Source organism: Streptomyces tropicalis (assembly GCF_029269835.1).
In the GTDB taxonomy this organism is placed as follows: Bacteria; Actinomycetota; Actinomycetes; order Streptomycetales; family Streptomycetaceae; genus Streptomyces; species Streptomyces tropicalis.
Window position 1 is genome coordinate 1 of the sequence record NZ_JARJBB010000014.1, and the last position, 57,044, is coordinate 57,044.

Consider the following 57,044-nt stretch of genomic DNA (forward strand, 5'->3'; position numbering starts at 1 on the left):
CTTTTGGCACGCTGTTGAGTTCTCAAGGAACGGACGCTTCCTTTGTACTCACCCTCTCGGGCTTTCCTCCGGGCGCTTCCCTTCGGTCTTGCGTTTCCGACTCTATCAGATCTTTCCGATCCGATTTCCTCGGTGCTTTCCAGGTTCCCGCTTCCGCGTTTCCCTTTCCGGCGGTTCCGACTTTATCAGAAGTTTCGCGCCGGTCTTACCGGCTTCGCTTCCGATTCATCGGGAGTGGCTTCTTCGAAATCGATAACGTCGATGTCTCGAGAAGCAGACAGACTGTCAAAGCCGCCCATCCGGGTGTGAACCCAGCTCCAGGCAACTGTTCGAATCTACCTCCCCGCCTGCTCCGTGTCAACGGCTCCGGTGGGGCGAAGAGGACACTAGCAGCTCAGCGGCCGTAAACGCACATCAGGCGGCCGTCGGCACCGTGGCGCTTCGTTCGGCAGCCGCCACGTCACCCGTGTCACCGGCTCGTGCGGCGCGACCGCCCAGGATCCAGACGTAGGTAAGGAAGGCGGCCTCGGCCGCGACGCCGATGCCGATGCGGGCCCAGGTGGGCAGGCCGGACGGGGTCACGAAGCCTTCGATGGTGCCCGACACGAAGAGGACCAGGGCCAGGCCGATCGCCATGCCCACCGCGGCCCTGCCCTCCTCCGCCAGTGCGGTGCGACGGGAGCGCGGCCCGGGGTCCACCACGGTCCAGCCGAGGCGCAGGCCGGTGCCGGCGGCGACGAAGACCGCGGTCAGCTCGAGCAGCCCGTGCGGAAGGATCAGCCCGAGGAAGGTGTCGAGGCGGCCGGCCGAGGACATGAGCCCGATGCCCACCCCCAGGTTGAGCATGTTCTGGAACAGGATCCACAGCACCGGGAGTCCGAGGAACACGCCGAGGACGAGGCACATGGCGGCGGCCTGGGCGTTGTTCGTCCACACCTGGGCGGCGAACGCCGCCGCGGGATGACTGGAGTAGTAGGTCTCGTACTCGCCGCCGGGCCGGGTCAGGTCCCGCAGCTCCCCGGGGGCCGCGATGGCCGCCTGCACCTCGGGGTGCGTGCCGATCCACCAGCCGAGGACCGCCCCGACGAGCGTGGACACCAGGGCGGTGGGAACCCACCACCGGCGGGTGCGGTAGACGGCGGCGGGGAAGCCGTGCGAGAGGAAGCGGCTGACGTCGCGCCACGAGGCACGGCGGGTTCCCGTCACGGCGCTGCGCGCGCGGGCCACGAGGCGGCTCAGCCGACCGGTCAGCTGCGGGTCCGGGGCACTGGACTGGATCAGGGACAGATGGGTGGCGGTGCGCTGGTAGAGCGCCACGAGTTCGTCGGCCTCCGCCCCGGAGAGGCGGCGCCTGCGGCGCAGCAGGGCGTCGAGGCGGTCCCACTCGGCCCGGTGGGCGGAGACGAAGACGTCCAGGTCCATCGTGTCTGCCTGCTCCTCGGCTGGTTGTTCCACAGCCCGACGGAAGTGTCAGCTTGTCGTACTGCGGCGCGATCGCCCTCAGCTTGGCAGACTGACGGTTCTCAGGGTGGGGTCAGGGGAAGGGCGGCAGGCGTGAGTGAGCTGGTGACGGGCGAGGCGGTGGCGCTGGAACTGCGTCCCGCGAGGTTGCCGAGCAGGGCGCTGGCCGTGCTGCTCGACCTGGCCGTGGCACTGGCGGTCTATCTCGTGGTGACGATCGCCCTGATGGTGGCCACGGCCTCGCTGGACGAGGCCGCGCAGGTCGCGGTGTCGATCGCGACCTTCCTGCTCGTGCTCGTGGGCGGGCCGATCGCGGTGGAGACGCTGAGCCACGGCCGCTCGCTCGGGAAGGCGGCGTGCGGTCTGCGGGTGGTTCGGGACGACGGCGGGCCGATCCGCTTCCGGCACGCCCTGGTACGGGGCGCGATCGGCGTGGTCGAGATCCTGCTGACCTTCGGGGTCGTCGCGTGCATCGCCTCGCTGGTGTCGGCGCGCGGGCGGCGCCTCGGCGACGTGTTCGCGGGCACGCTGGTGGTGCGGGAGCGGGTGCCCGCGGGCCACGGGGCTCTCCTGCCCCCGCCGCCGCCCTGGCTGGCCGGGCGCTTCTCGGCGCTGGACCTCTCCTCGGTGCCGGACGGGCTGTGGCTGGCGGTGCGCCAGTACCTGACGCGGATGCGCCAGCTCGATCCGCAGGTCTCCTGGAGCATGGCGCAGCGGCTGGCAGCGGATGTCGCGGCCCGGACCGGCGCTCCGGTGCCGGGCGAGGTGCCGCCGGCGATGTATCTGGCCGCGGTGCTGCAGGAGCGGCAGGTCAGGGAGACGCGGCGGATGTCCGCGAGCGGTGCCTCCGGAGGCACCGGACCTGCGGGTGCGGGGTATCCGGCCGCCGGGGCTCCGGGAGCCGTCCTCGCTCCGGCGACGGAGGCGGCCTCCGGTCCGTCCTCTCCCGTGTCCCCGAACGCAGGGGTGTCCTCGGTGCCGCAGGAAGCACAGGTGTCGCCGGTGCCGCAGGACGCGGAGGCGTCCGCCGCGCCGCGGGACGCGGAGGCGGGCGAGCGGCGGAGCACCGGGTTCGTGCCGCCCGTGTAGGGGGGCGGGTCGGCGACGCCGTCAGTGCGGGGAGTCCGGGTCCGTGGGGCGCCGGGGGAGGACGGACGGGGGTGAGTCCAGGTCCTCGAGTTCGATGCCGGGAGCGGACAGGACCACGTCGCCGGCGAGGTGCACGGCGTACTGCTCGCCGGTGTCCAGGGCGGTGACCCGGTACTCGTCCACGGTCAGGGGGGCGTTGTCAGTGGCGTGTGTTTCGCTGTTCACCAGAGCCCAGGACTGGTCCACGGTGCGCGGGGCGAGGACGGGGTCCGTGAAGGCGACGAGGCGTACGCGGGTGGCGGAGGCGGAGGGGGTGAGGCGCAGGAGACGGGCGGTGGCGACGAGGAACGCGGGGGACGTCCCGGTGAAGCCGTGGGCGCGGACGGTGCCCTCGGCCGCGTCCCTGCCGGTGGCGTCGGTACGGACCCAGGTGACGCCGTCGAGGGCGGCGCCGCGCACCTGCCAGCCCGCGGCGTGGAGTTCGAGGCGGATGGGGCGGCCCAGGTCGTCGAGGGCCAGGTCGACGGAGCCGCGGTGGTCGCCCGCGGGGCCGGTCACCTGGGAGACGTAGCGCCAGCCGGAGGGGCCGGGGGCGCAGTGGAAGTGCTCTTCACCGAGGGGGGTGTGGTCGTGGGTGTCGTGGAGCGAATAGCGGCCGCGGGGCATCGGGCTCCTGTGTCGTGACGGACGGGTCGGGCGGCCTCGGCGGGCCGGTCCGGCGCGCGGGCCGGCCGGTCGGGTGGGGGCCGGTCCGCCGGCGGCCGGTCCGGCCGAAGGGGCAGGCCCCCGACACGGGGGTGCGGGGGCCTGCCTCGGTCGACCGGTGTGAGACGCGGGTGCGGCTCAGTAGCGGTAGTGGTCCGACTTGAACGGGCCGTCGACGTCGACGCCGATGTAGGAGGCCTGCTCGGGGCGGAGCCTGGTGAGCTTCACGCCGAGGGCGTCCAGGTGGAGGCGGGCGACCTTCTCGTCGAGGTGCTTGGGCAGCACGTAGACGCCGGTCGGGTACTCGTCGGGCTTGGTGAACAGCTCGATCTGGGCCAGGGTCTGGTCCGCGAAGGAGTTGGACATGACGAACGACGGGTGACCGGTGGCGTTGCCCAGGTTGAGCAGGCGGCCCTCGGACAGCACGATGATCGTCTTGCCGTCGGGGAAGGTCCAGGTGTGGACCTGCGGCTTGACCTCGTCCTTGACGATGCCCGGGATCCTGGCGAGGCCGGCCATGTCGATCTCGTTGTCGAAGTGGCCGATGTTGCCGACGATCGCCTGGTGCTTCATCTTGGCCATGTCCGCGGCCAGGATGATGTCCTTGTTGCCGGTGGTGGTGACGAAGATGTCGGCCGTCTCGACGACCTCGTCCAGGGTGGTGACCTGGTAGCCGTCCATCGCCGCCTGCAGGGCGCAGATCGGGTCGATCTCGGTGATGATCACGCGGGCGCCCTGTCCGCGCAGGGACTCCGCGCAGCCCTTGCCCACGTCGCCGTAGCCGCAGACGACGACGGTCTTGCCGCCGATGAGGACGTCGGTGGCGCGGTTGATGCCGTCGACGAGGGAGTGACGGCAGCCGTACTTGTTGTCGAACTTCGACTTGGTGACGGAGTCGTTGACGTTGATCGCCGGGAAGAGGAGGTCGCCGTCGCGCTGCATCTCGTACAGGCGGTGGACGCCGGTGGTGGTCTCCTCGGTCACGCCGCGGATCTCGGAGGCCAGCTGGGTCCACTTCTGCGGGCTCTCGGCCACGGTGCGGGTGAGCAGCTGGAGGATGACGCGGTGCTCGTCGGACTCGGCGGTGTCGGGCGAGGGGACCTTGCCGTCCTTCTCGTACTCGACGCCCTTGTGGACGAGGAGGGTGGCGTCACCGCCGTCGTCAAGGATCATGTTCGGGCCGCCGGTGGCGGTGCCGGGCCAGGTCAGGGCCTGCTCGGTGCACCACCAGTACTCCTCCAGCGTCTCGCCCTTCCAGGCGAAGACGGGGACGCCCTGGGGGTTCTCCGGGGTGCCGTCCGGGCCGACGGCGATGGCCGCGGCCGCGTGGTCCTGGGTGGAGAAGATGTTGCAGGAGGCCCAGCGGACCTCGGCGCCCAGGGCGACCAGGGTCTCGATGAGCACCGCGGTCTGCACGGTCATGTGCAGGGAGCCGGTGATGCGGGCGCCGGCCAGCGGCTGCCGCTCGGCGTACTCCTTGCGGATCGCCATCAGGCCGGGCATCTCGTGCTCGGCGAGGGTGATCTCCTTGCGGCCGAACTCGGCCAGGGACAGGTCGGCGACCTTGAAGTCCTGTCGGTTCTCGACAGTCGTCATTGCGTGCTGCTCCTCGGGTAGGGGCGAGGTGGGTACGGCTGATCTGCGCGGCGGCGGACACAGGGGTGCCCTGAGGAGGACACAGGCATGCCCGCGTGCGCGCAGCGCAGTCCGTCGGAGGCCCTCTCTCCCTCGGACGGTCCGTGTCGGGACCGCCCGACCGCCATCAGCAGCGACGTCTGGCTCCGACCCAAGCTACACCGCGGGACCCCGCCGCCCCCAGTCCGCGTCCGGCCGGAGGGGGCGGGAAGGAGTCGGTCAAGGGGTCCGCGGGGCTCAGTGGCCGGCGGGCTGCGGGGCCGGTCCGCCCGGCGTGGCCTCGGCGTCCGCGCCCCGGGCGGCCTCGGTGTCGCTGTAGATGTCGGGCTCCAGGTAGATCACCCGGGCGATCGGGACGGCGGCCCGGATGCGGGTCTCGGCCGCGTCGATGGCGGTGGCGACCTCGGCGGCGGTGTCGTCGTGCCGTACCGCGATCTTGGCGGCGACGAGCAGTTCCTCCGGGCCGAGGTGGAGGGTGCGCATGTGGATGACGCGGGTGACGCGGTCGCCGTCGACCGTGGCGGCCTCGATCTGCCGGACGACGTCGGCGCTTGCGGCCTCGCCCAGCAGCAGCGACTTGGTCTCGGCGGCCAGCACGAGGGCGATCAGGACGAGCAGGGCGCCGATGCAGACGGTGCCGACCCCGTCCCACACGCCGTCGCCGGTGAGCAGGGAGAGGCCGACGCCGCCGAGGGCGAGGACCAGGCCGATCAGGGCACCGAAGTCCTCCAGCAGGACGACCGGCAGCTCGGGTGCCTTGGCGCGGCGGATGAACTGGGTCCAGGACAGCGTGCCGCGCAGTTCGTTGGACTCCTTGATGGCGGTGCGGAAGGAGAACCCCTCGGCGACGATCGCGAAGAGGAGGACGCCGACCGGCCAGTACCAGTGCTCCAGCCGGTGGGGGTGCTGGATCTTCTCGTAGCCCTCGTAGACGGCGAACATGCCGCCGACGGTGAAGAGCACGATGGAGACGAGGAAGGCGTAGATGTAGCGTTCCCGGCCGTAGCCGAAGGGGTGCTGCGGGGTCGCCTCGCGCTGGGCGCGCTTGCCTCCGACGATGAGCAGGAACTGGTTTCCGGAGTCGGCGAGCGAGTGGACGCCCTCGGCGAGCATCGACGACGAGCCGCTGAAGGCGAAGGCCACGAACTTCGATGCCGCGATCGCGAGGTTGGCGCCGAGTGCCGCCACGATCGCCCTGGTGCCGCCTGACGCGCTCATGTGTTCGCGTTGTCCCTTCGCCGTCGTACGTAACGCCGTCCGGGGCGCCGCCCGGCGGTGGCGCTCACGCCCCGTCTGCTTTGCCCGTCCTTTGCCGGTGGGCCATTGTTGCAGCCCGTTCCGTGGGACGTGCCCCGGGTCGGCGGGCCCGACGCCTCAGAGGGCGACCGTGGCCCGGAAGAGGGTGCCGGGTCCGGACACTTCGGCCTTTTCGCCCGCCGGGACGAACACGGAGGTGCCCGGGGTCAGGTCGTGCTCGCCGGCGCGGACCGAGCCGGCGGTGCAGAGCAGGATCTGCGCCGTGTCACGCGTCAGGTCGTGCGGGCCGGCGCCCTCGGGGAGCACGTACCGGGACAGGCGGAACTCGTCGATGGGCGTCGCGTAGACCTCCTCGCCGTCCGGGGCGGCCTCCGGGCGCAGGACGCCGGGGTCCCCGGCCCGGAAGCGGACGACGCGCAGCAGTTCGGGGACGTCGACGTGCTTGGGGGTCAGGCCGCAGCGCAGGACGTTGTCGGAGTTGGCCATGATCTCGACGCCGAGGCCGCTGAGGTACGCGTGCGGGATGCCCGCGCCGAGGAAGAGGGCCTCGCCGGGCTGGAGCCGGACGTGGTTGAGGAGCATCGCGGCCAGCACCCCCGGGTCGCCCGGGTAGTGGCGGGCGATGTCGGCGTAGGGCGCGAGGTCGCCGCCGAGGCGGGCGCAGGCGGCGGCGGTCTCGGCGACGGTGCGGGCCATGTCGTCGCGGTCGGCGCCGAGGATCGCGGTGAGCGTCTCGCGCAGGGCCGCCTCCTCGGGGCGGGCGCGCAGGAGGTCGGCGTACGGCGTGAGGGAGTCGACGCCGATGCGGTCGAGGAGGGCGGCGGTCCGCAGCGGGTCGCGGAAGCCGCACAGGCCGTCGAACTCGGTGAGCGCGCAGATCAGTTCGGGCTTGTGGTTGGCGTCCTTGTAGTTGCGGTGCGGGGCATCGGACGGGATGCCCCGCTCCTCCTCGTCGGCGTGGCCGGTGCGGGCCTGCTCCAGGTCGGGGTGGACCTGGAGGGAGAGCGGGGCGCCGGCGGCGAGGATCTTGAGCAGGAAGGGCAGGCGGGGGCCGAACCTGGCGACGGCCGCGGGGCCCAGTTCCCGCTCGGGGCCGGCCGCGAGGACGTCGACGAGGGCGCCGCGTGCGGTGCGCGAGGGCGCGCCCGGGTGGGCTCCCATCCACATCTCCGCCTGCGGCTCGCCGCTCGGCTCGACGCCGAGGAGGTGCGGGATGGCGGACGGGGAACCCCAGGCGTAGGGGCGAACGGTGTTGTCCAGGCGGTCCATGCGTGTCTCTCTGCCGGTTCTCAGTGCGCCGTGCGCGTGGTCGGGCTCAGGATGAGGCCCCCGACGCGAGCGCCAGGTAAACGGCGGTGAAATCCGTGACGGCGATCAGTTCCGCGAGGGTCTCGATCTCGTCTCCGGGGGACGGTTCCAGCTCGCTGATCGGCGTGTCGTGACTGAGCGCCAGGTCACGCGCGGCGGGCGCGGCGGTCAGGCCGCCGATCGGGCGGTCGCGGAGCAGCACCACGCGCGTGTGGAGGGCGGGCGCCTCCTCGACGCGGTCGCGGAAGAAGTCGTCCGGGTCGGCCCTGGCGGCCAGAGGGCCGGCGAGCAGGGCGCTGTGCACGGCGAGCGCCTCCGGGAGTTCGGCGACGACGGCGGGGCTGCCGGACAGTTCGGCGAGCGCGGCGGCGAAGCGGCGGCCGGCGGGGCCGGCGGAGACGCCCTCGGTCCAGATCAGGGGCAGCGCGTCGGCGAGTTCGGCGGCCAGCGTCTTGGCGGGGTTGCTGTAGGTGGCGATGGCGGGGCCGCAGCGCTCGGCAACCTGGTCGAGCCGGTCGGCGGCCTTCTCCAGGGCGTCGGGCGGGGCGGTGAGCAGGCCGATGCGGTCCAGGAGGGCGAGCAGCGGGGTGAGCAGCGCCCACAGCACGCCGGGGGACGAGGCCGGGAAGGGCTCGTCCTCGTCGTAGGGGGCCGTGGCCATCGGGACGAAGAGGCCGTGGGCGCCGGCGACGGCCTCGGCCAGCGGGGTGCCGGCCGGGGCGACGGCGGCGACGGCGCAGCCGCGGCGGTAGGCCTGCTCGGCGAGCAGCGACAGGCTCGGTTCGGCGCCGTCCGGAGTGGCGATCAGCAGCAGGTCGACGGAGCCGGCCCAGCCGGGGAGTTCCCAGCGCAGGGCGCCCGCGGCGGGGGCGACGCCGGTGGGCGCGAGCCGGGTGACGGGGCTGCCGGCGCCGGCGAGCGTGCCGAGCAGGTCGGCCGCGTGGCTCGCCGCGGCGCCGGGCCCGGCGATCAGGACGGCGCGGGGGCGGCCGTCGGGTTCGAGTCCGCCGACCCCCGCCTCGACCGCGTGCCGGGCGGCGGTCCGGACGCGGGCTCCGGCCTCGGCGGCGCCGCGGAGCAGTCCGCGCCGGTCGGCCTCGGCGAGCCCGTCCGGGGTGTCGAGCAGCGATTCGTCGAGCATGGGCGGCAGTCTCCGATCGCCGGGCTTCGGTTACGCGGGGCGGCGGGCCTCGTCGACGAGCAGGACCGGGATGCCGTCGCGGACCGGGTAGGCCAGGCCGCAGTCCTGTCCGGTGCAGATCAGCTCGGCGTCCTCCTCCTTGAGGGGGGCGTGGCAGACCGGGCAGGCGAGGATCTCCAGGAGGCCGGCTTCGAGCGGCATGGGCGTTCCCTTCGGGTGGCGGACGCGTGGCGGCACGGACGTGCCTGGTCAGGGTACCGCCGGTGGGGGGCGGGCGGCGGGCGGCCGCCCGGAAGGAGCCGGGGCCGTCCGCGGACGGTGACGGTGGACTGCGGTGAGCGCGGGTACCGGGGCGCGGGCGACCCGGAACGGGACGATGACCGCGGGCGGCCGGAGCACAGGGCCCGGCGACCCGGAACCGGACGGTGCCCGCGGGCGGCCCGGAGCCGGCACGAGGGTCCTGGGCCGCGGGAGGTGCAGACCCCCGAGCCACCGGGGCGCCCGGGCCTGCGGGGGCCGCGTCGCCGTCGGGCGTCGCGATCGGGCAGCACCCGGGGCGGGCATGCGCCGGGCCGGCGACGGCCTGCGGGACGTCCGGGGAGGGCGGGCGGGGCCGTTCGTCCCGCCCGGCGTGTCCGTACGTCCCGCCCGGTGCGTGCGCCCCGCTCGGCGGCCCGGCCGGGGGTCAGGCGCGGATGACGGCCAGGGCCTCGTCGCGCACCTTGGCCATCGTCGGCTCGTCGCGGGCCTCGGCGTTGAGCCGGAGCAGGGGCTCCGTGTTGGAGGGGCGGACGTTGAACCACCAGTCGGCGGCGGACACCGTGAGGCCGTCGAGCTCGTCCAGGGTGACGTCGGCGCGGCCCTCGTAGGCCGTCCTGATCGCGGCGAGTCGGGCGGCCTGGTCGGCGACGGTGGAGTTGATCTCCCCGGAGCCGGCGTAGCGGTCGTACTGCGCGACCAGCGCCGACAGGGGCCGGTCCTGGCCGCCCAGGGCCGCCAGGACGTGCAGCGCGGCCAGCATGCCCGTGTCCGCGTTCCAGAAGTCCTTGAAGTAGTAGTGCGCCGAGTGCTCGCCGCCGAAGATCGCGCCGGACCGCGCCATCTCGGCCTTGATGAAGGAGTGGCCGACGCGGGTGCGGACCGGGGTGCCGCCCTGCTCCCGCACGACCTCGGGGACGGACCAGGAGGTGATCAGGTTGTGGATGATCACACCCCGGCCGCCGTGCCGGGCCAGCTCGCGGGCGGCGACCAGCGCGGTGATCGCCGACGGGGAGACCGGCTCGCCGCGCTCGTCGACGACGAAGCAGCGGTCGGCGTCGCCGTCGAAGGCGAGCCCGAGGTCGGCGCCCTCCGCGCGCACCCGCTGCTGGAGGTCCACGATGTTGGCCGGGTCCAGCGGGTTGGCCTCGTGGTGGGGGAAGGTGCCGTCGAGTTCGAAGTACATCGGGACGACGTCGAGGGGCAGGCCGGAGAAGACCGTCGGGACCGTGTGGCCGCCCATGCCGTTGCCCGCGTCGACGACGACCTTCAGCGGGCGGATCGCGGAGACGTCGACCAGGGAGCGCAGGTGCGCCGCGTAGTCGTCCAGCGTGTCGCGCCGGGTGAGCCGGCCCGTCCGGGCGGCCGGCTCCGGGGCGCCCGACTCCCGCCACCGCTCGACCAGTTCGCGGATCTCGGTCAGGCCCGTGTCCTGGCCGACCGGGGCGGCGCCCGCCCGGCACATCTTGATGCCGTTGTACTGCGCGGGGTTGTGCGAGGCGGTGAACATCGCGCCGGGCAGGTCCAGGGCGCCCGACGCGTAGTACAGCTGGTCCGTGGAGCAGAGCCCGATCTCGGTGACGTCGGCGCCCTGCCGCGCCGCGCCGTGCGCGAAGGCGCGGGACAGGCCGGGCGAGGAGGGCCGCATGTCGTGGCCGACGACGACGGCGCTCGCGCCGGTCACGCGGGCGAAGGCGGCGCCGAAGAGCTCGGCGAGCGACTCGTCCCACTGGTCCGGGACGACCCCGCGTACGTCGTACGCCTTCACGATCTGCGACAGATCAGCAGTCACGGCCAGCCCTTCTCGGAGTCCATTCGGAGGTCAACCCGGAGGTCCTGGCGGAGCTCCTGTTGGTGGACCCCAACGTACCCGGCCCAGGTTGCCGGGAGCCGTGCGGCAGCTGTACGGCACGCAGGCCGTCACGCCGGGCGCGGGCGCGCAGGTACGGGCTGCCGGGAAGTCTCCGGCGTGCGGCGGCCGTTGGGGGCGGCGGGAGGGAACGGTCCTTCAGGGACGGTGAACGGCGCGCCCGCAGGCGGCGAACCGATTCAGTTGTCCGGCGAGCGGAGCACGCGCAGGTGGCCGCGGCGCGCGACCTCCATCGGATCCGCGGTGCGGGGACCGGCGCCGCCGGCCTCGGCCGCGCGCTGCTGGGGCCGGGCGGCCTCGCGCACCGCGTTGGCGAGCGCCTCGAGGTCGTCGCCGCTGGGCCGGGCGGGGGCCGAGCCGTCGAGGAGGCGTACGACCTCCCAGCCGCGCGGGGCGGTGAGGCGCTCGGAGTGCTCGGCGCACAGGTCGTAGCAGTGGGGTTCGGCGTAGGTGGCGAGCGGGCCGAGGACCGCGGTCGAGTCGGCGTAGACGTACGTCAGCGTCGCGACGGCGGGTCGGCCGCAGGCGGTGCGCGAACAGCGACGTACAGGGCTCACGACGTTGGACGGTACCGCACTCTTGAGCGGGCCGCGACGACTCTGCACCAGGTCACACCCCCGTGTCGCCCTGTGAAACGCCCCACACACCCCTTCTGTCCCACCTTGCTGACCTGCGCGGATGTCGCGCCGCCTGGTCGCGGACCGGTCCGCTCCAGGTCACAGGTCGGCACAAACAACGCCAAAAGCCTTGCCGTTGCCGCTCCGGGAGAGATACGGAATCGAGCCCAAGCTTGGCCGGAATGGGCAGCGGGCGACAGGCGCAATCACGCCGTGCCGCCCGGCGGCCCGGTGCCCGGGATGCCGCGCCGGGCCGGGCGGGCGGTCCTCGCGAGGACTACGCTTCAGCGGTGATGGACAACCCTGTACCGCCCCGTGCAGCCGGCCCCGGGCCCCGTCGACGTGATCGCCACGGCCGGGGCATGCGCGGCCCGATCGCGCCGCCGCAGGTGCCGCTCGCCGCGAGCCGTGCCGAGGTGTTCGCGGACCTGGTGCGGGACTCCGTGGAGCGGCTGGAGCGGCGGTGGCCGCAGCTCGCGGACGTCGACTTCCTGGTGCTGGAGGTGCCGCGGCTGGACGCCCCCGGGCAGACCTGGAACGACGAGGCCGTGCCGCTCGGCGGCACGGTGGCGGCCCAGGACGGCCACCGGGCGCGGGTGGTCGTGTACCGGCGGCCGGTGGAGATCCGCAGCAAGGGCCGCGACGAGCGGGCGGCCCTCGTGCACGAGATCGTGGTGGAACAGGTGGCCGACCTGCTCGGGCTGACCCCGGAGACGGTGGACCCCCGCTACGGCGAGGACTGACCCGCCGGGCCGCCGCCGGACGGACGAGGCCCATGCCCCGGGCGCGCACGGACGACGCCCACGCCGCCGGCGCGGACCTGCGCGCCGCCCGATGTCCGCGTGGACCACCGGGCCGCCTGCGGGAGTCCGGCGGTTACCTCTGCAGCACCGACAGGTCCGCGGTCGCGCGGGGCACGGCGACCGTGCCGCGGTCGTCCGGGAGGGTCTGGACGGTGAAGCCGGGGACGCCCTCCTGGGTGGACGCGAGGGTCCGGGCGGCGTAGACGGGGCCGCCGGACAGGCGCTCCACCGTCACGGCGTACGTGCCGTTCAGTCCGGCCGGGACCGGGGGCACCACGTCCTGCGTGGTGCCCGCACCGACCGTGTACGTCTTCGACACCGCCGTGCCGCCGTCGCTGCCCGCGGACGAGGTGACCTTCACCTGCGCGGAGCCGGCCGGGGCGGTCAGGGAGAGCGTCGTCCCCTTGGCGCTGTTGTCGGCCGCGGTGGCCCGGGTGTCCACGGGGCGGGTCGCCGGAATGAACGCCGTCTCCTGCTGGGCTCCCCTGCCGCGCACGACCTTGAGCGCCGCGACCACCGGTACGGACTGGGAGGTCGGGGTGAGCACCAGTGAGCCGGGCTCGCCGCGGGTCAGGGGACCGAGGTCGACGCCGGTCGTCATGCCGCCCTTGACGTGCAGGGTCTCGTGCCCGGCGGGGGTGATCGAGCCGGACGACGACGCCAGCCGCACCTTGAGGTCGGCGTCCGTGTCGGCGGGGGTGAAGGCCACCAGCCGGACGTCCGTGGCGTCCTTGGGGATGCCGGGCAGCACCAGGCTGCCCGCGGGGTCCGCGGCGGCCGACAGCCAGTCGCCGCCGGTGCTGGAGTCGAGGGCCTGCACGGCCGCGCCGACCCGCCCGCTGCGCACGCTCACGTGCAGGGTGAGGTCGTCCTGCGGGGAGTCCGTGAGCGTGGACAGCAGGACCGGCTCGCTGGAGTGCGGCTGCACCGTGATGCCCTCGCCCACGGCCGACTTCACCGCGCCGTCCTTGCCGTAGAGCTCCAGGTCCACGACGGCGGCGGAGTCGTCGGGGTTGGTGAGGTGGACGTAGTCGGAGCGGCTGGCGGCCGTGCTGACGCCCGGGAACCAGAACTGGGTGTCCGGGGCGGTGCAGTCGACGCCGAGCAGACCGCGTCCGGTGCCCGCGGCGACCTCGGTGGTCTCCTGCATCGTCCAGCCGGGGGCGAACCGCCCGTCGGCGGTGCCGATGAGCGCGGGCGCGTCCGCGCCGGAGGAGTCGCCGGTGACGGGCGTGCCGGGGGTCTTGGGCTGGAGGGCGGGCTGCTGCGCCTTCTTGCCGGACCCCCCGGCCTTCCCTGAGCCCTTGCCGGTGGCCGGGGTGCCGCCCGCGTCCGGGCCCGAGTCGGCGGCGGGCCGGAGTTGCGCGGTTCCCGCGCTGCCGGTGCCCGCCACGACGGGGGTGAAGGAGGTGTACGAGGTGTCGGCGATGTCGGAGCTGCTCGGAGCCGGGCAGACCAGGGTCGTGCGCTCCACGGGCAGCCGGGCGGCGACCCGCGCGGCGCCGGCGCCGGACGCGTCCGGGGTGTTCAGCGCGGCGAATCCGGTGACGGCGGCGAGCGCGGTCGCGCCGGCGATCAGGGACAGGGTGGTGCGGTTCACTGCTGGCTCCCGTCGGGGCGCTCACTGCCGGTGCCGTGCGGGTGGGACGGGGGCGCGTCGGCTCCGGGTGACTGGGCCGGGTCGTACGTCTCGTCGTAGCCCTGCTGGTAGGCGGGGTCGTAGGGGCCGCCTTCGTAGGCGCCGCCGTATGCGTACGGGTCGTACTGGCCGCCCTGCTGGGCGGCCTGGTACGCCGGGTCGTAGGCGTCCGCCGGGTACGGCTGGGCGTCCGCCGGGTACTGCGGGGCTGCCTGGTACGGGTCGCCGTAGGCGCCGTAGCCGGGCTGCTCGTAGCCGGCGCCGTCCCAGTCGGCGTACCCCTGCTGGTGCGGCACGGCGGCGGGGCTCTCGTGCGGCGCGGGCGGGACGGGCGGCCCGTCGAAGGGGTCGTCCGCTCCGGCCGGTCCGCCTCCACCGGCCTCGGCGGCGGCCTCCGCCTCCGCCTCGGCCTGGGCGCGCAGGCGGCGGGCGCGGCGGCCCTCGCCCGCGGCGGCCTGCGCGGGGACGGGCTGCTCCTCGGGCAGGTCGTCGTCCATGTCACGACGCCGGCCCGGCAGGGCGAGGACGACGAGGACGACGGCGAGGGCGCCCTGGAACCACAGCCAGACGGAGCGGCCGATCGGGTCGTCGAAGGCGACGTCCAGGTGTCCGCCGGCGGCGGGGAGCTGGAAGCCCTGCGCCCAGCCGTCGACCGTGGTCCGGGTGAGCGGTTTGCCGTCCAGGGTGGCGGTCCATCCGGGGTCGGCGGAGTCGGCCAGGCGCAGCACGCGGGCCGCGGAGCCGGCCGGGATCGTGGTGTGGACCTCGACGGGCCCGGCGGCGACCGGCTGGGCGGCGCCGGAGCCGCCGGCCGGGACGACGGCGGCGCGCGAGACCTCCTGGTCGACGCGCCACAGGGCGCTGCCGTCCTGCTGGCTGAGCCGGCTCAGGCCGGGGGTGGCGTCCAGGACGCGGCTGACGTCGCGGGGGGCGCCCTTGTGCACGAGGACGTAGCGCACGGCGAAGCCGCCGAGCTGGTCCGCCTGGTCGGCGCCGGAGCCCGCGACGAGGTTGGCGACGACCTTGTCGAGGCGGCCGGTCGCACCGCCGGTGGTGGACAGGTCGGCGTCGCCCATGCGGGCGCCGGAGCCGCGGACCAGCATGTAGTCGACGTGGGCCGGGGAGTCGCTGTCGAGGACCAGGGTGCGGGCCTGGTCGCGGGTGCTGCTCTCCTCGGCGACGAACGCGGGCACCTGCACCGGGTCGCGGCGCTCCAGCGGCCCGTCGGCGCCGCGGATCATCCAGCCGGAGGCGGCGAGCAGCGGCCCGGCGACGGAGGCGAAGGCGATCAGCGCGGCGACCGGCTGGCGCCAGCCGAAGCTCTGCTCGGCGACCCGGGCGCGGACGCCTTCGGCGCCGACGACCGCGGCGGCGAGCAGGGCGAGGCCGTAGACGAGCGTCGCCGGGCCCGCCCAGGCGGAGGCGTTGGACAGGGCGGCGAAGACGAAGCCGACGAGGGCCACTGCCCAGGCCGTACGGATGCCGGACTGACGCTCGGAGCGCAGGAGGGCGGCCAGCGCGGCCAGGACGATGCCGATGAGCATGAGCCCGTGCACCGTGCCCGGGCCGCCCGGGGAGGCGCCGAGCAGGTCGAGGGCGGATGCGGCCGAGGCGCCGTAGGGCAGGCCGGCCTCCTTGAGGAAGCCGAACGGGAGCAGGCTCAGCGACCAGGGCGCGAGGACGAGGAGCGGTGTGCCCACTTGGGCCAGGAGGCGCAGTGCGTGGGGCACGATCTCGCCGCGGCGCAGGACCAGGACGCCCAGGCCGAGGACGGCCGCGACCGGCCAGACGACCGGGGTAAAGGCGGTGGTGACGGTGAGCAGCAGCGCGTAGGCCCAGGTGGCGCGCCAGCTGCCGCGGGCTCTGGAGGCATGGGCGAGGCCGCTCGCGGCGACGCCGGCGCGGGCGAGGAGCGGCAGCAGCACGGCGAGGACGGCGGTGCCGATGCGGCCGCCGGCCAGCGCGCCGGTGGCGGCGGGCAGGAAGGCGTACACGACCGCGGCCCAGGCGCGCAGCAGGCGGGACTCGACCAGGGGCCGCGAGGCGAAGTACGCGGCGATGCCGGCCAGGGGCACCGAGCCGACGAGGAGGACGGTGACGGCGAGGCCCGTCGAGCCGAGCAGCAGGGAGGCCAGCAGCGCCACCAGGGCGAGGTAGGGCGGGGCGGAGGGGGTGCCGCCCGCGCCGACCGGGTGCCAGGAGTCGAGGTAGCGCGCCCACAGGTCGGAGGCGCCCGCGGGGGCGGGCAGCAGGGCGCCGCCCCCGAGGGCGCCGCTGCCGAGCAGACCGCGGCAGGCGACGAGGGAGACGAGCAGCAGCACCAGGAAGAGCACCGGGCCGGGCTTGCGGCCGATGCGCTTGAGACGGGCGAACTGCTCGATCTCCAGGAAGTCCGCGTCGTCGCCGCCGGGACCGGACTCGATGGCGCCGCCGTGCCGCCCGGCCGAGGACAGCTCGGGGTCGGAGCGGCCGACGAGATTCCCGGCGAGCTGCTCGAAGGTGGCGCGGACGGTGGCGCCCGGCGGCGGGAACAGGGCCCGCAGCTCGTCCTTGCCGATCTGCGGCCGGCCCCTGCGGCGGCGGCCGGCGATGATCCGCTCGGGCCGCAGCAGGGTGCCCATGAGGCCGCGGATCTCGTCGACGGCCTGTCCGGGGACCTTGCCGACGAGGTAGGCGACGGTCCGCAGCAGGGTGCCGAGCACCAGCCGGAGCAGGACCCAGGGCAGGGCGGCGCTACGGGTGTTGACGAGCAGGGTGTGGACGGCACCCGCCTTGTCGACCTTGTGCGGCGAGGCGGCGGTGCGGCCCACGCAGTCGACGGTGCGGCGCTCGCGGGAGGACGCCTCGGCGTGGCGGACGACGGCCTCGGGGGCGACGAGGACGCGGTGGCCGGCGGCGTGGGCGCGCCAGCACAGGTCGACGTCGTCGCGCATCAGGGGCAGCCTGCGGTCGAACCCGCCGAGCTGCTCGAAGACGTCACGCCGGACCAGCATGCCCGCGGTGGACACCGACAGGACGGTCCGGACGTGGTCGTGCTGGCCCTGGTCCTGCTCCCGGCGGTCCAGACCGGTCCAGCGGCGGCCGGAGTTGGCGATGGTGACGCCGACCTCCAGGAGCTGCCGGCGGTCGTACCAGCCGCGGAGCTTGGGGCCGACGACCGCGACGTCGTCCCGGCCGAGCCCGTGCTCGGTGTCGACGACGCGGAGCAGCTCGGCGAGGGCCTCCGGTTCGGGGGCGCAGTCGTCGTGCAGCAGCCAGAGCCACTGCACCGGTTCGCCGTGCGGCAGTTCGGGGAGGTCGTAGGCGTCGTCGCGCCAGGAGCGGGTGACGGGGTCCCAGCCGCTGGGGCGCTTCAGGTAGGGCAGGTCGTCCGGGGTGAGGACCGGGGCGGTGCGCGTGGCCTCCTCGACGGCCTGGCCGAAGCCGGTGCGGCGGGCCAGGTGCAGCACGCGGTCGTCGCCGAGGGCGTCGGTGACCAACTGGGCGGAGGCGTCCGCGCTGCCGGTGTCGGCGGCCACCGCGTACTGGACGGGGCGCTCCTGGCCGAAGAGGCCCGCGAGGGCGTCGGGCAGCCAGCGGGCGCCGTCGTGCGCGACGAGCACCGCGGTCACCACGTGCCGCGGGAACTCGGGCGGACGGGCCGGGTCGAACTCCGGCGCGCGGGCCGGGTCGGTGGGCGCTGCGGCAGCGACGTCGTAGGGGGCTGCCGTATGGCTGGGCACGGACATCGAGAAACGGCCCCGGTTCGGTGTGGACTGTGGTGGACGCCTGTGCCCGGTGGGGGCAGCGGTGCGTCTCGGACGAGCGACCACACTATCGGCTGGCCGTAACAGCGGCCCGCCGCCTGTGGACAAGCCACCTGCGACGGGCCGTTCGTGACGTCACCGGGAAGACGGTGTGCGGTTTTCCGGGAGACCGGCGGCGGGATGCCGGTGCGGCGGACGCCGGGAGCGGAGGCCGCCGCCGCGGGCCGAGGCCGGCGCCGGTGCGCGACCGGCGGCCGGGAGCGCGGCGGCCGGGGTCAGATGGCCGCCTTCTTCAGCCGGCGCCGCTCGCGCTCGGACAGACCGCCCCAGATGCCGAACCGCTCGTCGTTGGCGAGGGCGTACTCGAGGCACTCGGAGCGGACCTCGCAGGCGAGGCAGACCTTCTTGGCCTCGCGGGTCGAGCCGCCCTTCTCGGGGAAGAAGGACTCGGGATCGGTCTGGGCGCACAGCGCGCGCTCCTGCCAGCCGAGTTCCTCGTCCGCGTCGTCGACCAGCAGTTGCTGCACCAGCTCGGTCATGTGCGCCCCTCGTCTGTCTTTCGCGTCCCCGTGATCCAGCCGTTACCGATTCCGGCTGAACGACACGAGTGAAATTACAAGTGTGCTGCTCCGGGCGAGTCAAGCCGAGATCTGCTATTGGGCCCCTTATTCACTCTGCGGAACCAAGGCCATGCGGAAAGTGTTCAAATCGGCATAAACCTTGACACATGTTCAGGGGCCCACGGACTCCGCCCCCGCGCCGGGCCCGCTCGGGGCCCGCACTGGGGAGGACGCCCAGGGCATCGATCTCGTTCCGACACGCACGGCGAGGCACCCCGGATCACGGTCGGATCACGGGATCGCAACGAGGCTTGCGCGCCCGGCTTGTGCGCCATGTGTCCCCTCCTGCCGGTGAGCAAACCTTTCATCTGAGAGATGAACCGGATGAGGTGAACCATGTCCCACATTCCGGGCGCCAAGTTGACAGTGGGAGGGCGAGCCGGTGTCCTTGAGGGCATGCTCGCGAACCAGGCACTCACCTCGACCCGCACCGCCGGGTCCCACGGTGCTGCCCGCGCTCGCTGCAGCTGTTGCTGTCCCAGCTGTTGAGCCACGCTCGCTCCGGCTGTCCCCGCCTGGCCCCGACCCGGCCGCGCCGCTCCCCGCACGCCCCGTATCCGGGGCACGCCTCCCGCCCGTGACCCGGGCGACCGGCCCGCGACCTCCCGCCCCTCTCCTCCGAGGAACACCGCACCCCCATGAACAGCGACAGCGACCTCCAGATCGCCGGCGACATCCTCGAAGTCCCCCACCTCCTCCAGCCCCCGCGCGAACACCCGGCCACGGTGGCCGAGTTCGCCGGTCTCGCCCGCTCCCTCGCCGCCGACCGCTCCCAGTGGGAGCACCTCGTGCGCTACGACGCGGCGTCGCGCTGGTACCACCGGCTGCGCACCGGCCCGGGCTACGAGGTGTGGCTGCTGTCGTGGGTGCCCGGCCAGGGCAGCGGACGGCACGACCACGGCCGCTCCTCCGGCGTCCTGACCGTCCTGGACGGCACCCTGACCGAGCGCACCGGGCGCGGCACGCGCAGCCTCGGGCCCGGCGCGCAGCGGGTGTTCGCGCCCGGATACGTGCACGAGGTGGTCAACGACGCCCTGGAGCCCGCCGTCAGCCTGCACGTGTACCACCCCGGCCTGACCGAGATGCCGATGCTCCCCCGGGACTCGGCCGCCGCGGCGGCGGGCGCGCGGTGCGCGGCGGCCGTCGGCGGTCCGATGGACCCGGCCGGCGCCTGACCCGCCGGGCGGCGGTGTCCGCGGCCGGCGAGGGGGCGGCACGCGGACCGGGGCGCATGCGGGTGGGCCCGCCGGGCCGCAGGAGGACAGGCCCATGGGGACGGGCGGCGCGCGGGTGGGCGCGCGCGTCCGGTCGCGGCGGGGGCGCGCCCGGTGTCCGCCTGCCGTGTTTCCGGTGCGGCCTGCGAGACTTGCCCCCATGCGGATTGTGGTTCTGGCAGGCGGCATCGGTGGTGCCCGGTTCCTGCGCGGCCTGAAGCGGGCCGTGCCGGACGCGGACGTCACGGTCATCGGCAACACCGGCGACGACATCCACCTCTTCGGGCTGAAGGTCTGCCCGGACCTGGACACGGTGATGTACACGCTCGGCGGCGGCATCAACGAGGAGCAGGGCTGGGGTCGGGCCGAGGAGACCTTCCACCTCAAGGAGGAGCTGGCGGCGTACGGCGTGGGACCGGAGTGGTTCGGGCTCGGCGACCGTGACTTCGCCACGCACATCGTGCGCACCCAGATGCTGGGCGCCGGGTACCCGCTCAGCGCGGTGACCGAGGCCCTGTGCGACCGGTGGAAGCCGGGGGTCCGGCTGATCCCGATGACCGACGACCGCGTCGAGACGCACGTGGCCGTCGAGGTCGACGGCGAGCGCCGGGCGATCCATTTCCAGGAGTACTGGGTGCGGCTGCGGGCCTCGGTCCCGGCCGCGGCGATCGTCCCGGTCGGCGCGGAGCAGGCGAAGCCGGCGCCGGGCGTGCTGGAGGCGATCGGCGCGGCGGACGTGATCCTCTTCCCGCCGTCCAACCCCGTCGTCTCGATCGGCACGATCCTGGCCGTGCCCGGCATCCGTGAGGCGATCGCCGAGGCGGGGGTGCCGGTCGTCGGCCTGTCCCCCATCGTCGGCGACGCGCCGGTGCGCGGGATGGCCGACAAAGTGCTGGCCGCGGTCGGCGTGGAGTCCACCGCCGCGGCGGTGGCCGAGCACTACGGCTCCGGACTGCTCGACGGCTGGCTCGTCGACACCGTGGACGCGGCCGTGGTGGAGCGTGTCGAGGCGGACGGGATCCGCTGCCGCGCGGTGCCGCTGATGATGACCGACGTGGACGCGACCGCGCGGATGGCGCAGGAGGCGCTGGCCCTGGCCGAGGAGGTGCGGCCCGCGTGACCGGCACGCCTGCCTCCGGCGCCGCGGACCCGGCCGGGTACCGGGTCTGGGCGGTCGCCGGGATGCCCGAGGTGCAGCCCGGCGACGACCTCGCCAAGCTGATCGCCGCCGCCGCGCCCGAACTGGCCGACGGCGACGTGCTGCTCGTCACCTCGAAGATCGTGTCCAAGGCCGAGGGCCGGCTGGTCGAGGCGGCCGACCGGGAGGCCGCGATCGACGCCGAGACCGTGCGGGTCGTCGCCCGGCGCGGGCCGCTGCGGATCGTGGAGAACCGCCAGGGCCTGGTGATGGCGGCGGCCGGCGTGGACGCCTCCAACACCCGCCCCGGGACGGTGCTGCTGCTGCCCGAGGACCCGGACGCGTCGGCGCGCGCCGTGCGGGACGGCGTGCGCGACGCGCTCGGGGTGGACGTCGGGGTGCTCGTCACCGACACCTTCGGACGGCCCTGGCGCGCCGGGCTCACCGATGTCGCCATCGGCGCCGCGGGCGTCCACGTCCTCGACGACCTGCGCGGCGGCACGGACGCGTACGGCAACCCGCTGAGCGCCACCGTCGTCGCCACCGCCGACGAACTCGCCGCCGCCGGCGACCTGGTGAAGGGCAAGGCCTCCGGGCGGCCCGTCGCCGTGGTGCGCGGGCTGGCGCACACCGTGACCGGGGACGAGGCGCCGGGTGCGCGGGCCCTGGTGCGCGACGCGCGCGACGACATGTTCCGGCTCGGCACCTCCGAGGCCGTACGGGAGGCGGTGACCGGGCGGCGCACCGTGCGGTCCTTCACCGACGAGCCCGTCGACCCCGGAGCGGTGCGGCGCGCGGTGGCCGCGGCGGTCACGGCGCCCGCCCCGCACCACACCACGCCGTGGCGGTTCGTGCTGCTGGAGTCGGAGGAGTCGCGGACCCTGCTGCTCGACGCGATGCGCGCCGCCTGGGTCGCCGACCTGGAGCGGGACGGCAGGAGCGCGGAGTCGATCGCCCGCCGGGTCCGGCGCGGCGACGTGCTGCGCAACGCCCCCTGTCTGGTGGTGCCGTGCCTCGTCATGGACGGCTCGCACACCTACGGCGATCCGCGGCGGGACGCCGCCGAGCGCGAGATGTTCGTGGTGGCCGCCGGGGCCGGTGTGCAGAACCTGCTGGTGGCGCTGGCCGGTGAGCGGCTGGGGTCGGCGTGGGTGTCGTCCACGATGTTCTGCCGGGACGTGGTGCGCGAGGTGCTGGACCTGCCCGGGCACTGGGACCCGATGGGTGCCGTCGCCGTCGGGCACCCGGCGGAGGAGCCGCGGCCGCGGCCGCCGCGGGACGCGGGCGCCTTCATCGAGGTGCGGTGACGGGACGGGCCGCGCCCGGGCGGGGACCCGGCGCCTGTGGACCCTGGGGGGGCCGGGCCCGCGGGCCCCTAAGCTCGTAGGGCACCTCCGGACTCCCCAGGACCTCACTCGTGGCAGGACGCTTCTCCCCCCGGCCCACCCGCACGACCGTGCGCGGCGGCCATGTCGCCGTGCCCGGCGCGGGCGCGGTGCCCCGGCCCGCACCGGTGCCGGGGCGGGTGCGCTCTTGGGTGCCGGACGGGCCCCTCGACCTGGGGCTGGTGCTGGGCCCGCTGCGGCGCGGGGCGGGCGATCCGACGTTCCGGGCGATGCCGGACGGCTCCGTGTGGCGGGCCACCCGGACCCCGCTCGGGCCGGGCACGCTGCGCGTGTCGCTGCGGGCCGGGCACGCCCGCGGGGAGGCGTGGGGCCCGGGTGCGGAGTGGCTGCTGGAGCGGCTGCCCGCGCTGCTCGGCGCCGACGACGACCCGGCCGCCTTCGCTCCTCGGCACCGGCTGCTCGCTCTGGCCCGGCACCGCAGGCCGGGGCTGCGCCTGACCCGGACGGGGCTGGTGCTGGAGTCGCTGATCCCCTCGGTCCTGGAGCAGAAGGTCACCACCGCCGAGGCCTACGAGGCGTGGCGGCTGTTGCTGCGCCGGTTCGGGGAACCCGCGCCGGGGCCCGCGCCCGCCGGGATGCGCGTCATGCCGGGCCCGCGGGCGTGGGCGCTGATCCCGTCCTGGGAGTGGCACCGGGCCAACGTCGACGGCAAGCGGGCCGCGACGATCCTGCGGGCGGTGCGGGTGGCCGCGCGGCTGGAGGAGGCGGCGGGGATGGACCCGGCGGCCGCGCGGGCGCGGCTGGAGCTGGTGTCCGGGATCGGCCCGTGGACGTCGGCGGAGACCGTGCAGCGCAGCCACGGTGCCCCGGACGCGGTGACCGTCGGGGACCTGCACCTGCCGGGGATCGTCGGATGGGCGCTGGCCGGGGACCGGGACGCGGACGACGCGGCGATGCTCGCGCTGCTGGAGCCGTACGCGGGGCAGCGGCACCGGGCGGCCCGGCTGATCCTGCTCAGCGGCCGGGTGCCGCCGCGGCGGGCGCCGCGGATGCCGAAGGGCGACATCCGCGGCCTGTGACACGCCTCCGGGCCGCCGCGCCGGGGGCGGCCCGGAGGATCGGGCTACTGGTCCGAGGAGAACCGCACCGATCCGGCCGGGATGCAGGCGTCGCACCAGACGCGGACGCCCTCCTGGAGTTCGTTGTCCGCGCCGATCACCGCGCCGTCGCCGATGACCGTGCCGGTCAGCACGGTGCGGCGGCCGATGCGGGCCCGGGTGCCGATGAGCGAGTCGGTGACGACGGCGCCGGGCTCGATGACGGCGCCGGGCAGGATCGTGCTGCCGGAGACCCGCGCGCCCTCGGCGACGAACGCCCCCTCGCCCACCACCGTGCCGCCGGTCAGCTTGGCGTCGGGCGCGACGACGGCCGTCGGCAGGACCAGCCGGTCGCCGCAGCGGCCGGGGACCGCCGGGGAGGGCGCCCGGCCGAGGACGAGGTCCGCGGAGCCGCGCACGAAGGCGGCCGGGGTGCCGAGGTCCAGCCAGTACGTCGAGTCGACCATGCCCTGCAGATGCGCACCTGCGGACAGCAGGCCGGGGAACGTCTCGCGCTCCACCGACACCGGCCGGCCCTGCGGGATGGCGTCGATGACGGACCGGCGGAAGACGTACGCCCCCGCGTTGATCTGGTCGGTGACGATCTCCTCGGGCGTCTGGGGCTTCTCCAGGAAGGCCAGGACGCGTCCGGTGCCGTCGGTGGGGACCAGCCCGTACGCCCTGGGGTCGGTCACCTTGGTGAGGTGCAGGGACACGTCCGCGCCGGTCGTCCGGTGGGTGCTCACCAGCGCCCCGATGTCCAGCCCGGTCAGGATGTCGCCGTTGAAGACGAGGACCGGGTCCTCGGGGCCGGAGTGCAGCCGGGAGGCGACGTTGCGGAGGGCGCCGCCGGTGCCGAGGGGCTCCTCCTCGGTGACGTACTCCAGGTGGAGCCCCAACGACGATCCGTCGCCGAAGTACGGCTCGAAGACCTCGGCCAGGTACGACGTGGCGAGCACGATGTGCTCGACGCCCGCCGCCCGCGCCCGCGCCAGCTGGTGCGTGAGGAAGGGCACCCCCGCCGCACGGACCATGGGTTTCGGGGTGTGCACCGTGAGGGGGCGCAGCCGGGTGCCCTTGCCGCCGACCAGGAGGATCGCTTCTGTCACCTGTCGTCTCTGCTTCCTGCCGGGACCGGCCGATCTGTCCTTCGGCCGGCCAGTGTAGGCAGACCGTTCGCCGTCGCCCTCCGCGGCCGTGCGGTGGTCCGCCCTCAGCGGCCCTGGTAGCCCGCCGCGGTCGAGCGGACCGTGCCGAGCTTGGCGTAGAGCTGTGTGCCGGGGCAGTCGGTGTTGTAGCCGTCCCGGTGACCGGAGATCACGTTCAGACGCACGTTCTTACCTTTTGCGTAGAGATTCCCACCGCCGGACGTCAGATATGTCGTGGCGCGCGGATTCATCCCGTAGAGACCGAGCTTCCACGCGGCCAGCCGGGCGATGGCCTTGACGGCGGCGGCGGACGGCTTGGTCCTGCCGAAGGAGCCGATGACCGCGACACCCATGCTGTTGGTGTTGAACCCCATGGTGTGGGCGCCGAGCACCGCCTTGGCGACTCCCCCGGCCCGGCCCTCGTAGAGGGTGCCGCACTTGTCGACGAGGAAGTTGTAGCCGATGTCCCGCCAGCCCATGCTCTGCACGTGGTAGCGGTAGATACTGCGAATGACCGACGGGGCCTGCGCGCAGGTGTAGTTGTTGCCCGAGGCGGTGTGGTGGACGAAGGCGACCTTGACCTTCTTGGTGTAGACGAAGCCGCTTTCCCGCAGCGACTCGTCCGCTCCCCAGCCGCGGCGGGTGACGATCGCCGGGCGCGCCCCGATGTACGGCTTCGCCTGCTGACGGGGGGCCGGCGGGCCGTCGTCGGGGGCGAGCAGCCCGCGTTCGGTCTCCGCCCGGCCGAGCGCCGGGATCCTGGTGGCACCGAGCGGGGCGGGGCCGGTGTCGACGGCCGGGGCGGTGGCCCCCCGGGCCGCTCCGCGGCGCGGGGCGCGGGCCGGGGAGCCCTTTGGCGGGGGTGCCGTGCCGGGGTCGACGAGTTCGAGGCGCATGCCGGAGGGGAGCGGGCCGGCCGGGGCGCCCCGCCGCCCGGCGTCCGCGCGGACGCGGAGGTCCACGCCGTCGCTGCCGCCCACCCACAGGGGTGCCGTGGCGCCGCGCACCCGGCCGGAGGCGCGCTCGGCCGAGCCGGGGTCGGCGCCGTGGTCGGCGTTGTGGGTGTCGACGTCCTGCCAGCCGGACCAGGTGCCGCGGGCGACGGAGCGGGTGCGGACCTGCACGGTGCCGTGCAGGTGGGTGTCCGGGTCGTCCCAGACGACGCCGACCAGGGAGAAGTGCCGTACGCCCGTGCGGTACAGGCCCTGCGCGGGGCCGGCGCCGGCGGTGCGGTCGGGGGCGAGGGGGGCCAGACGCAGGGACTGGGTGCTGCCGGGGACGGCCGGGGCGGCGGACCGCCCGGCGCCGGCGCCACCCTCCGTCCGGGCCGCGGCGGTGGCCGCCGGCGTGGTCATCGGCAGGGCCAGGGCGGCCGCGCAGGTGACACCGATCGAGGACGCAAGGAATCCGTATCGAGGCATGCTCCTGATCTTGGACATAGTCATACATTTCTGTCTATCGGGGAACTGACGGACCGTCGGCCGGTGTTGCGCCGAACCGGTGGCCCCGGGGCCGCCCCGCCACCCGGTGCGCCCCGGGGCCGCCGCGTACTCTTGCGCGGATGAACGCCACCGAACGCACCCCTGCCGACCTGCTGCGTTCCGCGCTCGCCGCGGACCCCGGACGCCCCCTGGTGACCTTCTACGACGATGCGACCGGGGAACGCGTCGAACTGTCCGTGGCCACCTTCGCCAATTGGGTGGCCAAGACGGCGAACCTGCTCCAGGGCGACCTGGCCGCCGGGCCGGGCGACCGGGTGGCGCTGCTGCTGCCCGCGCACTGGCAGACGGCGGTGTGGCTGCTGGCGTGCGCGTCGGTCGGGGCGGTCGCGGACGTCGACGGGAACGCGGCCGCGGCGGACGTCGTGGTGAGCGGCCCCGACACGCTGGAGGCGGCTCGCGCCTGCTCCGGCGAGCGGGTCGCGCTGGCGCTGCGGCCGCTGGGCGGCCGGTTCCCGCAGCCACCGCAGGGCTTCCTCGACTACGCGGTGGAGGCGCCGGGGCAGGGCGACCGGTTCGCGCCCTTCGCACCGGTGGATCCGGAGGGCCCGGCGCTGATCGTGGCCGGAGCCGAGTACACGGCCGCCGAGGTCGTGGAGCGGGCCCGGACGGAGGCTCCCGCGCTGGACCTCACGGGGCCCGGGGCGCGACTGCTGTCCGGACTGCCGTACGACACCTGGGAGGGCCTGAGCGCGGGGCTCTACGCACCCCTGGCCGCCGGCGGGTCGGTGGTGCTGTGCCGGAACCTGGACCGGCTGGCGGCGGACGCGCTGGACCGGCGGATCGACAGCGAGCGGGTCACCGCGACGGCGCGATAGGCACGCGGAGTGCCGCCGCGGGACCGGCCCTCCCCCGCCGGGGCGGGTCGACCGGGCCGCGGGAGGGCCACCGGGGACGGCCACCCCCTCCGGACCGGGAGGAGATCCGCGGGCCGGGCGGCCGGGCCCGGCCGACGACCGCCCGGCGACGGACGGCCCGCGGAGTGTGCGCCCCCCGACGGCCCCGCGGGCGGTCCGCACAACATCCCCACGGGACCGGTGCAGTTCCCGGCGGCTCCGCCCAAGTCCCGTGCAGGGGGCCCCGATCGCGACCGGCCGGTGGAGCCCGGCGCTCCACGGCGGCGCGTACGGCTCCGGACGGCCCGCCCCGCGCGGCCGCACGGAAAAGCCCTTCGGGATTCCGGATCAAAAAGCCCCAATTCGGTGCCGCCCCCGCGGGATTCACCGCCGGACGCGATTCTTCTGTGCAGCCGCGCGACTACACCGCGTCGTTCCGGTGGGCACCCTCCCCCGCACCGCTCTTCACCAGTGGCACCACGACGGAGGACTCCAATGGGTAAAGCTCCGGCCAAAGGCGAACCCCTGTTCAAGGATTTGAGCGGAATGCCCAGTTGTAGGGGCGTGGAATTTGTCACCGGCGTCGCTCCGGGCCGAACCGGACGGATAGTGTGAGCGATCCGGTGCACCGGGCCGCGAGGTCATTCCTGGGGCCGTGCACCGTGAACAGACCTGAGCGCCTTGAGGGGGGAAGGCGCCGCGTGGCCCCGACGGAGGATTCGGACAACCGTGGACGCGCAAGGCCGTGGGCGGGCGGACAACATCGATCCCGCAGACCAATGGGTGCTCAATCCGGACACCGGCGAATACGAACTGCAACTGGGCCATTCCGCTCCGCAGTCGTCGGTGCCGGGACCCCGCAGGGCGGGCTCCCGCCGGAACGCGGGCGCCGGACGCGGCCGGACGGCGGCGCCGGGCCGGCAGGGCGGCGATGCCCCGGGCCGCGCGGCCCCGGCTCGTGAGACGCCGGGACGCGATGTCCCGCACCCGCGCCGCCGGCGCCCGGTGCCCGACGAGCCCCTCCCGGGGCGGCGCGGACGCCGGCCGGCGAAGAAGTCGAAGGCCAAGAAGGTCCTGCTGTGGACCGGCGGTTCGATGGCCTTCGTGCTGGTCGCGGCGACGACGGCCGGCTACCTCTACATCAAGCACCTCAACGACAACATCTCGTCCGTCTCCGACGACGGCGCGAGCACCGGTGGCTTCCAGAAGGACCGGGCCATCAACATCCTGCTGATCGGCACCGACAAGCGGACCGGCAAGGGCAACGAGGGCTACGGCGACAAGGGCAGCGTCGGGCACGCCGACACCAACATCCTGCTGCACGTCTCCAAGGACCGCTCCAACGCGACCGCGTTGAGCATCCCGCGCGACCTGATCGTCAACGTCCCGGACTGCCCCACCCAGCAGCCCGACGGCAGCACCAAGGTCATCCCGGGCACGGACAACGTCCGCTTCAACACGAGCCTCGGCCAGGACGGCCGGACGCCGAGCTGCACCATGCGCACGGTGACCGCGCTGACCGGGGTCAAGCCGGACGACTTCATGGTCGCCGACTTCAACGCCATCAAGACGCTGACGTCGGCCGTCGGCGGTGTCGACGTGTGCCTCGGCAAGGACCTCCACGACAAGGACTCGCACCTCGACCTGAAGAAGGGGACGCAGCACATCCAGGGTGAGACCGCGCTCGCCTTCGTGCGCACCCGGCACGCGGTCGGCTTCGGCGGCGACCTCAGCCGCATCCAGCTCCAGCAGCAGTTCCTGAGCTCGCTGATGCGCAAGCTGAAGTCCAACGACACGCTCACCAGCCCGACGAAGATGGTCGACGTGGCCGAGGCGGCCACCAAGGCGCTGACCGTCGACTCCAAGATCAACAGCATCGGCAAGCTGAAGGACCTCGGTCTGGAGCTAGGCAAGCTCAACCCGAAGAACCTGACGTTCACCACGGTGCCGGTCATAGACAACCCGGCCGAGAAGGTGCACGCGACCGTCGTCCTGAAGAACCCCTCCGCGTCGCAGGTCTTCCAGATGGTCCGCGGCGACGTCTCCTTCACCGCCGTCAAGCAGCAGAAGAAGGAGGAGAAGGCCGCCGAGGCCGCCCGCCTCAAGGGCCCCCAGTCCGCGGCCTCCGACGTGCGGGTGCGGGTGACGAACGGCGGGGCCGTCGCCGGCAGCGCCCAGGAGACCCTGACCTGGCTGCAGAACAGCGCGGGCGTGCTCAAGTCCGAGAACGCGGGCAACGCCGCGCCGATCGAGAAGACCACCCTCGAGTACGCCCCCGACCAGGCGGCCCAGGCGAGGAAGCTCGCCGCGCTCATGGGGCTGTCCGGTGCCGCCCTGAAGCCGGGCCAGAGCGTGACCAACTCCCAGGGCCTGCCCGCCATGACGCTGACCCTCGGCAAGGACTTCCAGGGTGCCGGCGTGCCGCTGACCGCCCCGTCCAAGGCTCCGGACGACGTGCAGAAGTCCACCGCGGACAAGGTTCAGTGCGCCAAGTGACCTGACGGGCCTGCCGAGCGTCTAACAGGGCACACGACAGGCCCGTTCGCGGCGCAAGGGTGGGGAGGCAGGCGACATGACGCAGAGCATGGTGCGCGGAGAGGGGACGCAACCGGACGTTCCGGGCGCTCTCGGTCCGGACCGGGCGGACGGCGGACCGCCACGGGACGAGGAGGCGGCCGACGGCGACGGCTCCGGCAGAGGGCGCGGGGGGCGCGCCCTCCGGGGGCCGGGCGGCGGGCGGCGGCGCGTACTGCGCTGGTCGGCGTCGACCCTGGCGGTGCTGATACTCGGGACGGCGTCCGCCGGATACCTCTACTACGAGCACCTCAACGGCAACCTGCGCAAGGGCCAGCGCAGCAGCGGCGACGGCAAGGCCCGGCGGTCGCAGCCGAACGCGGCCGGCCAGACCCCCGTGAACATCCTGCTGATCGGCTCCGACAGCCGTAACTCCGACGCGAACGTGGCGCTGGGCGGCAGCCGGGACAACCGCGGCAACCCCCCGCTCGGCGACGTGCAGATGCTCGTCCACCTGTCCGCGGACCGCAGGAGCGCCTCCGTGGTGAGCATCCCCCGCGACACCCGGGTCGCCATCCCCCAGTGCACCGACCCGGCCACCGGCAAGGTGTACCCGCCGGTCACCACCATCATCAACGAGTCCCTCGCCCGCGGCGGCGCCGGCTGCACGCTGGCCACGTGGGAGAAGGTGACCGGGGTCTACATCGACCACTGGATGACCATCGACTTCGCGGGCGTGGTGCGGATGGCCGACGCCATCGGCGGCGTCGACGTGTGCACCCGGCAGAACGTCTGGGACCGCCCGCTGCCGGGCGTGCCCGGGGGCTCCGGCCTGAAGACGACGGCGGGCACCCACAAGGTCCGGGGCAAGCAGGCCCTGCAGTGGCTGCGCACCCGGCACGCGTGGGGCAGCGACCTGCTGCGGGCCCGCGCCCAGCACATGTACCTCAACTCGATGATCCGCACCCTGAAGGGCCAGAACGCCTTCACCGGAACCGGCAGGCTGATGGACCTGGCGGAGGCGGCCACGAAGTCGCTCCAGGTCTCCGAGGAGATCGGCACCGTCAAGAAGCTGTACGACCTCGGCACGCAGCTGAAGACGGTGCCCACCGACCGGATCACCATGACGACGATGCCCAACGTCCCCGACCCGCTGAACCGCGACCACGTCGTCCCCGACGGCGCCGACGCCGAGAAGGTGTGGCGGATGATCCGCGACGACGTGCCCTTCGACGACAAGGGCCCGGCGGCCGGCGGCACCCCGCACAAGGCGCCGGACACCCCGGCCGCCACCCCCTCGGTCCCGGCCGCCCGGCTGGGAGTGATCGTGGAGAACGCCACCCGGACCTCGACCGGCGCCGCGGTCCGCGGACGGGCCTCCGCGATCGGCCGGGAACTGGTGGCCAAGGGCTACGGCCGCGCCACGGCCGACTCGTCCGCGGTGCCGTCCGAGGACGAGACGGTCGTCCGCTACCCGAGCGCCGACCTGCGCGGCGACGCCCAGCGCGTCGCCGAGGCCCTCGGGATCCCGGCGGACGCGGTGAAGCAGTCGACGGACGTGTCGGGGGTCACCGTCGTCGTGGGCGCCGACTGGCGCGAGGGGACGACGTACCCCCGGCAGACCGCGCCGAAGGCCGGCGACCTGCCCGGCACCTCCGACGCCATCAACGGTTCGGACACGGGTCAGTGCATGGACGTGTACGCGCCCTACCGCTGGTAGGCGGCTCCGGCACGCCGAGGGGCCGCTCAGTCGGCGGCGAGCACCGCCGGACGGCGGGAGGCGATGACCTTCCGTGCCAGCGCGCGCGGACTGGTCAGGAAGCCCCAGCCCCATGACATGTGCATGGTGGCCAGGGCCACCGGGACCTGCAGCCGGGCCCTGACGGGCAGACCCCGGCCCGCCGGGACCGATCCGGCGGCGATGGCCGCCAGATAGCCGCCCGGGACCAGGAAGCCCCACGGGGTGAGGGCCGCACCGACGACCACCCCGGCCGCGATGGCGCACAGCGCGGTCGGCGGGGCGAGGTAGCGCAGGTTGATCGAGCCCTCGTGGAAGCGGGCGACCACGTGCCGCCAGCGGCCGTAGTCCTTGTACTGCTTGGCCAGGGCCCTCACGGTCGGGCGCGGGCGGTACGACACCCTCAGCTCCGGCGAGAACCAGATCAGGCCGCCCGCCTCGCGGATGCGGAAGTTCAGTTCCCAGTCCTGGGCGCGGACGAACTCCTCGTTGTAGCCGCCCTGCTGCTCCAGGGCCGCGCGGCGGAAGACACCGAGGTAGACCGTCTCCGCGGGGCCGGCCTCGCCGCCGGTGTGGAAGGCCGCGTTGCCCACGCCGATCCGGGAGGTCATCGCGGCGGCGACGGCGTGCTCCCAGTCGTTCTCGCCCTCGGCGTGCATGACGCCGCCGACGTTCTGCGCGCCGGTCTCCTCCAGGAGCCGTACGGCGGTGGCTATGTAGTCGGGTGACAGCATGCCGTGGCCGTCGACGCGGACCACGACCGGATGGCGCGAGGCCTTGATCGCCGCGTTGAGCGCCGCCGGGGTGCGGCCGGTCGGGTTGGGCACGGTGTGCACGCGGGGGTCTTCCCGGACGAGTTCGGCGGCGATCTCGTCCGTGCGGTCCGCCGACGGACCGAGGGCGATCACGACCTCCATCTCGCCGGCGTACTCCTGCGCGAGGATCGCTTCGACGGCTCCGCGCAGATGCCGCTCTTCGTTGAGGACGGGCATGATCACAGAAACGGCGGGGGGCCGCACGTCGGACTTGGCGTTCATCGGTGCTCACGTTACCGCGAACGGGGGACGCCGATGCGCGCCGCCGGGTCACTGCACCGGTCAGCAGATCGTATGGACCTACGGTGCTCACGGTGCCCACGCACGCCATAAGCGGAGGTGTCCCCCCATGTCCACCATGCCGCCCCGGTCTCCCGCTCCACCCCGGCGACGGCCGCCCCGGCAGCGGGTCCTCGCCCCGGCGCGGCCCCCGGTCCCGCCACGCCCGCCCGTCCGGCGCAGACGTCCGCGCTGGGCCATGCGGGCGGTGACGACCCTGTCGGTGGTGGTGCTCGCCTCCGCCGGGATCGGGCACGCCGTGGTCTCCAGCCTGGACGCCGACATCGCACGCGTCGACCCCTTCCGGGACATGAAGAACCGTCCCGAGGCCGGCCACGGCATGAACGTGCTGCTGGTCGGCACCGACGGCCGGGACAGGATCAGCGAGGACGAGCGGCGCCGGTACCGGCTCGGCGGGCTGCCCTGCCACTGCACGGACACGATGATGATCGTGCACGTGTCGGAGAACCGGGAGCGCGCCAGCGTGGTGAGCCTGCCGCGGGACTCCTACGCCGAGATCCCCGGGCGCCTCGACCGGACCACCGGCCGCGCGCAGGGTCCGCACCCGGTCAAGCTGAACGCCGCGTACGCGGAGGGCGGCCCGAACCTCACCGTGCGCACCGTGGAGGACATGACCCATCTGAAGATCGACCACTACCTGGAGGTCGACTTCACCACGTTCATGCGGACCGTGGACGTCCTCGGCGGGGTGCAGATCTGCACCACCGAACCGCTCAAGGACAGCTTCACGGGCCTGGACCTCCCCGCGGGCACGCACAGCCTGAGCGGCGGCCAGGCCCTGCAGTACGTCCGCTCCCGGCACGTCGACGGCGCCAGCGACCTGGGGCGGATGAAACGCCAGCAGCGCTTCCTGGCGGCGCTGATCGCCCGGGCGACCTCGTCCGGGGTGCTGCTGAACCCGATGCGGTTCCGGGACGTGACCCGGGCGGTGCTGGGCTCGGTCCGCGCGGACCGGGGCTTCCGCACGGACGAGCTGCTGGACCTCGGCCGGGCGATGCGGAACTTCTCACCCTCGTCGTCGGAGTTCGCCACCGTCCCGCTCGCGCAGACGGCCGTCCCGGTCAAGGGGCTCGGGTCGACCGTGAAATGGGACACGGCCAAGGCGGACCAGCTCTTCCGGTCGCTGCGCGAGGACCGGCCCCTCGCGGTGCACCGGGCCCCCCGGCCGAACCGCCCCGCGGCGGTGGAGGTCCCGCCCTCGCAGATCCGCGTGCAGGTGGAGAACGGCACCGGCACGGTCGGGCTGGGAAAGCGGGCCGACGCGGCGCTGGCCGCGGCCGGCTTCCGCACCACGGGCGCGGCGGTGGACTCCAAGGAGCGCGGGGTGCGGCGGACCGTGATCGTGTACGACCCCCGGTGGGACAAGTCGGCGCGGGCGCTCGCCGTGGCGCTGCCCGGCAGCGAGCTGCGGGCGGTCCCCCTTCGGGGCGCCACGCTCCACGTGATCGCGGGCGACGACTTCCGGCAGGTCCGCAAGGTGCAGGCCGTGGACCCCGTGAAGGAGGCCTCGGCCGTGGTCACCGGCGACGAGGTGGCGTGCGGCTGAGCGGCCCCGGGCGGGGGCTCAGTCCTCGTAGCCCTCGGCGGCGCGGCGCTCGCGCAGCTCCTTGATGGCCCGGCGGCGGGCCAGGCGGTGGGTGCGGCGGATCTGGGCCTCCTGGCAGCGCCGCCGGTCCCGCTCGGTCTCGGGGACGACCGGCGGCACCGCGCGCGGTTTGCCGTCGGCGTCCACCGCGGCGAAGACGAGGTAGGCCGAGCCGACCTGGGTGGGCGGGGCGGACTCGTTCCAGCGCTCGGCCAGCACCCGGACGCCGACCTCCATCGACGTCCGGCCGGTCCAGTTGACCTGGGCCTTCACATGGACGAGGTCGCCGACGCGGACCGGCTCCAGGAACACCATCTCGTCCATCGAGGCGGTGACCGCGGGCCCGCCGCTGTGCCTGCCGGCCACCGCGCCCGCCGCGTCGTCGACCAGTTTCATGATCACACCGCCGTGCACCGTGCCCAGGAGGTTGGTGTCGTTGTGGGTCATGATGTGGCTGAGCGTGGTCCGGGAAGCCGATGTGGGCTTGCCCGGGATGTCCGACGTTCCGGACTGGGCGGCGGAGGCCTGGTGTGTCATGGCCCCTACCTTATGCCGAGGTCACAGGCGCGGAATTTTGTGTCAGCTTCGCAACAGCGGAGGCCCTATTTCCCGACGGGCCTTGTAAGACACCACGCCGGTCCCTGCACACTGGGGCGCATGAATGATTGGCCCGAGGGATGGTCCGAACACAACCGCGGCTCCCGCTACGGACGCGGCAGCTCAGCCCCGCACCCCGAGAGCGCTCGCGTGATGCGCCAGGTGCGGCGCGGCCAGGCCGCCCCGCCCGGACAGGGCGGCTACGGCGGCCCCGGTCCCTCGGCGCCTCCGTACGGTGTCCCGCAGCAGCCGTCGTACGGCAACGGCGGCGGTGACTACGGCGAGTACGACGACGGCTACAACACCGGGCAGGTCTACGGCGGGCCCGGCGACCCGGGCGGCCGTGACCTGCGGCCGGCGCCGAACTGGGGCCGCCGCATCAAGCGGACCGCGCTCACCCTGGTGATCCTGCTGGTGGCCGCCTCGGTGGGCACCTACTTCTGGGCCGACTCCAAGCTGCACCGCGACGTCGACCTGTCCAAGGTCATAGACCGGCCCGCGGAGGGCGACGGCACGAACTACCTCATCGTCGGGTCCGACAGCCGCGCCGGGCTCACCGCCGCGGACAAGAAGAAGCTGCACACCGGCTCCGCCGAGGGCAAGCGCACCGACTCGATGATGATCCTGCACGTCGGCAGCAACGGCGACACGCTCGTCTCGCTGCCGCGCGACTCGGACGTGGTGGTCCCCTCCTACAAGGGGTCGACGTCCGGCAAGGACTACCCGGCGCAGGGCCGGCACGTGAAGCTCAACGCCACGTACGCGGAGGACGGCCCGACGCTGCTGGTGCGCACCATCGAGGCCAACACCGGCCTGCACATCGACCACTACGTGGAGATCGGCTTCGCCGGCTTCGCCAACATCGTGGACGCGGTCGGCGGTGTCGACATGACCATCGACCAGGGCTTCAAGGACAAGTACTCCGGCGCGGACTTCAAGGCGGGCAGGCAGACGCTGAACGGCGACCAGGCCCTCGCCTTCGTCCGGACCCGGCACGCCTTCGCGGCGTCCGACCTGCAGCGCACCAAGAACCAGCAGAAGTTCCTGTCCGCCCTGGCGCACCAGGTCGCCACCCCGTCGACGGTCCTGAACCCCTTCAAGCTCTACCCGACCATGGGCGCGGGCCTGGACTCCCTGACCGTCGACAAGGACATGGGCCTGTGGGACCTGGGCTCCATGTTCTGGGCGATGAAGGGCGTCAGCGGCGGCGACGGCACGTCCCTGAACATGCCGATATCCGGCTCCACGGGCGGCAACCTCGTCTGGGACAAGGCGAAGGTGAAGACGCTGGTGGACGAGCTGAACCACGACCAGAAGGTCACCGTCACCAGCAACTGACGGCCGTGTGCACGGCGAGCCCCGCGGTCCACGGCCGCGGGGCTCGCCGCGTCCGGGCCGGGTGCGGACCGCCCGCGGGCCGCGTCCGGCGCCGGGGCGGGTCTCACATACGGACCGCCGCCATCGAGCGGCACAGGTCCGCACAGTGGCGGCACGCCTCCGTACAGCGCCGCATCATCTCGTCGTCGGGCATGGACATGCACGCCTCGGCGCACATGTCGCAGGCCTTGGCGCACATCCCGCACATCTCGGTCGCCAGCGGCGAGCGCCGCATCATCATGTCGGCGCAGGAGCGGGTCATCTCGGAGCAGTCCATCAGCGCGCGCATGATCTGCATCTGCGCCTGGCCGCCCCGCTGCATGCAGGAACTCATGGCCTCCTCGCAGATGTTGTGGCAGCTCATGCACGCCTGGACGCAGTCCTGCATCGCCGGGGACAGGGCGGCGCCGGATCCGGGTGGGGTGTGGGTCATGACTCCTCCTCGCGGGACGGCCGGGACCCACGGGACGGGCCCCGTGTGCTTTCCGTCGTACGCCCACCGGCGGCCCCGCGCCATCGGAGGAGCGCCGGGGGCCGGCCCCGGTCCGCACGCACGGCAGAGCCCCCGGCGGTGTGCCGGGGGCTCTGCGGTGCCTGGGCGGGTTACGGCAGGTTGCGGGCCATCACGATCCGCTGGACCTGGTTGGTGCCTTCGTAGATCTGCGTGATCTTCGCGTCGCGCATCATGCGCTCCACCGGGTAGTCGCGGGTGTAGCCGTAGCCGCCGAGGAGCTGGACCGCGTCCGTGGTGACCTCCATCGCCACGTCCGAGGCGAAGCACTTGGCCGCGGCGCCCTGGAAGGTGAGGTCGGCGTCGCCGCGCTCGGACTTGGCCGCGGCCGCGTAGGTGAGCTGACGGGCCGCCTCGATCTTCATGGCCATGTCGGCGAGCATGAACTGGATGCCCTGGAAGTCGGCGATCGGCTTGCCGAACTGCTTGCGCTCGCGGACGTAGCCCTTGGCGTAGTCGAGGGCGCCCTGGGCGATGCCGAGGGCCTGGGCCGCGATGGTGATGCGGGTGTGGTCCAGGGTCTTCATGGCGGTCGCGAAGCCGGTGCCCTCGGCGCCGATCATGCGGTCGGCGGGGATGCGCACGTTGTCGAGGTAGACCTCGCGGGTCGGGCTGCCCTTGATGCCGAGCTTCTTCTCCGGGGCGCCGAAGGAGACGCCCTCGTCGGACTTCTCCACGACGAAGGCGGAGATGCCCCTGGAGCGCTTCTCCGGGTCGGTGACCGCCATCACCGTGTAGTACTCCGAGACGCCCGCGTTCGTGATCCAGCGCTTCACGCCGTTGAGGACCCAGAAGTCGCCGTCGCGGACGGCCTTGGTCTTCATGCCCGCCGCGTCGGAACCGGCGTCCGGCTCGGACAGGCAGTACGAGAACATCCCGTCGCCCTTGGCGAGCGGCGTCATGTACTTCTTCTTCAGCTCCTCGGAGCCGGAGAGGATCACCGGCAGGGAGCCCAGCTTGTTCACCGCGGGGATCAGGGAGGAGGAGGCGCAGACACGGGCGACCTCCTCGATGACGATCACCGTGGCGAGGGCGTCGGCGCCCGCGCCGCCGTACTCCTCGGGGACGTGCACGGCGTGCAGGTCGCCCGCGACCAGCGCGTCGAGCGCCTCCTGCGGGAACCGTGCCTCCTCGTCCACCGCGGCGGCGTGGGGCGCGATCTTCGCCTCGGCCAGCGAGCGGACGGCGTCGCGGAGCATGTCGTGCTCCTCGGACGGGCGGTACAGGTCGAAGTCAGCCGATCCGGCCAAGGTCTCTCACGCTCCAATGACGACGCACTGCATATCGCTAATTACCGTTAAGTAACTCGAATTTTAGGGGGCCGCCCACGCCTGTGACACGTGAGCTTGGCGACAGCGGGAGAATTGCCCGGCGAAGGGCTCCGGCAACCCCCGGCTATGCTCGACCACCGCATCACCATCGTCCCTCCTGGAGCATCCATGAGCCTCAAGATCACCGTGATCGGCACCGGCTATCTCGGCGCGACGCACGCCGCGGCCATGGCCGAGCTCGGGTTCGAGGTGCTGGGACTCGACGTGGTCCCCGAGAAGATCGAGATGCTCCAGCGGGGCGAGGTCCCGATGTACGAGCCCGGTCTGGAGGACCTGCTGCGCCGGCACGTGGCGGGCATCGAGGGCTCCACCGGGCGGCTGCGCTTCACCATGGACTTCGCCGAGGTGGCCGCGTTCGGCGACATCCACTTCGTCTGCGTGAACACTCCGCAGAAGCACGGCGAGTACGCCTGCGACATGTCCTACGTGGAGTCCGCGATCGCCTCGCTCGCCCCGCACCTGACCGGCCCCGCCCTGGTCGTCGGCAAGTCCACCGTGCCGGTCGGCTCGGCGGACCGGCTGGCCCGCACGATCGCGGAGCTCGCGCCCGCCGGCGAGGAGGTGGAGCTGGCGTGGAACCCGGAGTTCCTGCGCGAGGGCTTCGCCGTCGAGGACACCCTGCACCCGGACCGGATCGTGGTCGGCGTGCGCAGCGGGCACGCCGAGAAGCTGCTGCGCGAGGTGTACGCGACGCCGGTCGGCGAGGGCTCCCCCTTCGTGGTGACCGACTTCCCGACGGCCGAGCTGGTGAAGACCTCGGCCAACTCCTTCCTCGCGACCAAGATCTCCTTCATCAACGCGATGGCGGAGGTCTGCGAGGCGGCCGGCGGCGACGTCGCCGGGCTGGCGGAGGCGATCGGGTACGACGACCGGATCGGCCGGAAGTTCCTGCGGGCCGGCATCGGCTTCGGCGGCGGCTGCCTGCCCAAGGACATCCGGGCGTTCATGGCGCGCGCCGGTGAGCTGGGCGCCGACCAGGCGCTGACGTTCCTGCGCGAGATCGACTCCATCAACATGCGCCAGCGCGGCCAGATGGTGGAGCTGGCGCGGGAGGCGCTGGGCGGGGGCTCCTTCCTCGGCAAGCGGGTCGCGGTGCTCGGGGCGAGCTTCAAGCCCGACTCGGACGACGTGCGCGACTCGCCGGCGCTGAACGTGGCCGGCCAGATACACCTCCAGGGCGGGCAGGTCACGGTCTACGACCCCAAGGGCATGGAGAACGCGCGCCGGGTCTTCCCGACGCTCGGCTACGCCGGCTCCGCGCTGGAGGCGGTCCGGGGCGCCGATGTCGTCCTGCACCTGACGGAGTGGCGCGAGTTCCGCGAGCTGGACCCGGCGGCGCTGGGCGAGGTCGCGGCGCGGCGGCTGGTGCTCGACGGGCGCAACGCGCTCGACCCGGAGCTGTGGCGGCGGGCCGGCTGGACGTACCGGGCGATGGGCCGCCCGACCGCCTGACGCGGGCGCTTCCGGCCCCGCCCCGCACGCCCGGGCACAGCGGGGCGCACCGTGCACGAGGACGCCGGTTCGGCCGAGGCTCAGTCGGCCGAACCGGCGTCTGCACGCATTCTGCACCACGGGACCGTCGCACGGTCCCGGAACGCCTGCCGGGTCAGGGCTGCTTCGCCCGGTACCGGCGCATCTTGGCGCGCGCCCCGCACACCTGCATCGAGCACCAGCGGCTGCGGCCGGCCGGGCTGCGGTCGTAGTAGGCCCAGTGGCAGTCGGCGGCCTCGCACGCCTTCAGCCGGTGCCAGGTGCCCGCGACGAGTCCTCCGGCGACGGCTGCCGCGATCCGGGAGGCCAGCGGGGCCCGGTCGGCCGGGGCGAGAGCGGCGGACCCGTCCCGTTCGTCGACGGTGACCAGCAGGGGTGCCCGGGCGAGGAGGGTGCCGAGCGGGGTCACGGCGCGGTGCGGGGGGTGGCCGGCGTGGGCGAGCAGGGCGGCGCGCAGGGCCTCGCGCAGGTCGCGCGCCGCGGGCACCTCGGTCTCGGAGATGCCGAGGGCCTCCCGGCCGGCGGCGGTGCCGAGGGAGTCGGTGCCCGTCTCGATGTCGAGGGTGTTCACCAGGGACTCCACCAGCGCCAGCGCCCCGGGTGCGGGCGTTCGCTCACTCATACCGGCGACCGTACCCCGCCTCTTCGCTTGCGGCGTTACCTGCTCTGGGGGAGCATGCGGTAAGCGTTACCGTCATATCGTCTTCACGGGTAACCGGCGGTGCCGGACCCGTCAGGGAGGAAGTCATGGCTCTCGCCGCACTGGGTGCCGTCGTGCTGGACTGCCCCGACCCGGCCGCGCTGGCCGGTTTCTACGCCGAGGTGCTCGGCGGGACCGTCGAGGACCGGGGCGACTGGGTGGACCTCAAGGTGCCCGGTGCCACGCCGCTGGCCTTCCAGGCGGCGCCGGGGTACGTCCCGCCGCGCTGGCCCGACGCGGACGCCTCGCAGCAGTTCCACCTCGACCTCGCCGTCGACGACCTCGACGAGGCCGAGCACCGCGTGCTCGCACTGGGGGCGAAGCCGCTGGACGCCGACGACCGGGAGCGGAGCTTCCGGGTGTACGCGGACCCGGCGGGGCATCCGTTCTGCCTGTGCGCCTGCTGATCTGCCCGTGCGCCTGCTGACCCGTGCCGCCGGCGGGCGGGTGGTGCCGGCGGCCGGGTCCGTGGGCGGGTGCGGCAGGGCCCGGGCACGCGGCGGGGCGACCGGTCGCGCCGGCCGCCCCGTCCCCCTCCCGCCCGCCGCCGGGCCGGTCAGCCGTCGAGCTCGTCGATGGTGGCGTTCGACGGGCCGCGGGTGGCCTGCAGCCCGCGGGCCACGTCCTCGGCGGCACCGAGGACACGTACCGCGTTCTTCCAGGTCAGCTTGGCCAGGTCCGCCCGGGACCAGCCGCGGTCCAGCAGCTCGGCCAGCAGGTTCGGGTAGCCGGAGACGTCGTCCAGGCCGTCCGGGGTGAAGGCGGTGCCGTCGTAGTCGCCGCCGATGCCGAGGTGGTCGATGCCCGCGACCTCGCGCATGTGGTCGAGGTGGTCGGCGACCGTGGACGCCGTGGCGACCGGGCGGGGGGTGCGCTCCTCGAACGCCCGGTGGACCTTCATGGCCTCGGGGGTGGTGTCGAGGTGGTGGAAGCCGTGGGCGCGCATGTTCTCGTCCGCGGCGGCCGTCCAGTCGACGGCGGCCTGGAGCACGAACTTCGGCACGAACGTCACCATGGCCACGCCGCCGTTGGCGGGCAGCCGCTCCAGCACGTCGTCGGGGATGTTGCGGGGGTGGTCGCAGACGGCCCGGGACGAGGAGTGGGAGAAGATCACCGGCGCGGACGTCGCGTCCAGCGCGTCCCGCATGGTCGTCGCCGCCACGTGGGACAGGTCGACGAGCATGCCGAGCCGGTTCATCTCCCGGACCACCTCGCGGCCGAACCGGGACAGGCCGCCGGCCGCGGGCTCGTCGGTGGCCGAGTCCGCCCAGGCCACGTTGTCGTTGTGGGTGAGCGTCATGTAGCGGACGCCGAGCGCGTACAGGCCGCGCAGGGTGCCCAGGGAGTTGGCGATGGAGTGGCCGCCCTCGGCGCCCATGAGGGAGGCGATCCGGCCGTCGCGGCGGGCCGCCTCCATGTCCGCGGCGGTCCGGGCGGGCGCCAGGTCGGCCGGGTAGCGGTCCAGCAGCTGCCGTACGCAGTCGATCTGCTCCAGGGTGGCCGGCACCGGCTCGGGCAGGTCGGCGGGCACGTACACCGACCAGAACTGCGCGCCGACGCCGCCGCTGCGCAGGCGCGGGAGGTCGGTGTGCAGGTGCTCGTGCTGGTGGGTGGCGATGTCGAGGGCGTCGAGGTCGTACCGGGCGTGGGCGCGCAGGGCCCACGGCAGGTCGTTGTGTCCGTCGACGACCGGGAACTCGGCGAGCAGCTCCCGCACGGCGTCCAGGGAGTCCATCGCGCTCACTTCCCGAACCCGAAGCTGCCGGAGCCCTCGACCTTGGTGCGCAGCCGCTTGCCCTTCTCGGTGGCCTGGTCGTTGAGCTCGTGCTGGAACTCCCGCATCCGGCCGAGCAGTTCCTCGTCGTGGGTGGCGAGGATCCGGGCGGCGAGCAGTCCGGCGTTGCGGGCGCCGGCGACGGACACGGTCGCCACGGGGACGCCGGCCGGCATCTGCACGATGGACAGCAGCGAGTCCATGCCGTCGAGGTACTTCAGCGGGACCGGGACGCCGATGACCGGGAGCGGGGTGACGGAGGCGAGCATGCCGGGCAGGTGGGCGGCGCCGCCGGCCCCCGCGATGATCGCCTTGAGCCCGCGCTCGGCGGCCTGCTCGCCGTACGTGATCATCTCGCGCGGCATGCGGTGCGCGGAGACCACGTCGACCTCGTACGCGATCTCGAACTCGTCCAGGGCCTTGGCCGCGGCCTCCATGACGGGCCAGTCGGAGTCCGACCCCATGACGATGCCGACCGACGGGGCGGGGCGCGTGCCGGCGCCGGTGGAGGGGCGGTGGGCGGGGCTCATTCGGTGATGGTGCCTCTCAGGTAGCCGGCAGCGTGACGGGCGCGCTCCAGCACGTCGTCGAGGTCGTCGCCGTAGGTGTTGACGTGTCCGACCTTCCGGCCGGGCTTCACGTCCTTGCCGTACATGTGGATCTTGAGCTGGGGGTCCCGGGCCATGCAGTGCAGGTACGCGGAGTACATGTCGGGGAAGTCGCCGCCGAGGACGTTGACCATGACGGTCCACGGGGCGCGCGGGCGCGGGTCGCCCAGCGGCAGGTCGAGGACCGCGCGGACGTGGTTGGCGAACTGGGAGGTGACCGCGCCGTCCATCGACCAGTGGCCGGAGTTGTGCGGGCGCATCGCCAGCTCGTTGACGAGGACGCGGCCGTCGCGGGTCTGGAACAGCTCCACGGCCAGGTGGCCGACGACGCCGAGCTCGCCGGCGATGCGCAGCGCCATCTCCTCGGCGTGCAGCGCGAGGTCCTCGTCGAGGTCGGGGGCGGGCGCGATCACGGTGTCGCAGACCCCGTCGACCTGCCGGGACTCGACCACCGGGTAGGCCACGGCCTGGCCGTGCGGGGAGCGCACCACGTTCGCGGCGAGCTCGCGCACGTAGTCGACCTTCTCCTCGGCGAGGACCGGGACGCCGGCGCGGAACGGCTCGGCGGCCTCCTCGGCGGAGCCGACGACCCACACGCCCTTGCCGTCGTAGCCGCCGCGGACGGTCTTGAGGACGACGGGGAAGCCGTCGCCCTCGGCCGCGAACGCGGCGACGTCCTGCGGGTCGGCCACGATGCGGTGCCGGGGGCAGGGGACGCCGATCGCGTCGAGCCTGGCCCGCATCACGCCCTTGTCCTGGGCGTGCACGAGCGCGTCGGGGCCGGGGCGCACGGGGATGCCGTCCGCCTCCAGGGCCCGTAGGTGCTCGGTGGGCACGTGCTCGTGATCGAAGGTGATCACGTCGCAGCCCCGTGCGAAGGCGCGCAGCGTGTCCAGGTCGCGGTAGTCGCCGATGACGACGTCGCTCACGACCTGCGCCGCGGAGTCCTGGGGAGTGTCACTGAGGAGCTTGAACCTGATGCCCAGCGGGATGCCCGACTCGTGTGTCATACGAGCGAGCTGGCCACCGCCGACCATGCCGACTACCGGGAACGTCACGCCCCCAGGGTATCGGCCGCGCCACCGGGGCCGGATTCCGCGCCCTCGGTGCGCGTCCCCGCCCCGTGTTTCCGGGCCTTCTTGCCGGTCCTTTCCCGGACTCTTCCCGATCCGTTGCCCGCCGGGAGCCCGGTCCGCAGGCGCGGGGCCGGGCCGCTGGTTAGCATGGCGGGGTTGACGAAACCGACCGGACGGGGGCCTTCACGACCATGGGACGTTCCTCGGCGCTTCGACCGGCGCCCGCGACGCCCCGCAGTGCCCTGAGGAGGCGTGTCGACCGGCTCTGGCGTGAGATGGCCAAGTTCGGCGCGGTGGGCGGAGCGGGACTCCTGGTCAATCTGCTCGTCTTCAACCTGGTCCGGCACGTGACCGGCCTGCAGGTGGTACGGGCGAGTGTGATCGCGACGATCGTGGCGATCGTCTTCAACTACATCGGTTTCCGGTACTGGACCTACCGCGACCGCGACAAGAGCGGCCGCACCAGGGAACTGGGCCTGTTCCTGCTGTTCAGCGTCATCGGCCTGGTGATCGAGAACGGCGTGCTCTACCTGGCGACGTACGGCTTCGGCTGGGACAGCCCGCTGCAGAGCAACGTCTTCAAGTTCCTCGGCATCGGCGTGGCGACCCTGTTCCGCTTCTGGTCCTACCGGAGCTGGGTGTTCCGCACGCTGCCGGCCCGCGCGGCCGTGGCGGACGCGGAGTCGATCCTCGAGGCGGAGTCCGGCCGGCCGCGGCCGCGGGCCTACCGCTGACGCCTCTGGCCGGCGCCTGCCGCTGACCCCCGCTCCTCCCTCCCCGCCGCCGCGCGATCGGGGCCGGCGGATCAGCGGACCATGGGCCGGTCCTCCGCGAGACGCCGCGAGGGCGGGGTGCGGGACAGGAAGAGCCCGAACACCGGGGGCTGGGCCTGGAGCAGCTCCAGGCGGCCGCCGTCGGCCTCCGCGAGGTCGCGGGCGACGGCCAGGCCGATGCCCGTGGAGTTCCGGCCGCTGATCGTGCGCTCGAAGATCCGGGCGCCGAGGTCGGCGGGGACGCCGGGACCCTCGTCGGTGACCTCCACGACCGCCTGGTTCCCGGTCACACGGGTGCGCAGCGCGACCGTGCCGCCCCCGTGCATGAGCGAGTTCTCGATCAGCGCGGCCAGCACCTGCGCGACCGCGCCGGGCGTGCCGACGGCCTGCAGGTGCCGCTTGCCCGAGCTGACCACCGCGCGGCCGACGCTGCGGTAGGCGGGGCGCCACTCGGCGAGCTGCTGCTGGATGACCTCGTCCAGGTCGAAGGAGACGGCGGAGCCGGTGCGCGGATCCCGGGAGTTCGTGAGCAGGCGCTCCACCACGTCGGTGAGGCGCTCGACCTGGGTCAGCGCCACGTTCGCCTCGTCCTTCACCGTGTCCGGGTCGTCGGTGAGGGTGATCTCCTCCAGCCGCATCGACAGCGCCGTCAGCGGGGTGCGCAGCTGGTGGGAGGCGTCGGCGGCCAGCCGCCGCTCCGCGGTGAGCATGCGGCCGATGCGCTCGGCGGAGGAGTCCAGGACGTCGGCGACCCGGTCCAGTTCCGGAACGCCGTAGCGCTTGTGGCGGGGACGGGGGTCGCCCGAGCCGAGGCGCTCGGCGGTCTGGGCGAGGTCGGTCAGCGGGGAGGCGAGCCGGTTGGCCTGGCGGATCGCGAGCAGCACCGCGGCGACCACCGCGAGCAGCGCCACCAGCCCGATGATCAGCAGCGTCCGCCCGACCTCGCGGGTCACCGTGGAGCGCGGCTCCTCGACGGTGACCGTCTCGCCCTGCTCGCCCCGGGCCGTGGAGCGGATCACCTCGCCGGACGGCTTCCGCCCGACCTCGATGACCCGTTCGCCGGGGATCCGGATCACGGCGTAGGGGCTGTCGGTGACCTGCTCCTTGAGGATCTGCGCGTTGACGGTCTCCGCGCCGAGCAGCCGGCTGTCGACGATGCTGGCCAGCCGCAGCGCCTCGGAGTCGACCCGCTCCTGGGCGCTGTTGCTGATCGTCCGGGTCTCCACGATCACCAGGGAGACACCGAAGACGGCGATCACCACGAGCACCACGGCGAGCGTGGACTGGATCAGTCGGCGGCGCATGTCCTCTTACCTGCCGGGCCCCGGGGACTCAGCTCTTCTCGAAGCGGAAGCCCACGCCGCGCACGGTGGCGATGTAGCGGGGGTTGGCCGCGTCGTCGCCGAGCTTCTTGCGCAGCCAGGAGATGTGCATGTCGAGGGTCTTGGTCGACGACCACCACGTGGTGTCCCAGACCTCGCGCATCAGCTGGTCGCGGGTGACGACCCGGCCGGCGTCGCGCACGAGCACCCGCAGCAGGTCGAACTCCTTCGCGGTGAGCTGGAGTTCCTCCTCGCCCATCCAGGCGCGGTGCGACTCGACGTCGATGCGGACGCCGTGCGTGGCCGGCGGCTGCTGGGGCTCGGCGGCGCCGCGCCGCAGCAGGGCCCGGACGCGGGCCAGCAGCTCGGCGAGGCGGAACGGCTTGGTGACGTAGTCGTCGGCGCCGGCGTCCAGGCCGACGACGGTGTCCACCTCGTCGGCACGGGCGGTCAGGATGAGGATCGGCACGGTGTGGCCGTCGGCGCGCAGGCGGCGGGCGACCTCCAGGCCGTCCATGCCGGGCAGGCCGAGGTCGAGCACGACCAGGTCGACGCCGCCCTGCATTCCGGCGTCGAGCGCGGTGGGTCCGTCCTCACGCACCTCGACCTCGTAACCTTCCCGGCGCAGTGCGCGGGCCAGCGGCTCCGAGATGGACGCGTCGTCCTCGGCGAGCAGTACACGGGTCATGAGCTGATGGTAGTCCGCCCGCGCCGCACGCCGGGGCGGTGCTGCGGTGTGATCGGCCGCGGCCGTTCTTACCTTGCCCCTGCGGCACGGGCCACCGAACGGAGATGCGATCCTGGGGGAACACCGGCAGGGTGCGCGCGGTTCCGCGCTTCCCTGTGATCCGCGTCTCAAGTCCTTCCATTTCCGGCAGTGTCCTGCCGTAAGGTGACCTGAACGCCTGTAGCACACCGGGGACCTTTGGCGATCGTCTTCCAGACGCTGAGGGTCTCTTTCATGTGCGGGCCGGTCACACCGGCCTCGATAGGAATGACCTAGGGCCGGGCCTGCCACATCTACGCGTGTGGAGGCGTGGATCCCGGTGACTGCCGTCCGCCGCTCCGAGACCCGGAGCGGACTCCCCCCGGGCGTGGGGTGGACGACGGTCCTGCCGGTGCCGGCCGCCCCCACCGGGCGCGTTTCCGCTCATCGCAGCGCGTCCCGACCAGCAAGGAACGACCATGGCGTCCAGCCTGACGAAGGACTCGGTCCGTCCGGGCACCCCCGGTTCCGAGAAGACCTTCTTCGGCCACCCCCGCGGCCTGGCCACCCTCTTCATGACGGAGATGTGGGAGCGGTTCTCCTACTACGGCATGAAGGCCCTGCTTCCGCTCTACCTGGTGGCACCGGGCGGCCTGCACATGAACGCGGCCACCGCGACCGCGATCTACTCGGTCTACCTGTCCCTCGTCTACCTGCTCGCCCTGCCGGGCGGCTGGTTCGCCGACCGCGTGCTCGGCCCCCGCAAGACGGTCGCCGTCGCGGGCGCGATCATCATGGTCGGCCACCTGACGCTGGCACTGCCCAGCTCGGGCACCTTCTTCGCCGGCCTGGGCCTGGTGGCCATCGGCTCCGGTCTGCTGAAGGCCAACATCTCGACGATGGTCGGCCACCTCTACAACGGCCCCGAGGACGAGCGCCGCGACGGTGGCTTCACCCTCTTCTACATCGGCATCAACCTCGGCGCCTTCCTCGCGCCGCTGGTCATCGGCACCGTCGGCGAGAGCGTCAACTGGCACCTCGGCTTCGCGCTGGCCGCGGTCGGCATGGCGCTGGGCCTGGCCCAGTTCCTGCTGGGCAGCCGCCACCTGGACGCCCGCTCGAGCGTCGTCCCGACCCCGCTGTCGGCCGAGGAGAAGCGGTCCACCCTGATGAAGTCCGCCCTGTGGGCGGGTGTCGCGGTCGTCTTCTACGCGATCGTCGGCTTCTCCGGTGCGTACACGCTGAACTGGCTGCTGGTCCCGATCACGCTGGCCGGCCTGGTCATCCCGATCCTGGTCATCGCGCGCATCAAGCGGGACAAGGACCTCGACCGTCCCGAGCAGTCGAAGATGACGGCGTACATCTGGTTCTTCGTCGCCGCGGCCGTCTTCTGGATGATCTACGACCAGGGTGGCTCCACCGTCTCCCTGTTCGCCGACTCCTCCGCGAAGAACACGATCTTCGGCTGGGGCTTCCCGGTCTCCTGGTACCAGTCGGTCAACCCGATCATGATCATGGTGCTGGCCCCGGTCTTCGCCTGGGCGTGGCTGGCACTGGCGCGGCGCGGCAAGGAGCCGAGCACCGCGGCGAAGTTCGCCATGGGCCTGATCATGATCGGCGCGTCCTTCTTCCTCTTCCTCGCCCCGCTCGCGATCGCCGACGGCGGTCACAAGGCGGCCGCGATGTGGCTGGTGGCGATCTACTTCGTGCAGACCGTGGGCGAGCTGACGCTGTCGCCGGTGGGCCTGTCGGTCACCACGAAGATGGCGCCCGCGAAGTACGCCTCCCAGATGATGGGCGTCTGGTTCCTGGCCGTCACCGCCGGTGACGCCACGACCGGTCTGCTCTCCATCGCCGGTGTCGACCTGAACAAGACCGGCATCGTCACCCTGCAGGCCGCCCTCGCGGTGATCGCCGGCCTGGCGGTGTGGATGTACCGCCGCAAGGTCAAGGACCTCATGGGCGACGTGAACTGACCCGTTCCGCCCGTAGGGACACGGGAGGGCCACCGCATCCTCGGGGGATGGGGCGGCCCTCCCGCCTTTTCGCCCGAACGCCCCCGTTCCCGGAGACGCCCTGTTTCCGGGAGCGGGGGCGTTCGCGCGGGGGCGGGCGGGGCCGGGCGGTCTGCGGGGAGGCCAGAGGCGGCCCGGGAACCGGACCGGGCGAGCAGAGCCGGGCCCGGGGGCGTGGCCGGGCGAGGCCGGTCCCGGGGCCGGGCGGTCCGTGCGGGCGGGCGGTCCGTGCGGCCGGGCGGCCCCTGAGGCCGGGCGGTCCCTGAGGCCGGGCGGTGAGGCCGGGCGGTCCGTGGGGGGCGGTCCGTGCGGGCGGGCGGTCCGTGCGGGCGTGAAGGGGCGCGCCCGTAGGCCCGGGCGAGCGGGGCCGGGGTCCGAGAGGGGCGGACCGGAGCCGGACCAGGACGGCCGAGGGCGCGCCGGACGGGCCCGAGGACCGCGAACGCGGCCTGGGCCGGGCCACAGGGACCGGGCAGGCGCAGGCGCAGGCGGGAGCCGTACCGGGCGAGCAGAGCCGGGCTCGGGGGGCTAGGCGGAGCGAGGCCGGTCCCGGCGCCGGGCGGTCCGTGGGGCGCGACGGAGCGTGCCCGTACGGCCGGGCGAGCGGGGCAGGGTCCGAGGGGCGGACCGGCGCGGACGGGCCGGACGGCGCGATGCGCGCCGGATCGCTGGGATCCGGCGCGCATCGGGGACGGCTCGGGCGGGACCGGTCCGGCTAGGCGGGGGCGCCCAGTTCGGCCCAGACCTTCTTGCCGGCGACACCGGGGGCGCGCATCACGCCCCAGTCGAGGCAGAGGCGCTGCACGATGAACATGCCGTGGCCGCCGGGACGGCCCGCGCGGTGCGGGGTGCGGGGCGCCGGCTGGCCCGTGCCGCGGTCGGAGACCTCGACCCGGATCACCTTGTTGTCGCAGGCGATCTCCAGTTCGTCCGGGCCCTCGGCGTGCAGGCACGCGTTGGTGACCAGCTCGGACACCACGAGGAGCACGTCCTCGGCGGCGGCCCGCTGGTCGGCGCCCGCGGCCGGCAGCCAGCCCCAGGCGTACAGCGCCTGGCGGGCGAAGTCACGCGCGAGCGGCACGACGCCGCTCGCGCCGTCGAAGGTCAGTCTGCGGACCTGTCGGCTCCCCGACGACACGGTCGGCACGGCCGCCGCCCCCCCGACGGGCGTGCCGGCCACCGGAACGCCCCCCTCGGGCACCCCGGAAGCGCCGCCGGCCTCCGGGCCGCGGTCGCCCGGCGAGTAAGGCCGGGTGGTGCTCATCAGCGCTTCACCTCACCGATTCACCAATTCACGATCAAGAAGTCACTACGGATGCGGTCAGTACGTCAGTGGTACACACGCCGTACGGGCGGTCGTCGGCTCCCCGTCGAGCGGTCGACTCGTTCTGGATGTCTCCTGCCCGACCCGCCCGGCGGAACACCCACGATTTCGACACGAAGGGCGTGACGCCCGATACGCACCGGTCGGGGGAGGACGGAAAAACACGTCGAGGGCCCTGGCGGTCGGCTCAGCCGGTCTCGTCGGCGAGGGCGTCGTCGAGGGTGTCGTGCACGGTGAACACCGCTTCCGCACCGGTGATCTCGAACACGCGCGCCACCACCGGCTGCATGCCGGCGAGATGGACCCCACCCCCGGCGGCCTCCGCCTTGAGTCGTGCGCCCAGGAGCACATTGAGCCCGGTGGAGTCGCAGAACTCCAGGCGCGAGCAGTCCACGACCAGGCGCGAACGCCCCTTGGCGAGGCACTCGTCCAGGGGCTCGCGCAAGAGGTCGGCCGTGTGGTGGTCCAGCTCACCGGCCGGGGTCACCACGGCACTGGATCCCTCCTGCCGCACCTCCACCAGAAGCCGGCCCGACTGTGCGCTGCCGACCGTCCCGCGGTCCATGCCGTCTCTCTCTCCGGGTCTTGGCTGCTCTGACGCCCTCGAACACTACGCCTTCCCTCACCACTCCGACACCCGAACAACCGCACACAAACGGACATATCCCCACAGAACACACTTGCGGTGACGTCGAGGAACCGGGTAGGGCTAGTAAGGACACGTACCCGACACGGCCGGCTTTGGAGGCGCCGCACACCGCAGTGCACGAAAAGGCTTCGGCAGCCTCATGCCGAGAACGATGGAGGACATCATGTCACCCCGGCTCGACGCATCGCATACCCCCACGGCGACGTCGACACCCCCCCAGGACCGTCTTGATCCCATCGGACTGCGGCACGAGAGCGCCGAACGGCCCGAGGAGAGCGGCGTCCTCGACGGACTGCCCGACATCCCCCCGTACGACGAAGTGGCCCCCGACGACGCGCGGGCCCTGTCGAAGTCCCTCTTCGAGCGGATGGACGTCCTCGAGGAAGGCACCCACGAGTACGCCTACGTGCGCAACACGCTCGTCGAGCTGAACCTCGCCCTGGTCAAGTTCGCAGCCTCCCGCTTCCGCTCCCGCAGCGAGCCGATGGAGGACATCATCCAGGTCGGCACGATCGGCCTGATCAAGGCGATCGACCGCTTCGAACTCGCCCGCGGCGTGGAGTTCCCCACCTTCGCGATGCCGACCATCATCGGCGAGATCAAGCGCTTCTTCCGTGACACCTCGTGGTCCGTGCGCGTCCCACGCCGGCTCCAGGAGCTGCGGCTCGACCTCGCCAAGGCCGGGGACGAGCTGGCCCAGCGCCTGGACCGGGCACCGACGGTGGCCGAACTCGCCGAGCACCTCGGCCTCTCCCGCGACGAGGTCGTCGAGGGCATGGCCGCCTCCAACGCCTACACCGCCTCCTCGCTGGACGCCCAGCCCGAGGAGGACGACTCGGAGGGCGCGCTCGCGGACCGCATCGGCTACGAGGACCACGGCCTCGAGGGCATCGAGTACGTCGAGTCGCTGAAGCCGCTGATCGCCCAACTCCCGTCCCGGGACCGGCAGATCCTCTCCCTCCGCTTCGTGGCCAACATGACGCAGTCGGAGATCGGCGAGGAACTGGGCATCTCGCAGATGCACGTCTCCCGGCTGCTGTCCCGGACCCTGGGGCGGCTGCGCAGGGGGCTGACCACCGAGGAGTGAGGCCGGCCCGCCGGGCCCGCCCGGACGGGTCCCGGGCCCCCGCCGACGCGATGTTCTCCGTCCGGCGCCGAGTGCGGCGCCGGACGCCGTGCGCCGGGGCCGCCCGTGGCCGTCCGTGTGCGGCCCGCTTGATTACCTGAGGTAACCCCTTTCCCCCACCGGTCCCGTCCACCACTATGGTCACCCGCAAACCGGCCGGTATGCCCATGCCGCGGCCCCGGCCAGGTCGCCGCGCACGCGGCAGCGGTACGGGGGCGAGGAGGCGCGCGGATGGCTCGGGCCGGTGTGACCGACGACGACGTCGAGACCGGGGACACGGGCGACGGAACGCACGCGGACACTCCGGACGAACGGCTCACCGGACTGCTGCGCACCGACGCCTCGGCCGCCTACCCGGCCCTCCGGGAACTGCGCGCCCGGCACCGGCCCGCGGTCCTCGCCCACGCCCGCCGGTGCACGACCGGCGACGCGGCCGCCCGCCAGCTCGCGGCGCAGGCCTTCACCCTCGCGGCCCGCGAGACGGCCCGCGGCACCGACCCGGGCGTCCCGCTGCGGCTGCACCTGCTGCTGCTGACCGCAGGCGTCGCCGCCTCCTGGGCCCGCGACGAGCGCTCCGGCGGCATCGACCCCGGCCTGCTGCTGGTGCTGAACACGGCGGGCCCCGCGGGTCCCGTCCCGCCGCTGCTCGCCGCGTTCCGGACACTGCCCTCCCGCGCCCAGGGCCTGCTCTGGTACGGCGTCGTGGACCAGGAGCCCGAGCGCCGCACCGCGGTCTTCCTCGGCCTGACCCCCGGGGACGTGGCCCACGGCGTCCGGCAGGCCCGCCAGGCCATGGCCGGCGCCTGTCTGCGCAAGCGCCTCGCCGCCTCCGACGACCCCCGGTGCGGCGACTTCCGGCGGCTGATCGAGCAGTCCGTCCGGCCCGACGCCCCGCGCCCGAGCAGCGACCTGCACGCCCACATGGCGCACTGCCCCCACTGCACGGCGGCCTTCGAGGAGCAGTCCGCACTGCGCGACGACCCGTGCACCGCACTCGCCGAGGGACTGCTGCCGTGGAGCGGTGCCGCGTACGTCAGGCGCCCGGCCGAACCGGTGCCGGGGGTGCGCGCCGCGGCCGAGGCATGGCCCGCCGCCCGGCGCCGCGGGCTCGCCGCGGCCGCGCTCGCCGTGGCGCTGAGCCCGCTGCTGCTGTTCCTGCCGGCCCCGGGCGGCAGCCACCGGCCCGGGGCGGCGGCCGTGGCCACACCCGCCGCCCCGCCGCAGGTGACGGTCACGGCCACGGTGCCCGCGCCTCCGGCCACGCCCTCGCCGTCGGCGACGTCCCCCCCCCTCGCCCACGTCTTCACGGACGCCGCCGCGCACGGCCGCCCCGCATCCGGTCCCGCCCCCGGCGCCCGCCCCGGTGCACCCGCCCGGCGCCGCGCCCGCGCAGGTGGTGGACGCGGCCTCCGGCCGCTGCCTGGACGTGGCAGGCGACTTCGACGACGGCACGGACGTCGTCACGGACCGCTGCACGGACTCGCCCACCCAGCGCTGGCGGGTCGACGCCGCGCGCGGGGTGCTCCAGTCCGCCGCCGATCCCGGCTTCTGCCTCGACAGCCGCGGGTCCGTCGACAACGGTGTCGGGATCTGGGAGTGCTCCTCGGTATACGGCCGGCACGGGCAGAACCTGACCTTCACCGTCGACGCGGACGGGGTCGTCCGGCCCGCCGTCGCCCCCGGGACCGCGCTCACGGCGAACGCCGACGGCGACCTCTCCTTCGCCCCGCTCGACGGCGGCAGCCTGCAGCGCTGGCGGGCGGGCGCCTCCTGAGCGCCCGCCGGGGGCGCGGGCGGGACGCCCGGGCGGTCAGACCTCGCGTGTCCCGCGCCGCCAGACACCGGTGACCAGCGGGACGCCCGGACGGTAGGCCAGGTGCACATGGCTCGGCGCGTCCAGGAGGGCCAGGTCGGCCCGCGCGCCGGGGGCGAGGCGGCCGACATCGGTGCGGCGCAGGGCCGCGGCGCCGCCGGCCGTCGCCGACCAGAGCGCCTCGTCGGGCGTCATCCCCATGTCGCGGACGGCGAGCGCGATGCAGAAGGGCATCGAGGAGGTGTAGGACGAGCCCGGGTTGCAGTCCGTGGAGAGGGCCACGGTGGCGCCTGCGTCCAGCAGGCGGCGGGCGTCGGGCCACTCGGCCCGGGTGGAGAACTCGGCGCCGGGCAGCAGCGTGGCGACGGTGCGGCCGGAGGCCAGGGCGTCCACGTCGGCGTCCGTCAGATGGGTGCAGTGGTCGGCGCTGGCGGCGTCGAGCTCGACCGCGAGCTGCACGCCGGGGCCGTGACCGAGCTGGTTGGCGTGGATGCGCGGGTGCAGTCCCCGGGCCCGGCCGGCGGTGAGGATCGCACGGGCCTGGTCGCCGTCGAAGGCGCCCTTCTCGCAGAAGACGTCGATCCAGCGGGCGTGCGGGGCGCAGGCGTCCAGCATCGGGCCGGTGACGAGGTCGACGTACGCGGCCGGGTCGTCGGCGTACTCGGGGGAGACGATGTGGGCGCCGAGGAAGGTGACCTCGTCGGTGTGGCGGGCGGCGATGCGCAGCGCGCGGGCCTCGTCCTCGACGGTCAGGCCGTAGCCGGACTTCGTCTCGAAGGTGGTGGTGCCCTGGCGCAGCGCCTCGGCGAGGTGGCGGACGAGGTTGGCCTCCAGCTCCGCGTCGCCGGCGGCGCGGGTGGCGGCGACCGTGGTGCGGATGCCGCCGGCGGTGTAGGAGCGGCCCGACATGCGGGCGTTGAACTCCTCGGTGCGGTCGCCCGCGAAGACGAGGTGGGAGTGGGAGTCCACGAAGCCGGGGATCACCGTGCGGCCACCGGCGTCGACCCGGTTGTCGGTGGCGGGTGCCGTGCCGGCCTCACCGGTCCACACGACGCGGTCGCCCTCGATGACGAGGGCCGCGTCCCGGATCAGCCCCAGGGGGGACCGGTCGCCGACGGAGGGGTCGTTGGTGACCAGCGTGGTGATGCCGGTGATGACGGTGCTGCTGCTCATGATGTCCTCGGTGTCCTCGGCGTTCTCGGCGTTCTCGGCGTCCTCGAGCACGCCGCGGGGGTTCAGCCGCGCAGGGCGTCGATCGCGTCCGCCAGTGCCGACGCCACGTCGGGCACACGCGTGTGGACGCCGTCCCGTACGACGGTCCGGCCGCCCACGACCGTGTGCCGTACGTCCGCGGCGGTCGCGGCGAAGACGGCCGTCTCGGCGCCCAGCCGGGGCAGCGGTCCGGCCGTCCTGACCGAGTCGAGGGCGATCGTCGTCAGGTCGGCGAGGGCGCCGGGTTCGAGGGTGCCGGCGTCCGTCCAGCCGAGGGCCGCGTGGCCGTCGGCGGTGGCCGCGCGCAGCAGGGCGGCGGCCGTCCAGTGTCCGCGGGTGCGGGTGCGCAGCCGCTCGTTCAGCTCCATCGCGCGGGCCTCTTCGAGCAGGTCGATCACGGCGTGGCTGTCGGAGCCGAGGGAGAGCGGGGAGCCGGCGCGCTGGAGGGCGACGGCCGGGCCGATGCCGTCGGCGAGGTCCCGCTCGGTGGTGGGGCACATGCAGGTGCCGGTGCCGGAGCCGCCGAGCAGGGCGATGTCGTCGTCGGTGAGGTGGGTGCTGTGCACCCCGGTGGTGCGCGGTCCGAGGACGCCGTGGTCGGCGAGGAGCCGGGTGGGCGTGCAGCCGTGGGCCGCGTGGCAGGCGTCGTTCTCGGCGGTCTGCTCCGACAGGTGCACGTGCAGCGGGGCCCGCCGCTCCTCGGCCCAGCCCGCCACGGTCGCCAGCCGGTCGGCGGGCACGGCCCGCACGGAGTGGATCGCCGCTCCGATCCGTGCGTGGTCGCGCTCCTTGAGCGCGGCGGCGCGCTCCGCCCAGTCGTGTGCGCTGCCGTCGCTGAAGCGCCGCTGGTGGGGGGTGGGCGGTTCGCCGAAGCCCGCGGAGAGGTAGGCGGTGTCGAGGAGGGTGATGCGGATGCCCGCCTCCGCGGCGGCCTCGATCAGCGCCTCGCCCATCGCGTTGGGGTCGGCGTAGCGGATGCCGCCCGGGGCGTGGTGCAGGTAGTGGAACTCGCCGACGCAGGTGATGCCGGCCAGCGCCATCTCGGCGTACACGGCGCGGGCGAGCGCGCGGTACGTGTCGGGGGTGAGCCGGTCGGCCACGGAGTACATGACCTCGCGCCAGGTCCAGAAGGTGCCGGAGCCGACCTGGACGGTGCCGCGCAGGGCCCGGTGGAAGGCGTGGCTGTGGGCGTTGGCGAGTCCGGGCAGGGTGAGGCCGCGCAGCACCTCGGCGCCGGGCGGCGGCGCGGGCACGTCCGTGCGGACGGCGGCGATGCGTCCGTCGCGGACGTCGAGTGCCACACCGGGCTCGGCGCCGGTGCCGAGCCAGGCATGCTCCAGCCAGTACGTGCGTGTCACCTGCAGGCCAGCCCTTCCAGTACGTCGGCGAGCGCGCGCACCCCGGCCAGGCAGTCGTCCTCGGTCGCGGACTCGGCCGGGGAGTGCGAGACGCCGGTGGGGTTGCGCACGAACAGCATGGCGGTCGGGATGCGGTCGGAGAGGATGCCGGCGTCGTGTCCGGCGCCCGTGGCGAGGACGGGCACCGTGAGACCGGTGTCCCGGCCGAGGATGCGGGCGACCTCGTCGCGCAGGGCGTGGTCGAACTCGACGACGGGCGTGAAGGACTCGCGGACCACGTCGAGGTCGACGCCGTGGGCGGCGGCGTACTCGCGGGCCGCCTTCTCGATGCCGGTGACCACGCCGTCCAGGGTCTCCTGGTCGGCGGCACGGGAGTCCAGCCAGCCGCGCACCAGGGAGGGGATGGCGTTGACGCCGTTCGGTTCGACGGAGATCTTGCCGAACGTGGCGACGGCTCCGGCGAGTTCGGCCTCACGGCGGGCCGCGAGCACGGTCTCGGCGTACGACGGCATCGGGTCGCGGCGGTCGGCGAGGCGGGTGGTGCCGGCGTGGTTGGCCTCGCCGTGGAAGTCGAACCGCCAGCGGCCGTGCGGCCAGATGGCGCTGGCGACACCGACCGCGTCGCCGGTGAGGTCGAGGGCACGGCCCTGCTCGACGTGCAGTTCGACGAACGCGCCGATGCGGGCGAGGCGCTCCGGGTCCGGTCCGATCGCGCCGGGGTCGTACCCGGCGGCCTCCATGGCCTGCGGGAGGGTGATCCCGTCGCCGTCGGTGAGGCGGTGGGCCTCCTCGGCGGTGAGCCGGCCGGCCGTGAGCCGGGAGCCGACGCAGGCGAGCCCGAAGCGGGCGCCCTCCTCGTCGCCGAAGTTGACGACGGCCACCGGCCGGGTGAACCGCGCCCCCCTGTCGCGCAGTTCGTCCAGGGCGGCGAAGGAGGACACCACGCCGAGGGGGCCGTCGAAGGCTCCTCCGTCGGGCACCGAGTCCAGGTGGGACCCGGTCACGACGGCGTCGCCGGCGGCGGGGTCGCCGAGCCAGGCCCACTGGTTGCCGTTGCGGTCGGTCTCGTGGGCCATCCCGCGCGCCTCGGCCTGCTCGCGGAACCAGGTGCGGCACTCGGCGTCGGCGCCGGTCCAGGCGTAGCGGCGGTAGCCGCCGGAGGCGGAGCTGCGGCCGACCGGCAGCAGCTCCGCCCACATGCTGTGGAAGCTCAACGCCCCTCACCCTCGCGCATCGGGACGCGGACGCCCCGCTCGTCCGCGACCGACTCGGCGATGTCGTAGCCGGCGTCCACGTGCCGGATGACGCCCATGCCCGGGTCGTTGGTGAGGACGCGGCGGATCTTCTCCCCGGCCAGGGGCGTGCCGTCGGCGACGGTCACCTGGCCGGCGTGGATGGAGCGGCCCATGCCGACGCCGCCGCCGTGGTGGAGGGAGACCCAGGATGCGCCGGAGGCGACGTTGACCATGGCGTTCAGCAGCGGCCAGTCGGCGATCGCGTCGGAGCCGTCGAGCATGGCCTCGGTCTCGCGGTACGGGGAGGCGACGGAGCCGCAGTCGAGGTGGTCGCGGCCGATGGCCAGCGGGGCGGCCAGCTCGCCGGAGGCCACCATGTCGTTGAAGCGCTCGCCGGCCCTGTCGCGCTCGCCGTAGCCGAGCCAGCAGATGCGGGCGGGCAGGCCCTGGAAGTGGACGCGCTCGCCGGCCATCCTGATCCAGCGGTGCAGGGACTCGTTCTCCGGGAACAGCTCCAGGATCGCCTTGTCCGTCCTGGCGATGTCCGAGGCCTCGCCGGACAGGGCGGCCCAGCGGAAGGGGCCCTTGCCCTCGCAGAACAGGGGGCGGATGTAGGCGGGCACGAAGCCGGGGAAGGCGAACGCCCGGTCGTATCCGGCCAGCCGGG

The 57,044-nt window shown here is 73.8% G+C and carries 48 protein-coding genes (1 of these 48 running past the window's edge); 17 read left to right on the forward strand and 31 right to left on the reverse strand.

Features of this window, described 5'->3' with window-relative positions:
* Nucleotides 1–414 precede the first annotated feature (414 nt).
* A complete protein-coding gene (locus tag P3H78_RS23545) occupies nt 415–1,422 on the reverse strand; it encodes a stage II sporulation protein M (RefSeq protein ID WP_276111258.1) in 1,008 nt (335 codons plus the stop codon).
* A gap of 132 nt (nt 1,423–1,554) precedes the next feature.
* Here P3H78_RS23545 and P3H78_RS23550 point away from each other — a divergent pair, with 132 nt between their 5' ends.
* On the forward strand, nt 1,555–2,550 hold the full coding sequence (locus tag P3H78_RS23550) for an RDD family protein (RefSeq protein ID WP_276111127.1): 996 nt from the start codon (nt 1,555–1,557) through the stop codon (nt 2,548–2,550).
* A gap of 21 nt (nt 2,551–2,571) precedes the next feature.
* Here P3H78_RS23550 and P3H78_RS23555 read toward each other — a convergent pair whose 3' ends face one another.
* The 8 genes from P3H78_RS23555 to P3H78_RS23590 form a co-directional block, all read right to left on the reverse strand.
* Nucleotides 2,572–3,216, reverse strand: a complete 645-nt coding sequence (locus tag P3H78_RS23555) for a hypothetical protein (RefSeq protein WP_276111128.1) — start codon at nt 3,214–3,216, stop codon at nt 2,572–2,574.
* Nucleotides 3,217–3,393: 177 nt separating this feature from the next.
* Nucleotides 3,394–4,851 carry an adenosylhomocysteinase gene (ahcY, locus tag P3H78_RS23560; protein WP_276111129.1) on the reverse strand — a complete coding sequence of 486 codons (1,458 nt, stop codon included), beginning with the start codon at nt 4,849–4,851 and terminating at the stop codon, nt 3,394–3,396.
* Between the two features lie 276 nt (nt 4,852–5,127).
* The gene (locus P3H78_RS23565; protein ID WP_276111130.1) at nt 5,128–6,108 is read right to left on the reverse strand and encodes a cation diffusion facilitator family transporter; all 981 of its coding nucleotides are present in this window, start codon (nt 6,106–6,108) and stop codon (nt 5,128–5,130) included.
* A 156-nt stretch (nt 6,109–6,264) separates the two neighbouring features.
* Nucleotides 6,265–7,416: a mannose-6-phosphate isomerase, class I gene (gene manA, locus P3H78_RS23570; RefSeq protein ID WP_276111131.1), complete on the reverse strand. Its 1,152-nt coding sequence runs from the start codon at nt 7,414–7,416 to the stop codon at nt 6,265–6,267.
* Nucleotides 7,417–7,462: 46 nt separating this feature from the next.
* A complete protein-coding gene (locus P3H78_RS23575; protein ID WP_276111132.1) occupies nt 7,463–8,596 on the reverse strand; it encodes an SIS domain-containing protein in 1,134 nt (377 codons plus the stop codon).
* Nucleotides 8,597–8,626: 30 nt separating this feature from the next.
* Complete coding sequence (locus P3H78_RS23580) at nt 8,627–8,797, reverse strand: Trm112 family protein (RefSeq protein WP_276111133.1); 171 nt, start codon at nt 8,795–8,797, stop codon at nt 8,627–8,629.
* Between the two features lie 484 nt (nt 8,798–9,281).
* Nucleotides 9,282–10,646, reverse strand: a complete 1,365-nt coding sequence (locus P3H78_RS23585; RefSeq protein ID WP_276111134.1) for a phosphomannomutase/phosphoglucomutase — start codon at nt 10,644–10,646, stop codon at nt 9,282–9,284.
* A 257-nt stretch (nt 10,647–10,903) separates the two neighbouring features.
* Complete coding sequence (locus P3H78_RS23590; RefSeq protein ID WP_276111135.1) at nt 10,904–11,329, reverse strand: DUF3499 domain-containing protein; 426 nt, start codon at nt 11,327–11,329, stop codon at nt 10,904–10,906.
* A 305-nt stretch (nt 11,330–11,634) separates the two neighbouring features.
* Here P3H78_RS23590 and P3H78_RS23595 point away from each other — a divergent pair, with 305 nt between their 5' ends.
* Nucleotides 11,635–12,084 carry a metallopeptidase family protein gene (locus tag P3H78_RS23595; RefSeq protein WP_276111259.1) on the forward strand — a complete coding sequence of 150 codons (450 nt, stop codon included), beginning with the start codon at nt 11,635–11,637 and terminating at the stop codon, nt 12,082–12,084.
* A gap of 133 nt (nt 12,085–12,217) precedes the next feature.
* On the opposite strand, the gene P3H78_RS23600 is transcribed toward P3H78_RS23595, so the two are convergent.
* From P3H78_RS23600 to P3H78_RS23610, 3 genes are all read right to left on the reverse strand, one after another.
* The gene (locus P3H78_RS23600) at nt 12,218–13,744 is read right to left on the reverse strand and encodes a DUF5719 family protein (RefSeq protein ID WP_276111136.1); all 1,527 of its coding nucleotides are present in this window, start codon (nt 13,742–13,744) and stop codon (nt 12,218–12,220) included.
* On the reverse strand, nt 13,741–17,511 hold the full coding sequence (locus tag P3H78_RS23605) for a glycosyltransferase (protein ID WP_276111137.1): 3,771 nt from the start codon (nt 17,509–17,511) through the stop codon (nt 13,741–13,743). Before P3H78_RS23605 ends, P3H78_RS23600 begins: the two co-directional genes overlap by 4 nt.
* A gap of 293 nt (nt 17,512–17,804) precedes the next feature.
* A complete protein-coding gene (locus P3H78_RS23610) occupies nt 17,805–18,068 on the reverse strand; it encodes a WhiB family transcriptional regulator (protein ID WP_010986447.1) in 264 nt (87 codons plus the stop codon).
* A gap of 719 nt (nt 18,069–18,787) precedes the next feature.
* Between P3H78_RS23610 and P3H78_RS23615 the strand changes: the two genes are divergently transcribed.
* The 4 genes from P3H78_RS23615 (at nt 18,788) to P3H78_RS23630 (ending at nt 22,926) form a co-directional block, all read left to right on the forward strand.
* Complete coding sequence (locus P3H78_RS23615) at nt 18,788–19,324, forward strand: cysteine dioxygenase (protein WP_276111138.1); 537 nt, start codon at nt 18,788–18,790, stop codon at nt 19,322–19,324.
* A 199-nt stretch (nt 19,325–19,523) separates the two neighbouring features.
* Entirely contained in the window at nt 19,524–20,483 is a 960-nt protein-coding gene (cofD, locus tag P3H78_RS23620) for a 2-phospho-L-lactate transferase (protein WP_276111139.1), read from the forward strand.
* Nucleotides 20,480–21,808 carry a coenzyme F420-0:L-glutamate ligase gene (locus P3H78_RS23625; RefSeq protein WP_276111140.1) on the forward strand — a complete coding sequence of 443 codons (1,329 nt, stop codon included), beginning with the start codon at nt 20,480–20,482 and terminating at the stop codon, nt 21,806–21,808. Before cofD ends, P3H78_RS23625 begins: the two co-directional genes overlap by 4 nt.
* Before the next feature lie 110 nt (nt 21,809–21,918).
* Nucleotides 21,919–22,926, forward strand: coding sequence for a DNA-3-methyladenine glycosylase family protein (locus P3H78_RS23630; RefSeq protein ID WP_276111141.1), 1,008 nt, complete (start codon nt 21,919–21,921; stop codon nt 22,924–22,926).
* A 44-nt stretch (nt 22,927–22,970) separates the two neighbouring features.
* Here P3H78_RS23630 and manB read toward each other — a convergent pair whose 3' ends face one another.
* Nucleotides 22,971–24,053 (reverse strand): mannose-1-phosphate guanylyltransferase, encoded by a 1,083-nt coding sequence (manB, locus tag P3H78_RS23635; RefSeq protein WP_276111142.1) that lies wholly within the window; start codon nt 24,051–24,053, stop codon nt 22,971–22,973.
* 104 nt (nt 24,054–24,157) lie between these two features.
* The gene (locus P3H78_RS23640) at nt 24,158–25,531 is read right to left on the reverse strand and encodes a peptidoglycan recognition protein family protein (protein WP_276111260.1); all 1,374 of its coding nucleotides are present in this window, start codon (nt 25,529–25,531) and stop codon (nt 24,158–24,160) included.
* A gap of 122 nt (nt 25,532–25,653) precedes the next feature.
* Between P3H78_RS23640 and P3H78_RS23645 the strand changes: the two genes are divergently transcribed.
* From P3H78_RS23645 to P3H78_RS23655, 3 genes are all read left to right on the forward strand, one after another.
* Nucleotides 25,654–26,409 carry a TIGR03089 family protein gene (locus P3H78_RS23645; RefSeq protein ID WP_276111143.1) on the forward strand — a complete coding sequence of 252 codons (756 nt, stop codon included), beginning with the start codon at nt 25,654–25,656 and terminating at the stop codon, nt 26,407–26,409.
* A 747-nt stretch (nt 26,410–27,156) separates the two neighbouring features.
* Nucleotides 27,157–28,923 (forward strand): LCP family glycopolymer transferase, encoded by a 1,767-nt coding sequence (locus tag P3H78_RS23650; protein WP_276111144.1) that lies wholly within the window; start codon nt 27,157–27,159, stop codon nt 28,921–28,923.
* A 76-nt stretch (nt 28,924–28,999) separates the two neighbouring features.
* On the forward strand, nt 29,000–30,661 hold the full coding sequence (locus tag P3H78_RS23655) for an LCP family protein (protein ID WP_276111145.1): 1,662 nt from the start codon (nt 29,000–29,002) through the stop codon (nt 30,659–30,661).
* A gap of 26 nt (nt 30,662–30,687) precedes the next feature.
* Here the strand turns inward: P3H78_RS23655 and P3H78_RS23660 are convergent, their stop codons facing one another.
* Entirely contained in the window at nt 30,688–31,716 is a 1,029-nt protein-coding gene (locus tag P3H78_RS23660) for a glycosyltransferase family 2 protein (RefSeq protein ID WP_276111146.1), read from the reverse strand.
* A 127-nt stretch (nt 31,717–31,843) separates the two neighbouring features.
* Between P3H78_RS23660 and P3H78_RS23665 the strand changes: the two genes are divergently transcribed.
* Nucleotides 31,844–33,340, forward strand: a complete 1,497-nt coding sequence (locus P3H78_RS23665) for an LCP family protein (RefSeq protein WP_276111147.1) — start codon at nt 31,844–31,846, stop codon at nt 33,338–33,340.
* An 18-nt stretch (nt 33,341–33,358) separates the two neighbouring features.
* On the opposite strand, the gene P3H78_RS23670 is transcribed toward P3H78_RS23665, so the two are convergent.
* On the reverse strand, nt 33,359–33,916 hold the full coding sequence (locus tag P3H78_RS23670; protein ID WP_276111148.1) for an acyl-CoA thioesterase: 558 nt from the start codon (nt 33,914–33,916) through the stop codon (nt 33,359–33,361).
* A gap of 120 nt (nt 33,917–34,036) precedes the next feature.
* Between P3H78_RS23670 and P3H78_RS23675 the strand changes: the two genes are divergently transcribed.
* Entirely contained in the window at nt 34,037–35,314 is a 1,278-nt protein-coding gene (locus tag P3H78_RS23675) for an LCP family protein (protein ID WP_276111149.1), read from the forward strand.
* Between the two features lie 103 nt (nt 35,315–35,417).
* Here P3H78_RS23675 and P3H78_RS23680 read toward each other — a convergent pair whose 3' ends face one another.
* Both P3H78_RS23680 and P3H78_RS23685 read right to left on the reverse strand, forming a co-directional pair.
* The gene (locus P3H78_RS23680; RefSeq protein ID WP_276111150.1) at nt 35,418–35,786 is read right to left on the reverse strand and encodes a four-helix bundle copper-binding protein; all 369 of its coding nucleotides are present in this window, start codon (nt 35,784–35,786) and stop codon (nt 35,418–35,420) included.
* Between the two features lie 170 nt (nt 35,787–35,956).
* Nucleotides 35,957–37,114: an acyl-CoA dehydrogenase gene (locus tag P3H78_RS23685; RefSeq protein ID WP_276111151.1), complete on the reverse strand. Its 1,158-nt coding sequence runs from the start codon at nt 37,112–37,114 to the stop codon at nt 35,957–35,959.
* 189 nt (nt 37,115–37,303) lie between these two features.
* On the opposite strand from P3H78_RS23685, the gene P3H78_RS23690 reads away from it, so the two are divergent.
* A complete protein-coding gene (locus tag P3H78_RS23690) occupies nt 37,304–38,647 on the forward strand; it encodes a UDP-glucose dehydrogenase family protein (RefSeq protein WP_276111152.1) in 1,344 nt (447 codons plus the stop codon).
* A 154-nt stretch (nt 38,648–38,801) separates the two neighbouring features.
* On the opposite strand, the gene P3H78_RS23695 is transcribed toward P3H78_RS23690, so the two are convergent.
* Nucleotides 38,802–39,308: a CGNR zinc finger domain-containing protein gene (locus P3H78_RS23695; RefSeq protein WP_276111153.1), complete on the reverse strand. Its 507-nt coding sequence runs from the start codon at nt 39,306–39,308 to the stop codon at nt 38,802–38,804.
* Between the two features lie 125 nt (nt 39,309–39,433).
* Here P3H78_RS23695 and P3H78_RS23700 point away from each other — a divergent pair, with 125 nt between their 5' ends.
* Nucleotides 39,434–39,793, forward strand: a complete 360-nt coding sequence (locus tag P3H78_RS23700) for a VOC family protein (protein ID WP_276111154.1) — start codon at nt 39,434–39,436, stop codon at nt 39,791–39,793.
* Between the two features lie 149 nt (nt 39,794–39,942).
* Here the strand turns inward: P3H78_RS23700 and P3H78_RS23705 are convergent, their stop codons facing one another.
* Genes P3H78_RS23705 through P3H78_RS23715 form a run of 3 tightly spaced genes read right to left on the reverse strand, consistent with a single transcriptional unit; the run spans nt 39,943 to nt 42,826 of the window.
* Nucleotides 39,943–41,121, reverse strand: coding sequence for a dipeptidase (locus P3H78_RS23705; protein ID WP_438828031.1), 1,179 nt, complete (start codon nt 41,119–41,121; stop codon nt 39,943–39,945).
* Nucleotides 41,122–41,126: 5 nt separating this feature from the next.
* Nucleotides 41,127–41,690: a 5-(carboxyamino)imidazole ribonucleotide mutase gene (purE, locus tag P3H78_RS23710; RefSeq protein WP_276111156.1), complete on the reverse strand. Its 564-nt coding sequence runs from the start codon at nt 41,688–41,690 to the stop codon at nt 41,127–41,129.
* On the reverse strand, nt 41,687–42,826 hold the full coding sequence (locus P3H78_RS23715) for a 5-(carboxyamino)imidazole ribonucleotide synthase (protein ID WP_276111157.1): 1,140 nt from the start codon (nt 42,824–42,826) through the stop codon (nt 41,687–41,689). Before P3H78_RS23715 ends, purE begins: the two co-directional genes overlap by 4 nt.
* 209 nt (nt 42,827–43,035) lie before the next feature.
* Between P3H78_RS23715 and P3H78_RS23720 the strand changes: the two genes are divergently transcribed.
* Nucleotides 43,036–43,578, forward strand: coding sequence for a GtrA family protein (locus P3H78_RS23720; protein WP_276111158.1), 543 nt, complete (start codon nt 43,036–43,038; stop codon nt 43,576–43,578).
* A gap of 71 nt (nt 43,579–43,649) precedes the next feature.
* Here the strand turns inward: P3H78_RS23720 and P3H78_RS23725 are convergent, their stop codons facing one another.
* Nucleotides 43,650–44,921 carry a sensor histidine kinase gene (locus tag P3H78_RS23725; protein WP_276111159.1) on the reverse strand — a complete coding sequence of 424 codons (1,272 nt, stop codon included), beginning with the start codon at nt 44,919–44,921 and terminating at the stop codon, nt 43,650–43,652.
* 28 nt (nt 44,922–44,949) lie between these two features.
* Nucleotides 44,950–45,627: a response regulator transcription factor gene (locus tag P3H78_RS23730; RefSeq protein WP_053661516.1), complete on the reverse strand. Its 678-nt coding sequence runs from the start codon at nt 45,625–45,627 to the stop codon at nt 44,950–44,952.
* Between the two features lie 497 nt (nt 45,628–46,124).
* Here P3H78_RS23730 and P3H78_RS23735 point away from each other — a divergent pair, with 497 nt between their 5' ends.
* The gene (locus P3H78_RS23735) at nt 46,125–47,621 is read left to right on the forward strand and encodes an oligopeptide:H+ symporter (protein WP_276111160.1); all 1,497 of its coding nucleotides are present in this window, start codon (nt 46,125–46,127) and stop codon (nt 47,619–47,621) included.
* A gap of 754 nt (nt 47,622–48,375) precedes the next feature.
* On the opposite strand, the gene P3H78_RS23740 is transcribed toward P3H78_RS23735, so the two are convergent.
* Together P3H78_RS23740 and P3H78_RS23745 are read right to left on the reverse strand one after the other, a co-directional pair.
* A complete protein-coding gene (locus tag P3H78_RS23740) occupies nt 48,376–48,924 on the reverse strand; it encodes an ATP-binding protein (protein WP_276111161.1) in 549 nt (182 codons plus the stop codon).
* 247 nt (nt 48,925–49,171) lie between these two features.
* The gene (locus P3H78_RS23745) at nt 49,172–49,549 is read right to left on the reverse strand and encodes an STAS domain-containing protein (protein ID WP_276111162.1); all 378 of its coding nucleotides are present in this window, start codon (nt 49,547–49,549) and stop codon (nt 49,172–49,174) included.
* 247 nt (nt 49,550–49,796) lie between these two features.
* Between P3H78_RS23745 and P3H78_RS23750 the strand changes: the two genes are divergently transcribed.
* Nucleotides 49,797–50,720, forward strand: coding sequence for an RNA polymerase sigma factor SigF (locus P3H78_RS23750; protein ID WP_438828028.1), 924 nt, complete (start codon nt 49,797–49,799; stop codon nt 50,718–50,720).
* Nucleotides 50,721–50,900: 180 nt separating this feature from the next.
* Here the strand turns inward: P3H78_RS23750 and P3H78_RS33580 are convergent, their stop codons facing one another.
* Complete coding sequence (locus P3H78_RS33580; RefSeq protein ID WP_438828029.1) at nt 50,901–51,674, reverse strand: hypothetical protein; 774 nt, start codon at nt 51,672–51,674, stop codon at nt 50,901–50,903.
* Nucleotides 51,675–52,185: 511 nt separating this feature from the next.
* On the opposite strand from P3H78_RS33580, the gene P3H78_RS33585 reads away from it, so the two are divergent.
* The gene (locus P3H78_RS33585; RefSeq protein WP_438828032.1) at nt 52,186–52,533 is read left to right on the forward strand and encodes a ricin-type beta-trefoil lectin domain protein; all 348 of its coding nucleotides are present in this window, start codon (nt 52,186–52,188) and stop codon (nt 52,531–52,533) included.
* A gap of 36 nt (nt 52,534–52,569) precedes the next feature.
* Here the strand turns inward: P3H78_RS33585 and hutI are convergent, their stop codons facing one another.
* From hutI to hutU, 4 genes are all read right to left on the reverse strand, one after another.
* A complete protein-coding gene (gene hutI / locus P3H78_RS23760) occupies nt 52,570–53,745 on the reverse strand; it encodes an imidazolonepropionase (protein WP_276111262.1) in 1,176 nt (391 codons plus the stop codon).
* 62 nt (nt 53,746–53,807) lie between these two features.
* Nucleotides 53,808–55,142 carry a formimidoylglutamate deiminase gene (locus P3H78_RS23765; protein ID WP_276111163.1) on the reverse strand — a complete coding sequence of 445 codons (1,335 nt, stop codon included), beginning with the start codon at nt 55,140–55,142 and terminating at the stop codon, nt 53,808–53,810.
* Entirely contained in the window at nt 55,139–56,356 is a 1,218-nt protein-coding gene (locus P3H78_RS23770; RefSeq protein ID WP_276111164.1) for an allantoate amidohydrolase, read from the reverse strand. Before P3H78_RS23770 ends, P3H78_RS23765 begins: the two co-directional genes overlap by 4 nt.
* Nucleotides 56,353–57,044: the 3' end of a urocanate hydratase gene (hutU, locus tag P3H78_RS23775; protein ID WP_276111165.1), read on the reverse strand. It continues 973 nt past the right edge of the window; only the last 692 of its 1,665 coding nucleotides appear in the window; its start codon lies off the right edge, out of view; its stop codon occupies nt 56,353–56,355. Before hutU ends, P3H78_RS23770 begins: the two co-directional genes overlap by 4 nt.

Coding starts and splice junctions, on each gene's coding strand:
- P3H78_RS23740 (WP_276111161.1), bottom strand. CDS start 48,924: ATGAGCACCACCCGGCCTTACTCGCCGGGCGACCGCGGCCCGGAGGCC.
- purE (WP_276111156.1), bottom strand. CDS start 41,690: ATGAGCCCCGCCCACCGCCCCTCCACCGGCGCCGGCACGCGCCCCGCC.
- P3H78_RS23690 (WP_276111152.1), top strand. CDS start 37,304: ATGAGCCTCAAGATCACCGTGATCGGCACCGGCTATCTCGGCGCGACG.
- P3H78_RS23595 (WP_276111259.1), top strand. CDS start 11,635: ATGGACAACCCTGTACCGCCCCGTGCAGCCGGCCCCGGGCCCCGTCGA.
- P3H78_RS23745 (WP_276111162.1), bottom strand. CDS start 49,549: ATGGACCGCGGGACGGTCGGCAGCGCACAGTCGGGCCGGCTTCTGGTG.
- P3H78_RS23695 (WP_276111153.1), bottom strand. CDS start 39,308: ATGAGTGAGCGAACGCCCGCACCCGGGGCGCTGGCGCTGGTGGAGTCC.
- P3H78_RS23645 (WP_276111143.1), top strand. CDS start 25,654: ATGAACGCCACCGAACGCACCCCTGCCGACCTGCTGCGTTCCGCGCTC.
- P3H78_RS23725 (WP_276111159.1), bottom strand. CDS start 44,921: ATGCGCCGCCGACTGATCCAGTCCACGCTCGCCGTGGTGCTCGTGGTG.
- P3H78_RS23605 (WP_276111137.1), bottom strand. CDS start 17,511: ATGTCCGTGCCCAGCCATACGGCAGCCCCCTACGACGTCGCTGCCGCA.
- P3H78_RS23555 (WP_276111128.1), bottom strand. CDS start 3,216: ATGCCCCGCGGCCGCTATTCGCTCCACGACACCCACGACCACACCCCC.
- P3H78_RS23730 (WP_053661516.1), bottom strand. CDS start 45,627: ATGACCCGTGTACTGCTCGCCGAGGACGACGCGTCCATCTCGGAGCCG.
- P3H78_RS23610 (WP_010986447.1), bottom strand. CDS start 18,068: ATGACCGAGCTGGTGCAGCAACTGCTGGTCGACGACGCGGACGAGGAA.
- manA (WP_276111131.1), bottom strand. CDS start 7,416: ATGGACCGCCTGGACAACACCGTTCGCCCCTACGCCTGGGGTTCCCCG.
- P3H78_RS23545 (WP_276111258.1), bottom strand. CDS start 1,422: ATGGACCTGGACGTCTTCGTCTCCGCCCACCGGGCCGAGTGGGACCGC.
- P3H78_RS23735 (WP_276111160.1), top strand. CDS start 46,125: ATGGCGTCCAGCCTGACGAAGGACTCGGTCCGTCCGGGCACCCCCGGT.
- P3H78_RS23660 (WP_276111146.1), bottom strand. CDS start 31,716: ATGAACGCCAAGTCCGACGTGCGGCCCCCCGCCGTTTCTGTGATCATG.
- P3H78_RS23705 (WP_438828031.1), bottom strand. CDS start 41,121: ATGGACTCCCTGGACGCCGTGCGGGAGCTGCTCGCCGAGTTCCCGGTC.
- P3H78_RS23665 (WP_276111147.1), top strand. CDS start 31,844: ATGTCCACCATGCCGCCCCGGTCTCCCGCTCCACCCCGGCGACGGCCG.
- P3H78_RS23655 (WP_276111145.1), top strand. CDS start 29,000: ATGACGCAGAGCATGGTGCGCGGAGAGGGGACGCAACCGGACGTTCCG.
- P3H78_RS23565 (WP_276111130.1), bottom strand. CDS start 6,108: ATGAGCGCGTCAGGCGGCACCAGGGCGATCGTGGCGGCACTCGGCGCC.
- P3H78_RS23575 (WP_276111132.1), bottom strand. CDS start 8,596: ATGCTCGACGAATCGCTGCTCGACACCCCGGACGGGCTCGCCGAGGCC.
- P3H78_RS23700 (WP_276111154.1), top strand. CDS start 39,434: ATGGCTCTCGCCGCACTGGGTGCCGTCGTGCTGGACTGCCCCGACCCG.
- P3H78_RS23580 (WP_276111133.1), bottom strand. CDS start 8,797: ATGCCGCTCGAAGCCGGCCTCCTGGAGATCCTCGCCTGCCCGGTCTGC.
- P3H78_RS23680 (WP_276111150.1), bottom strand. CDS start 35,786: ATGACCCACACCCCACCCGGATCCGGCGCCGCCCTGTCCCCGGCGATG.
- cofD (WP_276111139.1), top strand. CDS start 19,524: ATGCGGATTGTGGTTCTGGCAGGCGGCATCGGTGGTGCCCGGTTCCTG.
- P3H78_RS23615 (WP_276111138.1), top strand. CDS start 18,788: ATGAACAGCGACAGCGACCTCCAGATCGCCGGCGACATCCTCGAAGTC.
- hutI (WP_276111262.1), bottom strand. CDS start 53,745: ATGAGCAGCAGCACCGTCATCACCGGCATCACCACGCTGGTCACCAAC.
- P3H78_RS23670 (WP_276111148.1), bottom strand. CDS start 33,916: ATGACACACCAGGCCTCCGCCGCCCAGTCCGGAACGTCGGACATCCCG.
- P3H78_RS23750 (WP_438828028.1), top strand. CDS start 49,797: ATGTCACCCCGGCTCGACGCATCGCATACCCCCACGGCGACGTCGACA.
- P3H78_RS23720 (WP_276111158.1), top strand. CDS start 43,036: ATGGGACGTTCCTCGGCGCTTCGACCGGCGCCCGCGACGCCCCGCAGT.
- ahcY (WP_276111129.1), bottom strand. CDS start 4,851: ATGACGACTGTCGAGAACCGACAGGACTTCAAGGTCGCCGACCTGTCC.
- P3H78_RS23675 (WP_276111149.1), top strand. CDS start 34,037: ATGAATGATTGGCCCGAGGGATGGTCCGAACACAACCGCGGCTCCCGC.
- P3H78_RS23640 (WP_276111260.1), bottom strand. CDS start 25,531: ATGTCCAAGATCAGGAGCATGCCTCGATACGGATTCCTTGCGTCCTCG.